Below are 57,671 nucleotides of genomic sequence, written 5' to 3'. Positions count from 1 at the left end.
ACAGTCGATATATCTAACCCTCCACGGCCAACGAAACAGGACACGTAATATGTCTAAAATTTTTGACTTCGTAAAACCGGGTGTCATCACGGGTGATGACGTTCAGAAAGTTTTCGCAGTAGCAAAAGAAAACAAATTTGCTCTACCAGCGGTTAACTGTGTTGGTACTGACTCGGTTAATGCTGTGCTGGAAGCCGCCGCTAAAGTGCGCTCGCCAGTAATCGTTCAGTTTTCTAATGGCGGAGCGGCATTTATTGCTGGCAAAGGCCTGAAAGCTGAAGGTCAACAAGCGGCGATTTTGGGCGCGATTTCTGGTGCGCATCATGTTCATCAGATGGCTGAGCACTATGGTGTTCCGGTTATCCTGCACACTGACCACTGTGCCAAGAAATTGCTACCGTGGCTGGACGGACTGCTGGATGCAGGCGAGAAATACTTCGCTGCTACTGGTAAGCCGCTGTTCTCTTCCCATATGATCGACTTGTCTGAAGAGTCCCTGGAAGAAAATATCGAGATTTGCAGCAAATACCTGACTCGTATGGCGAAGATGGACATGACGCTGGAGATCGAACTGGGTTGCACTGGCGGTGAAGAAGATGGTGTAGATAACAGCCATCTGGATAATTCTGCGCTGTACACCCAGCCGGAAGACGTGGCATATGCGTATGAAAAATTAAATGCAATTAGCCCACGGATTACCATCGCGGCCTCTTTTGGTAACGTACACGGTGTTTACAAACCGGGTAATGTACAGTTGACGCCGAAAATCCTGCGCAATTCTCAGGATTATGTGTCCAAGAAATTCAATTTGCCACACAACAGCCTGGACTTTGTATTCCACGGTGGTTCTGGTTCTACTGCCGAAGAGATCAAAGAAGCGGTTAGCTACGGTGTGATTAAAATGAACATCGATACAGATACCCAATGGGCAACCTGGGAAGGTATTCTGGGCTATTACAAGAAGAATGAAGGCTATCTGCAAAGTCAGTTGGGTAACCCGGAAGGGGCTGACAAGCCAAACAAGAAACACTATGACCCGCGTGCCTGGCTACGTGCGGCTCAGGTCACAATGGTAACTCGTCTGGAAAAAGCGTTTAAAGAGCTGAATGCAATCGACGTATTGTAATTTAGTTTTCGTTTATTCACGTTACTATTAATATTAAGGCTCCTGCGGGAGCCTTAATTATGTTGATCATTTGCCGAAGTGGGTTGTGGTATCAGTCAACGGCAGTGTTCGGAATAAGTGAAATGGGAGTGAGCGATGGAAAATCTTGATGTCTCTGGCACTATGGATCACTTGGAGTCCTGGTTGGTGAATAATCAGCATATTTTACTGGAATATGCGGTAAATATTGCGGCAGCGTTGATCATATTATTTGCCGGACTGCTCATCGCTCGTTTGGTATCAAAAGCCTTAAACCGACTGATGATCATCCGCATGGTTGACACTACAGTTGCTGACTTCCTATCAGCATTAGTGCGCTATGGTATTATTGCGTTTACGTTGACTGCGGCACTGAGTCGGATTGGCGTACAAACCGCCTCCATTATCGCTGTGATGGGTGCCGCTGGTTTGGCCGTCGGTTTGGCATTACAGGGTTCGCTATCAAACCTTGCCGCCGGTGTTCTGCTGGTGATGTTTCGTCCCTTTCGTAGTGGCGAGTGGGTTGACCTGGGGGGAGTCGCTGGGACGGTGGTACAGGTACAGATATTCTCCACGACACTGCGTACTGCGGATGGCAAAATTATCGTCATACCTAACGGTAAAATCATTTCGGGAAACATTATCAATAGTACCCGTGAACCCAACCGTCGCACCGAGATTATTGTGGGTGTGGCGTATGACGCCGATATTGATGTGGTCAAGAATTTACTGGGGGAGATTGTCAGTGCAGATGCCCGTATTCAGCATGGTAGCGGTGTTACTATCCGCCTGAATGAAATGGGTGCATCATCACTGAATTTTGTGGTTCGGGTATGGACCAGTAACGGCGATGCTTTCGAAGTTTACTGGGATTTACTGGAAAACTTTAAGCGCGCACTGGATAAACATCAGATTGGCATACCGTATCCACAGATGGATGTTCATCTGTATCAGCAAACGCCTGGGTCGTCGCCTGGCTCAAAGGGTATTCCGACCATTTGATGGCTTACCCCCCGTTATTCCTGTCTCTTGATCAGATCTCCTGATCAAGAGACTTTGCCAGTCTGTAGCCTTCAACCATATCCTGAAGTTTGAACCAGCCATCCCATATGACTATCCAGCCCGGTTTTCCCGTTCGCTTACTGTCATACCATCGCCCCAGTTTTGCCAGTGACAGGCAGGCCCATTTCACTGTCGGGGGACTTTCCGGTAACGTTTTTCCTTCCTGCTTCACCCACAGCAACTTCCACTCCACCTCACTTAGCACCGATTCGCAACTTTCGTTCTGTGTTTCTTCACTCACGCCTCCCTCCCGTAACGCCAGCACCCTCACTGCCACGAACGCCAGGATTGTCACCATTCGCTCCAGATTGTCCCGCGTCTGCATCCGCAACTCTTCCACCCGTGCGCCGCCGCTTTTCCATGCCTTGTGGTATTCCTCTATCAGCCACCGCCGTTCGTAATAACCCACTATGGCCCTTGCCTGTTCCGTGTTTTCCACCTTCTCTGAGGTTAGTAGATGCCAGCAGGCCCCTTCCGGAGCCGCTTCCCGGCAGCAGATATACGTTAATGACAGCGATGCCTCTCCGGTTGCTTTTTTCAACTGCACGACGCTGTAGCTGATAAACATTTGCGTCTGACGGGCTGCCCGCCCACCTTTCTGTACCACATTCAGCGTATGACTGCCTGCCTCTGTCAGATGCGCCGGCAGGCTGAACAGTTTACCGGGAGCCTCCGCCAGCAGGCGGTTCTGTGCCGCCCGGACCACGAACCGCTGTCCCTGGCTGAGTTTATAGTCAAGGTAATGCCAGATATCTGCCTCCCTGTCGCTGACAGAGATAACCCGTGACTGGATTTCACCCAGCCGTTGTGCCATATGCTCAGAAGCTTTCTGCCATTTGTAACTCTCTTTCTCTTCATAAGGGCGTTGTTTACGCTGGTGTTTTTTACCGTAACTGTCTGATTCACGGCTCCAGCGCTGTTGTTCAATAAGACCGACCATATGAGCACAACCTGGCGCATAAAGCAGGACGGAGTGTACCTGAAGCCCACGGGCACGCTGGCTGTTGGTGATGTTACCCAGTTCTTCCCGAACGGTACTGTGGCTGAAATTCAGTGAGGTGCTATCTTCCAGAGCAAGCAGGAGCGGGTGTTCAGCAGCGACTCTGGTCGTCGCAGCAAAACCGGCGTCAGCAATGGCGTCAGGCAAAACGGCAGGGTTGCGCATCAGGCGATAGGCACCTTCAACTTCAGCAGAAGAATGGGAGGATTTCACGATAGACAGTCCAGTGTATTGAGCCAGTGAGGAAGCCAGGGTGACAAGCCGCCGGGTACGGCGTAAATCCCCTAATTCAGCGGATCCAAAAATGTCGTCAGCCCATGAATAACAATCAGAAAACACCATAACAGCACACCAGAAACAGGGGGGAGTATCAGATAGAGATCAACAAACGGAGAAAAGATTCAAAAAAATCCCCCGACAATTTTGCCGGAGGATTTGTGTATAAGAGACAGCGTTATTCAGGGGGATAAGTCTGGTGCACTACGATAGACGGTAACGGTAGAGGGACGTGGTGGCGGTAATGTACAATTCATTGCCGTCCACTCCACCTATCATACAATTTGAAACCAACTCCGGGACTGGAATTTTTCCCACGGTTTCACCTTGTGGTGAAAACACCAGCACACCATCTTTACAACTACAGAAAATAGCCCCTTCGGCGTTGACACAGAAGCCATCCGGGAAGCCGGGAGTAACGTCCGTTAATCGCTGTCCACCTAGTAGCTCCTTGCCTGAGACTTGGTAAACACGTAATTGATGTCGCCCCTGTACCGGAAAGTCGACGATGGACATATCGGCTACATACATCAGACTTTCATCTGGGGAAAACGCCAGTCCATTTGGCCGTTGTAAGTCACTGCTGGCGAGTGCCACAGAACCATCTTCAGGGTCAAAACAGTAGACATAGCAGCCAACAATCTGACTTTCTGACTTATAGCCTTCGTTATCGTTGATGATGCCGTATGGCGGATCGGTAAACCAGATAGTACCATCCGAGCGGATAGCCAGATCATTGGGAGAGTTAAACCGTTTCCCCTCAAACTTATCTACCAGCAGTGTAACTTCACCATTGTGTTCAGTACGACTGATACCACGTCTGCCATGCTCACAGCTGACGATGCGTCCTTGTTTATCCAGCGCGTTACCGTTGGCATAGTTTGAACTGTGGCGAAACAGACTAACGCCATCCTGTTCCGACCAGCGGAACAGGCGATTTCCTTTCACATCGCTGAAGACCACTGCATTCTGTTCTGGTAGCCACACTGGTCCTTCGGCCCAGACCGCCGGTGAGCATAATCGTTCTAGCGTGCCGTTCCATAGTGATGAATCTAGAACGGACGTGTTATTAACGGAGAACATAGAACTCATCATGACAGGGCCCCTCTTATTTTACGCCCCACAGGGTCTTATAATGTTGCTGATAACCGTTTTGTGGATCGAACTGGTTCTCTGGCCCGCCATCATGATCGATGTTGTTTTTGGTCACCAGATGCACCGGTGTGACGTAGCCTGATGGTGGTTGTTTGGCGAAGGCGCGATTAAATTCATCCACCAGTTGCCAACCATGCAGTTTCAACGGCTCAGGTACTGTCGCGTCCTGACTGTTACCGGTGCGGATACGTTGATAGGCAGAAATAGATCCATCGCCAGCGGAGATGTTATGAGGGGGGTTGTTTCCACCTTTACCGGCGGTTTTCAGTGCTGGGGCCATAAAGTCGAAATAGAGATCGTTAATTGCCAGCGCATACTGGAATTTGTCACCATATTTTTGTAGCAGACTGAACGTCATTGGCGGCATGCGACTGGATGTATCAGACAATGGGGTATCAATCATCTCCAGTACCTGGCAACCGCTGCATTTTTCTATGGTTTTTTTGATCACATTGGCTTTATCCAGCGCGATCTGATACAGCGAATCGGTAAAAATCACTACCTTTGCCGTACCTTCTGATTTTGCCACCGCATACAGCGCAGCTACGCGTGCCACTTCATTGGAATCTGAGGTGATATTGTCATAGATGTTGTATTTTGGAACCGGACCCGGTTCTGGCACAGCATGCCAGCCCATCAGTACAATGCCTTGCTTAACGGCTTTTTTCAGCGGGATACGAGCCACGTTTGGATTCCAGCCGCCGATCACAATCCCATCCGGTTTTTGGGCGATAGCCTGGTTCAGTGCGGATAGCTGATCTTTTACCGAACCCGCGCCGTCCAGTGTCTCCAGTTTCCAGCCAACGGTTTTGGTCGCTTCAACCATACCTTGCTGTACCCCTTGAACGCCACCGTTCTTCATGTCAGAAGCGATAAAAATGATGTGCTTATTAGTCTGTAGTTTGGGCCCGCTGGTAGGGCCGTCCCATTTGGTGACCGGTGCTGTGGCCTTGGCAATGACTGCCTTGGCCTGATCCAGATAGCTGTCAGCCTGTGCAGATAAGGTAAAAAGTAGGGTACTGCTTAGCATCAGGCTTGGTAACAATGAATACTTTTTCATCGTGTTCTCCTTGGTGTGATTAAGGGTTAACAGCCTTTTTTTCTTTGTCTGGGGTGGATTGATGGCGTTGAACCGCTTTTTGATTCAATAGCCGGCGGCGTTGTGCGTAGCCCGCCAGCGTAATGGATAGTAATAAGGTGGCACCGTTAAACAGGGGTTCTACCCAGAATGCGCCACCAAATTGCTGGATCCCGGCGATACCGATTGCCAGGATAGAGATACCGACCACGGTTCCCCATACGTTGACTCGTCCAGGGCGGATGGTGGTACTGCCAAGAAAAGCGCCCACCAGTGCCGGCAGCAGGTAATCCATGCCGACGCTGGCTTGACCTACGCCTTGGTCGGCGGCAATGAGTATCCCAGTAAAGCCGGTCAGTACACTGGACGTGATAAAAGCGCCGATGGTAAATCGGGTTACCGAGATACCGTTTAGTTTGGCAGCGGCAGGGTTGCCGCCGACAGCGTACATGCAACGGCCCAATGGAGTATGTTCAGTAATGAGCCATAAAATCACGGCGATGATCAATACGTAAAAAGCCGCAATCGGAATGCCCATGATCTCTGTGTGGTACAGCGCGATAAAGCTATCTGGTAGATCGCCAACGATCTGTCGGCCACCAGAATGCCAGAGTGCGATGGCATACAGCACCGTCCCTGATCCGAGCGTAGCAACGAAGCTGTCAATATCGGCTAGCGCGACCAGAATGCCATTCAGTAATCCGTATATTGCTGAGATAATCAGTACGATGAACACGGCAGCTTGCCACGAAAAGCCGTATCGCACCTGTAGCGTAATGGCCAGGATATGCCATAGCACGATACCAAAACCAACATTCAGGTCGATTTTCCCGACAATCATTGGAATGGTGGCCGCCAGGGCCAGTAGAGCGATTTTGGATTTACTGGAAAGAATTGCCTGTAGTGTCAGCAATGAAGCAAAAGAAGGGGTGATGGCAGAAAATATCAATACCAGCGCGATACAGAGCAGTAGCAAACCATAGCGGGTAAAAACCTGCATCGACCAGGCTCCCATACCGTGCTGTTTCAGGCTAATACGTTGTTCTAGAGCTGTCGATTTGACCGGTGTTTTAGACATAGCATTCTCCGGATACGAGAAAGACAGAAACTGTCCGCTGTTGGCATTAAACCGCGTAATTGTTATCAGGCACGTAAAGGTGTGTGCCGGGGTTTTTCATGATCGGTACTTTGATTTTCACTACCTGATGCCAATGCCAACAGATTGGCAAATGTCACCTGCTGGTCACGAAGCTCTCCCACCATCTGTCCGCGATTAAATACCAATGCCCGGTTGCAGATATGCGCGATCTCCTCGAAATCGGCGGAGATCACCAAGATTGCTGCGCCTTCACTTAGTGATTTATTTAATAAATGATAAATTTCGGCCCTGGCTCCCACATCCACGCCAGCCGTGGGATCTTCCAGAATCAGCAAGGGTGTATTCAAATGCATCCAGCGCGCCATCACTACTTTTTGCTGATTGCCGCCGGACAAGGCGCTGATGTCGATGTTGACGTCTTTCGGACGGATATCGAATAGTTGGACTTTCCACCAACTGTTGCCGATTTCTTCGCGTGTGGAGTACCGGGAAAACAATTTGTGACCACTGGCGCAAGGATTGATGAACAGGTTTTCACGCACCGACATCGACATCACAAGACTTTCCCCGGTACGGTCACCGGTGACCAGCGATACACCAGCGTGCATAGCCTGTTGCGGGGTGGTTGCGTGCCAGAGTCGATTGCAAAGCGTGATGGTGCCCTTATCACATTGACGCAGACCGAACAGCAGACGACTGATTTCTTCCTGACCTGCACCACGCAGGCCGGCCAGTGCCATCATTTCTCCCGGTTGTAGCGTGAAAGAAACCGGTCCGGTATCGCCGACCACGACGTTGTCGAGTGTCAGTATGGGAGGCTGGTTTTGGGGTAATGGCATACGCTGATGCTCTTTTACCACTTCACCAACAATCATCTGTACCAGATCTCGTACCGAATAGCCTTCGGTAGCGCCGCCAGCGACATAGCGGCCATCGCGCATGACACAGATGCGGTCGGCGATTTCTATCACTTCATCCAACCGGTGGGTGACGTAAATCATGCCGACTTTTTTGCTACGCAGATGATTCAATACCGTGAACAGATGGCGGACATCGCTGGCAGGTAGCGACGCTGTCGGTTCGTCCAGCACCAACACTTCCGCATTAACAGCGACAGCTCTGGCTATCGCCAGCAGGGATTTTTCGGTGCGGGACAAATCAAATACGCGGGTTTGCGGATCGAGATCGATACCCACATTCTGCAATGCCTGGCGGGCGCGGGTATACATAGCCGTCCAGTTGATCATGCCCCACCGCCGAGGGAATCCCATAACCAACGCCATATTTTCCGCAACGGTCATCCATTCGATCAACCCCAGATCCTGATGGATAAAAGCGATGGGTTGGCGGATGTCGCTACGTAGCTCAGACGCTGATCGAATACTGTTACCGTGAAAAAGGATGTCACCGCCATCACGGTCATACACGCCAGCCAGGATTTTTATCAGAGTCGATTTTCCAGCGCCGTTTTCTCCCAGCAAAGCCAGAATCTCTCCCGGCATAACATCAAGACTGACCTTATTTACCGCAATATTACCGCCAAATTTTTTGACGATATGTTGCATGGATAAGAGTGGCTGACTATGTTGATTTCTGTCCATCACTGTTTGCCTTTTCAGTGGAGGTCTGGGAGAGACGCAACTCGTGACGTCTTTCTTGCTATTATCTGTTTATTAATTAATCCATACATTCCGTAATGCGAAATTGAATTTCAAAAATAATAAGCTGAACCCAATGGTAAAGCAAAGAAAGTGTGCTTTTAAATTTATATATTAATCAATTAATTAATAATGATTTGCTGAAATTGTGACTCGCCACGCACTTCTGGTAGGACGTCACAGCGTGGTGTGTTAATACATTGGATAGAGTGAAACATCGTTCCATGACTTCACGCCTGGGTTGTGCTTGCAGTACCATCTGGATGTAGCAATAGGGAGAATGGGGTTTATGCGCGAAAAAGCCATTGATGAAGATGATAAAACAGAAAAACCGTTGGGTAGCCAGAGTTTATTCAGAGGATTGCAGTTGATTGAAATCTTAAGCGACTACCCGAATGGCTGTCCGCTGGCGCAGATTGCGGCGCAATCGGGCATGAATAAAAGCACCGTGCATCGTTTGTTACAGGGTTTGGCTGGCTGTGGTTATGTGGTGCCGGCACGGTTGCCAGGCTGCTATCGTTTAACGACCAAGTTTATTTCTATCGGGCAGAAAGCATTGTCATCATTGAATGTTCTGCACATCGCGGCTCCGCATCTGGAGAAACTGAATCTGGATGTGGGAGAAACCATCAACTTTTCAAGCCGCGAAGATGATCATGTCATCCTGATTTATAAACTGGAACCTACCACCGGAATGATGCGTACCCGGGCCTATATTGGTCAGCACATGCCGTTGTATTGTTCGGCCATGGGAAAGGTTTTTATGGCCTATGGTCGGACGGACTATCCGGTGGAATATTGGCGCAGCCATAAGAATGAGATACGGCAGTTGACGCCGAATACCATCACTAGTCTGACGCAGATGCGAAAAGAACTGACAGATATTCGTCAGCAAGGGTTGGCTATGGATCGGGAAGAGAATGAGCTGGGCGTTTCCTGTATTTCCGCACCGGTTTTTGATATTCATCGCCGGGTACCCTATGCCGTGTCTATTTCGTTATCAACGGCCAGGTTACAACAAATGGGCATTGCCGCGCTGGCCAAACCGATACTGTATACCGCCCAGTGCATTTCACAGGAGTTGGGTTATTTGTCACCAGACGCCTGATGCTTTATGTCATTAGTTATATTAATGATGGATTAGAATTTTCCATTTCAATTAATGATGGTGACTTCTTACACTGCCAGGCATAGCGATAGACCAAATATTGAGGACGTTATGCTGGCTATTTATTTTCAAGGTTTTTTGCTGGGTGCCGCTATGATTTTGCCGCTAGGGCCCCAGAATGCATTTGTCATGAATCAAGGTGTACATCGTCAATATCACCTGATGATTGCGTCGCTGTGTTCATTGAGTGACATGGTATTGATTTGTGCTGGTGTTTTCGGTGGCAGTGCCTTCTTAAGCCAGTCATCATGGTTGATGGAACTGGTGACCTGGGGCGGAGTCGCATTCTTGCTGTGGTATGGTTGGGGGGCATTTAAAACGGCACTTAGCCAGGATATTGTTATTACGCAGGCGGATGCGATGAAACAAAGTCGCTGGCGTATTATGGCAACCTTGCTGGCAGTAACCTGGCTGAATCCGCATGTGTATCTTGACACCTTCGTGGTTCTGGGGAGTCTCGGTGGGCAATTTGCGGTTAATGAACGTGGCTGGTTCGCCTTTGGTTCGATTACGGCTTCTTTTTTGTGGTTCTTTTCGCTGGCACTCCTGGCAGCCTGGTTGTCACCATGGCTGAGTAGCACCCGGAGTCAGCGCATCATTAACCTGTTAGTCGGTGGTGTCATGTGGATGATTGCTCTGCAATTGGCGAATCATGGTTGGCAGTTGCTGTAAAAAACGGGCATGACAGCCTGCAATATTCAGAGATTCCCTTATATTGGATTAAGGTCACTTCGCGTTATGGTGTACAGGTCATCATTACAATGAAAGAACCTGTACGTAAATAGCATGGATGAAAAAGAGAAGGGGATGTCGTGAAACAGACTATATGGCTACTTGCTGCTGTGCTTGGTTTTGGGAGTGTCGCCGTTAGCGTACCCGCCGCTGAATTACCGAGTGGACCTCATCTTGTAACGTCTGGCAGCGCTACTGTAGATGCAACACCGGACCTTGCCCGGTTATCGATTGAGGTGAGTGTTTCATCGAAAGACGCAGCCAGTGCGAAAAAACAGGTTGATCGCCGTGTGGCACAGTATTTCGATTTTCTGGCTAAAAATGGCATTGAAAAGAAAGATATCAACGCCGCCAATCTGCGTACTCAGCCTGAGTATGACTATCTAAAAACAGGTGGCTCAGTGCTGAAGGGATATCGTGCAGTACGGCAGGTTGACGTGACGTTGCGCCAACTGGGGAAGTTGAATGAGTTGCTTGAAGGTGCATTGAAATCCGGGCTGAACGAGATTCAGACTGTCGAACTGGGCGTATCTAACCCAGACACCTACCGTAAACTGGCCCGCAAGAAAGCGATTGAACAAGCCATTAGCCAGGCACAATCGCTGGCCTCGGGTTTCAATACGACATTGGGGCCGGTTTACAGTATCCGCTATCATGTGGCGAATTATCAGCCAGTACCGATGACTCGCTTGTTTAAAACCGCTGATGTCGCGGTGCAATCGACAGCTTCTCAGACTTATGAGCAGCAGACCATCCACTTTGATGATCAAGTTGATGTGGTATTCGAACTGCAACGTAATCCCTAACACGTCACCACGGACGTCAGCATTGCCGCAGTACCTGCCGTCCGTGCTCTAACAGCGCATCGGTGACTTTTCTCATCATCCGGCTTTCCGGCGCAAACCGATGCCAGTAAAGCATCCGGCGTTGAAACAGGCCAGGCGTGAGGTCAAGCAGTTCTTCGTTGGCCAGTTCCCTTTCAATCTGCAAGTGTGGAATCATGCAGCAGGTTGTGCCCTGGCGAGCGAGCTGCACAAACGCTTCTGAGGAATTCACAATATGGCAGGGAACGCTGCCGGGTGATAAATCAAAATTCTGTTGCAGGAATGCCTGATGCATGTCGTCCAGATGATCGAATGCTACAGCGGGAGCGCGTAACAGGGCTGAACGAGTCACCCCGTTTGGAAAATAGCGCTCGGCAAAACCGGGAGAAGCAACAAACAGATAATCAAGCGCACCGAGTTGATCCACCAGACAACTGGGCAACGGTTGTGGCTGGATACTGACTGCCCCCACAACTTCTCCCCGCCGGAGTCTCTCCTGGGTGCGTGTTTCATCTTCGACCTGTAAATTGAGGCGTATCGGTGAGTCCGTCAGTACGGGTTTCAGCGCTGGCAGTAGCCAGGTTGCCAGACTATCGGCGTTTACCGCCAGCGATAATAATAGTGGTGTTTCGTTCGAATTTTCATCGCCCAGCCACTCTTCTTCGAGCAGTTCTACCTGATGCAGTAACGCCAGCAGTTTCTGCCCTTGTTCTGTGGGACGGGGAGGGATCGTTCTGACCAGCAACGGTTGACCAAACAGATTTTCCAATTGCTTGATGCGCTGCGAAACGGCCGATTGCGTGATGCAGAGTTTTTGCGCGGCGCGTTCAAAACCACGTTCACGGATCACGGCGTCCAGCGCCTGAAGGGTGCGATAGTCTGGGCGTTTCATGAAAGTGATAATTCCTCTGAATGGAAACAATTTCGGCACTATGCCACACTTTGTCGCGTTATCGCCCTCAAAATCTGCGATTTTCTGACACCAGGGGTTAAATCAGCCACAGCGTGAAATGACAAACCGTGTTGAATTACTCGAGTCCAGAGAGGCGACGACTCCGTGCCTATTGCGGGACATCGCCCGATGTCATGCTCTATAATGCATATTACGTTTCCGTAGTAACTAACAGGCATAAGCAGACCATGACACAGGATGAACTGAAAAAGGCCGTTGGCTGGGCCGCGCTTGATTATGTCCGCCCCGGCACCATCGTTGGTGTTGGAACGGGATCGACCGCCGCACACTTTATTGATGCGCTTGGCTCCATCAAAAATCAGATAGAAGGGGCGGTATCCAGTTCGGATGCTTCTACCGCCAAGTTGAAAAGTTTGGGAATTCAGGTCTTTGACTGTAATGATGTCGATTTGCTGGATGTTTACGTTGATGGCGCGGACGAAATCAACCCGTACATGCAGATGATCAAAGGCGGTGGAGCGGCGTTAACTCGCGAGAAAATCATTGCGGCTATTGCTCGTCAGTTTGTGTGTATTGTCGATGCCTCCAAACAGGTCGACATTCTAGGGAGGTTCCCTCTGCCGGTAGAAGTAATCCCGATGGCGCGTGCTTATGTGGCCCGTGAGTTGGCTAAGATGGGTGCGCAACCTGAGTATCGCCAGGGCATATTGACCGATAACGGCAATATCATTCTGGATGTGCATAATCTGGATATTTCCAACGCTATTGCGGTAGAAAATCACATTAATGGTATCGCTGGCGTAGTGACTGTTGGCCTGTTTGCTAACCGTTGTGCCGATGTGGCGTTGGTTGGTTCACCGGAAGGGGTTAAAACGGTCAAACTGAAATAGACTCGGTTTTTTGTAAAGCAGTCCGGACATGTGTCGCCATGCCCGGATTTTTTTATACAAAAAAAATCGCTTCGCGTTAAAGGCTCATTTTTGGTACTTAATATCATCTTTTCTTATTTTGTATCACCTCAATCTGGTTTGCTCTATATTTTGCAGCATTTTTTGCCACAAATTCATTGTCAAGCTGCTGGACGGGTAGGTGACTGGGCAATCGTTTGTATTGCCGCCTGCGTAATTTTTGTTATGTTTGCAGGAATGTTTGCGAAACGTCACATCTGAAGTCTGAAAATAAGGTCGGGAAATGGCAAAGGTATCACTGGAAAAAGACAAGATTAAATTTCTGTTAGTGGAAGGCGTACACCAGAGCGCCCTGGAAAACCTGCGTGCGGCTGGCTACACCAATATTGAATACCACAAAGGGGCGCTTGACCCTGACGCACTGAAGGAGTCTATCCGCGATGCGCATTTTGTGGGTATTCGTTCGCGCACCCATCTAACAGAAGAAATATTTGCCGCAGCGGAAAAGTTGGTGGCTGTGGGATGTTTCTGCATCGGTACCAACCAGGTTGAGTTACCGTCAGCGACCAAACGTGGTATTCCGGTATTCAACGCCCCTTTTTCCAACACCCGATCGGTCGCCGAAATGGTGATCGGTGAATTGCTGCTGTTAATGCGTAATATTCCATTTGCCAACGCGAAGGCTCATCGTGGTATATGGCATAAACAGGCTGTAGGGTCGTATGAGGCCCGAGGTAAGAAGATAGGTATCATTGGTTATGGTCATATCGGTATGCAGTTGGGTATCCTGGCGGAAAGTTTGGGGATGCATGTCTACTTCTATGATATCGAAAGTAAGCTGCCGTTGGGCAATGCGCAACAGGTACGTCATCTTTCTGAATTGCTGAATATGAGCGATGTGGTCAGCCTGCATGTCCCGGAAAACAATAGTACGCAAAATATGATCAGCGATAATGAGCTGGCGTTGATGAAACCCGGTTCAATCCTGATCAATGCTTCACGTGGTACAGTCGTAGATATTCCTGCGTTGTGTAATGCTTTGAGCAACAAGCACCTGTCTGGCGCCGCTATTGATGTATTCCCGAAAGAACCTGCAACCAACAGCGATCCTTTCCTGTCACCGTTGTGTGAATTTGATAACGTATTGCTGACACCACATATTGGTGGATCTACTCAGGAAGCACAGGAAAACATCGGCGATGAAGTCGCCGGGAAATTGGCGAAATACTCTGATAACGGTTCCACGTTGTCAGCGGTGAATTTTCCGGAAGTCTCTCTGCCGGTTCATGGTGAGCGTGCCAGCCGTCTACTGCATATCCATGAAAACCGTCCGGGCGTGTTGACTCAACTCAACCATATCTTCGCCGAACAGGGTATCAATATTGCTGCACAGTATCTGCAAACTACCGCTGAGATTGGTTATGTGGTTATTGATGTGGAAACCGACGGCGCTGATACGGCGTTGCAACTGATGAAGTCCATTCCTGGCACTATCCGCGCCAGACTGCTGTACTAATTACCCATACATCACCAGCCTCGCCCGGGGCTGGTGTTATTTTTGGGGTGTGTTGGTTGAGGCTACTCGAAGAACATTATGTTATTTAATGTTAAATCGGGAACCGAATTATTCCCCGTTACTACTTATCATTAGCGCGTAATGTAGGCATAATAAGTTTTTCTTGTTTTTAGAAACGTAGTATTGAATTAATTAAAATGTGATTTACATCACAAAAAAACAGTAAATGCTTTACTGTGATTGCCGATAAGTAATTTTGGTTTGTAGTAATTACTCTCGTAATAAAACCTTCTAATGGTCGTTGTACCATACGTGCTTCCTGTCTGCGCTACGCGCAAAGTGAAGTAGTCAGCAGATCTGTTGTGAAATTGAGAGCTCGGAATGTCAGAACAAAAAGGGAAACCTTCCTCTATCAGTAATATTCGCCTTGTTACTCTGTTTATTACGTTGCTTACTATTATTTTGATTCTGTTTGCACTTTCTATTGGTACTGCCAGTTATTTCTTGAAACAGAGCAATGATTCGCTAGCTACCGCTAACCGTATGTCTGATATTCGTGCAGGTATCAGTAGCAGTATGGATCAGCTTCGTGTTGCTCGTCAGTTGTTTGTACAGGCGGCAGCTGCGACTCGAATTGGTGATAAAGACACATATAATAAGACTTTTAGTGAAGGTAGTGCGCGAGTCAAAAGCTCTCAGAAACGTTTTGATGAGTATATGGCCCGCACAGATAAGTCCGAGCAGGAAAAAGCGCTGGATAAAACGCTTAAAGAAACCTATGCCGCGTACCGGGATAAAGGCGTATTACCGATACAAGAGGCTGCACGTAATGGGGAATTCGAAGGTTTGATCGAATTGGAAACGACCACAGTGCGCCAACTGGATGATAATTATACCGTGCCTGTGCGCAAGGAAATCAGTTATCTGACAAGTTATGTCGCGCAAATTAATGATATTGCTTCTAGAAACTCCCGACTGGGTTATATCTTTATGGCGTCTGCTTTTGCGGCGGCGATCTTGTTGGCAATCCTTATCTATTTTGTTATTCGCCGGGTTATTCTGGCACCGATCAATACGCTGGTCACCCGCATTCAGAAAATTGCAGAAGGTGATCTGACGCTACCACCAGTCACATTTGGTCGTAATGAGATCGGTACGTTGGGTGTGAGCTTACAAGATATGCAGAGCTCCTTGACCAATACTGTTACCGTGGTGCGTGAAGGTGCAGATTCAATTTATCAGGGTGCATCGGAAATCAGTGCCGGTAACGTTGATCTTTCTTCCCGTACTGAGCAGCAGGCCGCTGCGCTGGAAGAAACGGCCTCCAGTATGGAGCAGTTGACTGCCACGGTGAAACAGAACTCTGAAAATGCTAATCATGCCAGTCAATTGGCAAGAAACGCCTCCACCAAGGCAGAACAGGGGGGACATATCGTTCAGGATGTGGTTGATACCATGAATGAGATTTCCTCCAGTTCGAAGAAAATCTCTGAAATTACCACGGTGATTAACAGTATTGCTTTCCAGACTAATATTTTGGCGTTGAACGCTGCAGTGGAGGCGGCCAGAGCGGGTGAGCAAGGTCGGGGTTTCGCGGTGGTTGCTGGTGAAGTTCGCAATCTCGCACAACGTAGTGCGCAGGCGGCAAAAGAGATTGAATCGCTGATTGGAGAGTCAGGTCGATTGGTGGGCACTGGTTCAGAACTGGTTGCTAAAGCGGGTAATACCATGGATGAAATCGTGAAGGCTGTGACCAGTGTGACAGATATCATGGGCGAAATTGCTTCAGCATCTGATGAGCAAAGTCGCGGTATCGGGCAGGTGAATCAGGCAGTATCTGAAATGGAAGGCACCACTCAACAGAACGCCTCATTGGTACAAGAAGCTTCAGCAGCAGCCTCCTCGCTGGAGTCGCAGGCCGAGCGTTTGACGCAGGCAGTAGCGGTATTCAAGCTTAGCCATCATCTGACAGACAATACTCAGTCCCGGACGTCATTACCACCTCGCGTGGCACCATCGACGTCTGCCACAATAGCTATTGGTAACAGTAGAAAGAGTAGCAGCGAACAGAATTGGGAAACCTTTTAATTCCACTCCCATATAAATAAAAGCCCGCTTTTCAGCGGGCTTCGGTAAAATGGCGTAACGTTACGCCATTTTTTTATACTTGATGCGATGGGGTTCCAGGGCTTCTGCGCCTAGTGTACGCTTCTTGTATTCTTCGTATTCTGTGAAGTTACCTTCAAAGAAATCCACCTTACCTTCATCCTGGTAGTCGACGATATGGGTAGCAATACGATCCAGAAACCACCGGTCATGGGAGATCACCATGGCACAACCGGGGAACTCCAACAGCGCGTTCTCCAGTGCCCGCAAAGTTTCGATATCCAGGTCATTGGTCGGTTCGTCGAGTAGCAGCATATTGCCGCCAACCTGTAATAACTTCGCCAAATGCACGCGTCCGCGTTCTCCTCCAGAGAGTTCGCCGATACGCTTGCCTTGATCCACACCTTTGAAATTGAATCGACCAACATAGGCACGGCTTGGAATTTCAAAGTTTCCAATACGCATGATGTCCTGACCGCCAGAGACTTCTTCCCATACGGTTTTGCTATTATCCATACTGTCGCGGAACTGATCCACGGAAGCCAGTTGCACCGTATCACCCAGTGTAACGGTACCGGAATCTTGAGGCTCCTTGCCGGAGAGTATGCGGAACAGTGTGGATTTACCTGCACCGTTAGGACCAATGATCCCGACAATTGCCCCTTTCGGCAGAGAAAAAGAAAGGTTATCAATTAATACGCGGTCACCATAGGATTTAGTAAGGTTCTGTACTTCCAGTACTTTATCCCCCAGCCGAGGACCCGGTGGAATAAACAGTTCGCTGGTTTCGTTACGTTTCTGATATTCCGTATTATTGAGTTCTTCAAACCGGGCTAGACGAGCCTTGCCTTTAGCCTGACGGCCTTTCGGATTTTGTCGTACCCACTCTAGTTCTTTCTCAATAGATTTACGACGGGCAGCTTCAGATGAGGCTTCCTGTGCCAGCCGTTGATCTTTCTGCTCCAGCCAGGAGGAATAATTACCTTCCCACGGAATTCCCTCTCCACGGTCCAGCTCTAAAATCCAGCCGGCGACGTTATCCAGGAAGTAACGGTCGTGAGTGATGGCGACAACAGTACCTTCATAGTCGTGCAGGAAGCGTTCCAACCAGGCAACTGATTCTGCATCCAGGTGGTTGGTTGGTTCATCCAACAGCAGCATATCCGGTTTTTCCAGCAACAAACGGCAGATGGCAACCCGGCGGCGTTCCCCCCCGGAGAGCTGTTTGATTTGAGCATCCCATGGTGGCAGACGCAGCGCATCTGCCGCACGTTCTAGTTGGTTGTCCAGATGGTGCCCGTCATGCGCCTGAATAATGGCTTCCAGTTCGCCCTGTTCTTTGGCCAGCTTGTCAAAGTCGGCATCCGGGTCGGCATAAGCCGCATACACTTCATCCAGACGGGTCAGCGCATGTTTTACGTCACTGACGGCTCCCTCTATAACTTCACGCACGGTTTGTTCAGGATTGAGCTGCGGTTCCTGGGGAAGGTAGCCTATTTTGATTCCCTGCTGTGGATGAGCTTCGCCTTCGATATCTTTGTCTATTCCAGCCATGATACGCAGCAGGGTCGATTTACCCGCTCCGTTCAAACCCAGAACGCCAATCTTGGCACCTGGGAAAAAGCTGAGGGAGATGTTTTTCAGAATATGGCGTTTCGGCGGAACCACTTTGCCGACGCGGTGCATGGTGTAAACATATTGAGCCACGTTGCTCTGAGCCTCTCTCTGTCAGTTTTAGCGATGCGCTACGGGATTCGGAGCACATATTTGGTGGTAGCACTGGATGGGATGTACCACATCCGGCAAATGAGTCAGAACTTATCTCAATAAGCCTTTGGTCTGTTGACGGAGTTTAGCTGGTTTCATCGTTCGATCCCAGCTATCCGGCGATTTGCTGCTTCAGTATGCGATGCCTATTCCCACCATTTTATTCCGTACTTGTAAAGCGGGAGGGAAAGGTTTCCTCCAATTGGTTTGTTACAACATGTTGTAGAATTTCACACCGTTCTGATATCAGTATGACGTATCGTACTTGGATAGGATGTGCCACACTTAACCAACATAAATAGGGTGTTGTAGTTACGAGTGTGGATGTCGTGAGCGTTTATGCTGATGTTCAGCCGTTATATCGATTACGGAAGTGATAACGAATGAGGTCAAGGTAAGCATGTTTAATGCAGTTTTTTGGCGATATGCTCTGGCGGTATTGTGGTTGGCGGGTATTTCATATTATGTGCAGGCCGACACGCTTGATGCGCAGCGTCAGCGGTATCAACAGGTGAAGCTAGCATTGGATAATAACCAACTGGATACCGTGGCGCAATTAATGCCAACCCTGCAAACCTACCCACTTTATCCTTATCTGGAATACCGCTTGTTAACGCAGGATATGTCGCAACTGAGTGCAGACCAGGTCAGGCAGTTTATCGCCAAATATCCAACGTTACCTATGGTCCGTAATCTGAAAACCAGTTTTGTTAATGAGTTGGCGCGCCGCCAGGATTGGTCTGGGTTGCTGGCCTTCAGCCCAGAATCGCCAAAACCGGTTACTGCACGTTGCAATTACCTGTATGCACAGTGGATGACCGGTCAGGGAAAGACGGTATGGGAACAAACCCGGGATATCTGGCTGACAGGACATTCACTGCCATCCGCTTGTGACAAACTGTTTACTGCCTGGCAGCAATCCGGTGGTATGACGCCATTGACGATTCTGGAACGGATACGGCTGTCGATATCGACGGGCAACACTGGATTGGTGAGCCATCTATTGCAGCAACTCCCGGCAGATTATAAGACCATGAGTGATGCGTTGATGAAACTTCTGAACAATCCGACTACGGTTGAGCAGTTCGCTCGTTCGGTTGGGCCGACGGATTTTACCCGTAAAGTGACATTGTCAGCATTCCATCGTATGGCCCGACAAGACCCAGATAAGGCACGATCGGTGTTGTCGTCCATCGTTCGTCTGCAAAAGATGAGCGATGAAGAGCGGCAGGGAATGGAAGAGGATATTGCCTGGAACCTGATGGGCAGTGATGTGACGCCTGAACAGGCGCGTTGGCGTGATGCGGTGATTCAGCGCAGTACTTCCATTTCGTTATTGGAACGTCGGGTTCGTCTGGCGCTAGGGGCGGGAGACAGAAAAGGATTAGCGCTCTGGCTATCTTATTTGCCAAATTCGGTCCTGCAGAAAGATGAGTGGCGTTACTGGCAGGCAGTACTATTATTGGACCAGGGACACCGTTCGGAAGGTGAAGCACAACTACGCGAATTGATGAAAAAGCGTGGATTCTACCCTATGGTGGCCGCGCAGAAGCTGAATGTTAATTATCCTCTAACGGTTATGGTAGCGGCCAAACCTGACCCATCGATTAGCCAACAGCCTGAAATTGCCCGTATCCGCGAATTGATGTTTTGGCAGATGGATAATCTGGCCCGCGCTGAATGGACTTCGCTGGTTGCCAGTAGCGATCGTCTGCAGCAGGAAGAATTGGCTCGTTTTGCATTTGAACAGCACTGGCCTGATTTGAGCGTTCAGGCGACGATTGTTGCGAAGTTGTGGAATTATCTTGAAGAGCGTTTCCCGTTAGCCTGGAGTGATGAATTCCGTCAGGCCACACAAGGCAAAGGCATTACGCAGAGTTATGCGATGGCGATTGCCCGCCAGGAAAGTGCCTGGAATCCACAGGCTCGCTCCGCAGCCGGGGCCTCAGGTTTGATGCAACTGATGCCAGCGACTGCTCAACACACGGCTAAAATGTATAACATCATCAGCTACAACAATAGCAGTCAGTTATTGGATCCAAAAATCAATATTCTGTTAGGAACCAATTATCTGGAATATGTTTATCAATCCTTTGGTCAGAACCGCATCCTGGCATCGGCTGCTTATAATGCTGGTCCGTCACGGGTGAAAAGCTGGCTGAAAAATAGTGATGGTCGGATTGATGCGGTGGCGTTTGTCGAGAGTATTCCATTTTCAGAAACGCGTGGTTATGTGAAAAATGTGCTGGCTTATGATGCCTTCTACCGTAATTTCCTTCATCGCCCGACTCAGTTACTGGTAAACAGCGAGTGGCAGCGTCGTTACTAATCATGCTATCCATTAACAGAGAAAGCTGCCGTTAGTGCGGCTTTCTCTCCGGTGTTTTGCACTATATGGCCTTCTGTTGTTTTTTGATTAGTGTGGTATGCTGATGTACTAGTTAAATAGTATGGCAGGTTGTTATGACACCGTTATTTCCCAACGATCCTGCTCTTTCTGAGCAAGATAGCAAAAATTGGTTACGTTTCATTGCATTACTGCAACAGTCCGTGGCTGAAAATCTTGAACAGCCCTTGTTGCAGTTGCTTTTGACTCCGGATGAGCGGGCTGCTCTGGGGACACGAGTACGTATTGTACAGGAGCTGATGCACGGCAAAATGAGCCAACGGGAGTTGAAAAACGAGTTGGGGGCGGGCATCGCTACCATTACCCGTGGTTCAAACAGTCTGAAAGCGGCACCTCCAGAGTTGAAAAACTGGCTGGAAGTGCAGTTATTGTCTGAGGATGAAGCATAAAGACAAACGCCGTCAGATTGATGATGTCGCCGCGGGTTGTTGATAGAGTTCGTTATGGAAAGGTACCAGTGCCAGCAGCAGTGCCTGATGGTAAACACTGGCGCGAGACAGTTTCCCTGCGGTAAAAAAGCCAATGGCGCCGCCTTGATGTTTGATATCCTGTATGCCGGTCAGTCGTGCCATTTCATCACCCAGTTCACGGCCTTCCCGGATGCCTTGCAGAATACTTTCTGGTAATACCAGGCTGGCTGACCGAGATTCACCGCGAATATGAGCGTTTTCTATCACCATCCAGGCGAAGGTCATACTTTCTTCAATACCTGCTTCTACACCGATCCAAAAATCAGCTTCTGGGCGAACCTGGCGAGCCATCATTACCCGATTTCTGGCTCCAGTACGAGTTTCTACTGAGCCAAGTGGTTGATAGGGAACACCACTGTCGACATCAACACCTTCAATGCGGCAATTATCTGCGCCAAAAACATCAGCAAATGCTAAAGTTATGGCGTTGATTTTTGACGGATTAGTCGTAGCCGCTACAACGTAATACATAATGATTCTCTACACTTGTAGTTAATTTTATGCAGTATAACGGAAAACAATCATGTTACAGGTATATCTTGTTCGCCACGGGGAAACAGAATGGAACGTGGCACGACGTATTCAGGGGCAGTCTGACAGTATATTGACATCAGCAGGCGAGCATCAGGCCTGTCTGGTCGCGGGTCGTGTAAAAAGTTTGGGGATTACCCATATTTTTACCAGTGATTTGGGGCGCACTCGTCGCACTACTGACATTATCGCTCAAGCCTGTGGATGCAGTCAGATCTTGATGGAGCCGGGTTTACGTGAGTTGGACATGGGAATCCTGGAAGGGCGCTTGATCGACTCGCTTAGCAGTGAAGAAGAAGGTTGGCGTAAACAACTGGTGAATGGTACACTGGATGGCCGTATCCCACAGGGTGAGTCAATGGCTGAGCTGGCACTTCGTGTTCATCGGGTTCTGGATAAATGTCTGTCATTGCCGGATGGAAGCCGTCCATTATTTGTGAGTCACGGTATTGCGCTGGGATGCCTGATCAGTACCTTGCTGGGGCTTCCAGCTTGGGCAGAGCGCCGTCTGCGTCTGCGTAACTGTTCGTTGTCCCGTATTGACTACCAGCAGAGTTTGTGGCTGGCATCAGGTTGGGTTGTGGAAACAGCCGGAGACGTTTCTCATCTCGACGCCCCGGCTCTGGATGAATTGCAACGTTAACTCCGTATTGGAATTAAATATTCACAACGAATGGTTTTAGTGATTTCAGGTGAGTGTTCATCCTGATTTTCCTGAGGGTGGAATCGCTCAACGTCAAATCCCTGGCGACGTATCAGCTTATAGGTCGGCAAGCAGGTGTCGTACAGGGTAACAATAAAGTCCTGCAAATCGTCTTTCGGCCCTTCATAGACGAACAATGAATAGTCTCCGCCTGGCAGTAGAATTGGAGTTCCAGGATGAATCCCTTCAGGCACGTGCTGTGGCTCCAGTGCCGTAGTATAAAGCACTTCATGTTCATCATCTTTATCTTTACTTGGTTGAGAGTGATGTAATCCATACAGTATTGGTGGAATGGGTTTTATATCACCAAGATACTGACGCCAGAAATGAACGCGGGTTTCAGTACGGAAGTTACACATCTGTTCCAAACTACAGTTACAATTTTGCGTTACCCCTACCAAGTGGGTTTCAGGCATAGTGATAAACTGTGGCTGCGGCATGGTAAACGGACCTAACCGAAGCGGTGGGTGGATACCAAAAGTATCCCAGTCATCAGCGTGCCGATAAGATGCTGGCGTTTGTGCAAACTGTTTTTTGAAGGCTCGCGTAAAAGTCTGTTGCGAATCGAAACGATATTGCAGCGCGATATCCAAAATTGGGCGACTGGTCAGACACAGAGCAACCGCTGCTTTGGTGAGCCGACGAGCACGGATATATGAACCTATAGCATGGCCCGTTACATCCTTAAACATCCTCTGCAAATGCCATTTTGAGTAGCCTGCTTTTGCCGCTACATTATCCAGTGATAAAGGCTGGTCCAAATGACCTTCCAGCCAGTTAAGCAGGTCACGTATGATACTGGCTTGATCCATAGATCATCCTCATAGAACACTGAGTGCTAAACATATAAGACTTTGCATGATAGCAATTTTTTTCTTCAGGCACTGCCACAAGTTTTTTGTGGGTATCGAATAGATTATTTGACTAGCGTGCAATATTACAGAAATTTATCTAACAAGATGCTTTTTAACCAGTCAAGGCAAACAATTTTTTGTTACTAAATAGAGAAATAGGATGATGAATAAAAAACAGTTTTTTAGTCTTGGATTGCTGATGATAAGCGCTACATCAGTTTATGCTGAACAAATTGGTTCGGTAGATACGGCTTTTAAGCTGTTAGGCCCAGATCATAAGATAATCGTCGAGGCGTTTGATGATCCCGGCGTCGATAACGTAACCTGCTATCTCAGCCGAGCCAAAACCGGCGGTATTAAAGGCGGATTAGGGTTGGCAGAAGATACTTCTGACGCGGCCATTTCCTGCCAACAGGTGGGACCAATTACGTTGAGCGATAAGATTATTAACAGTAAAGGGAAAGGTAGTGTGGTATTTCAGCAACGTACTTCGCTAATTTTTAAAAAACTGCAAGTGGTACGGTTTTACGATCAGAAGCGTAACGCATTAGTCTATTTAACCTACTCTGATCGTCTGGTAGACGGTTCGCCGAAAAACGCGTTGAGTGCAGTGCCGATTGTGGCGTGGGGTAAAACACAATAGTGGGCAGCGTAAGATAATACGGGCCGGAGATAAGACTCCGGCCTATAGTATTAATCTTCCAGATCACCGCAGAAACGGTAACCCTCACCATGAATAGTCGCGATGATTTCTGGTGTATCGGCGGTAGATTCAAAGTGTTTGCGGATACGCCGAATGGTGACATCAACTGTACGGTCATGTGGTTTTAACTCACGTCCCGTCATCTTTTTCAACAGTTCGGCTCGAGACTGAATTTTGCCCGGATTTTCACAAAAGTGAAGCATGGCACGAAATTCACTGCGTGGCAGTTTGTACTGTTCACCCGCCGGGCTGACCAGAGAACGACTGTTGATATCCAGTTCCCAGCCATTGAAGCGGTAGCTTTCCACCAAATGACGTTCTTCTGCTCCGCCACCTAAATTCATGGTGCGAGATAACAAATTGCGTGCGCGGATAGTCAATTCACGTGGGTTGAATGGTTTGGTGATGTAATCGTCAGCGCCGATTTCCAAGCCCAGGATCTTGTCAACTTCATTGTCCCGGCCTGTGAGGAACATCAAGGCCACACTGGCCTGTTCACGCAATTCACGCGCCAGTAATAAGCCATTCTTACCCGGCAGATTGATATCCATGATCACCAGATTTATGTCGTTTTCAGACAGAATATGGTGCATTTCAGCGCCGTCAGTGGCTTCGTGAACAATGTATCCTTCGGCCTCAAAAATACTTTTGAGGGTATTACGAGTTACCAACTCGTCTTCGACAATAAGAATGTGCGGGGTCTGCATGTTTGCTACCTAAAATTGCCAACTAAATATAGAGATTCGGGAGTACAGAAGTCTTTGTTTTATCGAGTGATTCAGGAACAGTATTCACTGCATCACTTGGCATTTGACTCAAGTACGTAAATACGTTTCGATGTACTTTTTCATCTGCAAGGTTATCGGCATGACAGATGAAGATGAGACTGTGCAACAGAACCTAAGGCGGCGCTCAGTTTAACCTTATTAACAGCAACATAACAGTGAGCGCTTATTTCATCTGCTGGCAAATCTACGGTTCTGTTGACATATATCAAATTTGATTGTAGCACGTTAACTATTTTGTGAAAAATACTTACAAGATTGTCAGCCTAAGTCACAATTTAGCGTTTTTCTACACGATTCAGCATAGTAAATACTAATCGTAGTATTAGTGGTATGAAAAAATAACAGTTTGAGTTTACTGTTTTGATAAAAAAGGATTTATTCTTGTTTCTTGAAATATTTGCCTCCTTTGGCATTTTTACGATGAAAGTCAATTTCATTTTTTGTCCGTTGTTTTATTTGAACTTGTTGTTTCCTTGTTAATTATGACCCGGTTTATGCTTGCTGTTTTATCGAACAATCGGTATGACTGCGATCTTGGTATTGGAGAGGAGAGGTTGTGTGCGGTTTTATATCATTTTGGTAGCGCCAGCCCGGGCAGAAAACGTGGGAGCGGCTGCAAGAGCAATGAAAACAATGGGATTCAGTCGGTTGCGTATTGTCGATAGTACCGTTCATCTGAAACCTGCAGCCCGTTGGGTAGCTCATGGGTCAGGAGATATTCTTGATGGTGTCGAAACGTTTACTACATTGTCTGAGGCGTTGACCGATATTGATTTCAGCATAGCGACCACAGCCCGTAGCCGAGCGCGTTTCCATTATTACTGCACACCGACGGAATTGCTGGACATTATGGATGAAAAGCAGCACTGGGTTCATTCTGCCGCATTGGTTTTTGGACGTGAAGATTCGGGATTGACCAACGATGAACTGGCGTTGGTAGATCTATTAACTGGTGTACCTATGCAGGCGGATTACCCATCATTAAATCTTGGCCAGGCGGTCATGGTCTACTGTTATCAACTCGCTTCGTTGATGCAGGTTTGCTCTGAAAGCGTTGCTCCTGCTCAGCCAGGGCAATTACTGGCGTTGCGGCAACGTATTGACAGATTGCTGATGGTCGTTGACGCAGTGCAGGATGAGAAGCTGCGTGACTGGCTATATCAGCGTCTGGGGTTACTGGCGCAGCGTGACACAGCCATGCTCCATACCTTGTTGCATGATGTAGAAAAAGCATTATCAAAATAAGATAAAGTTAACTGAATATTTTATAAGTTAATATTCTTTTATGTTATGGTTTTAACAGTTTTAATTTTATTTTTTTTATTTTATTGGAGTATTATGCCGCTCGCATCTGCAAGGGTTTTGGATGGAATAGAAGAAATCCATTGACTTAGTAGTGTGATTGCCCTAACTAATAGGGCAGACAGAGTTTTTAACTGACGAGAAATTTACGCAATGCGTTATATCAGCCTGAGCACGATTATTATTACCACCACCGGTACGATTAGTAACGGTGCGGGCTGACGCGTAGAAAAGAATCAAAAAAAGCCCGCACCTTACAGTGCGGGCTTTTTTTTAGGCTGAAATTCAGGAGAACTGATAAAAATGCGAGTGTTGAAATTTGGCGGGACATCGGTGGCAAATGCAGAGCGTTTCATGCGTGTTGCCGACATTATTGAAAGCAATGCACGTCAAGGACAGGTTGCTACTGTACTGTCAGCACCGGCCAAAATAACCAATCATTTGGTTGCCATGATTGATAAAACCGTTGCCAGACAGGATATATTGCCGAATATCAGCGATGCAGAGTCTATTTTTTCCTCATTATTACAAGGGTTGTCCCAGGCTCAACCGGGATTTCCGCATGACCGCCTGAAAGCCGCGGTGAATCAGGAGTTTGCCCAGCTCAAACAGATATTGCACGGTATCTCATTGCTGGGGCAGTGTCCGGATAGCGTGAATGCCTCGATTATCTGCCGCGGCGAGAAATTGTCGATTGCTATCATGGAGGGGGTGTTTCAGGCGCGTGGGTACCAGGTGTCAGTGATTAATCCTGTTGAGCAACTGCTGGCGCAAGGACACTATCTGGAATCCACCGTAGATATTGTTGAGTCCACCCGTCGTATCCAGGAGCAGGCGATCCCCCAGGATCATATTATTCTGATGGCAGGCTTCACGGCCGGTAATGACAAAGGCGAGCTGGTGGTGCTGGGCCGAAATGGTTCTGACTATTCGGCTGCGGTGTTGGCGGCCTGTTTGCGTGCCGATTGCTGTGAGATCTGGACGGATGTGGACGGCGTATATACCTGTGACCCGCGTCAGGTGCCGGATGCGCGGTTGCTGAAGTCAATGTCCTACCAGGAAGCAATGGAGCTCTCCTATTTCGGTGCCAAAGTCCTTCATCCCCGAACTATCATTCCTATTGCCCAGTTCCAGATTCCCTGTCTTATTAAAAATACTGAGAATCCTCAGGCGCCAGGTACGTTGATTGGGATGGAAAGCACTGACACACAGTACCCAGTTAAAGGCATCACCAATCTGAATAATATGTCCATGATCAATGTGTCCGGCCCGGGTATGAAGGGAATGGTGGGAATGGCGGCCCGTGTTTTTGCTGCCATGTCTCGGGCGGGTATTTCCGTCGTGCTGATTACCCAGTCTTCGTCGGAATACAGTATCAGCTTCTGTGTTTCGCAAAACGAGCTATCGCGGGCGTGTAAAACGCTGGAAGATGAGTTCTATCTGGAATTAAAAGAGGGCGTGCTGGAGCCGTTAGGTGTGGTGCAGCAGCTGGCGATCATTTCTGTAGTGGGCGATGGTATGCGTACACTGCGGGGGTTGTCTGCCCGTCTGTTCACTGCATTGGCTAGTGCCAATATCAATATTATTGCTATCGCTCAGGGCTCTTCAGAACGGTCCATTTCTGTAGTGGTGAATAATGATGTCGCAACCACAGGTGTACGTGTGGCGCATCAGATGTTGTTCAATACCGATCAAATGATCGATGTATTTGTCATCGGGGTAGGCGGTGTAGGTGGCGCGCTGTTGGAGCAGATCCACCGCCAGCAGCTGTGGCTGAAGCAGAAACACATCGATCTGCGAGTCTGTGGTATTGCCAACTCCAAAGCGTTGCTAACTGATATCAATGGTATTTCCATGGACTCCTGGCGTGATGATTTGAGCAAAGCTCGTGAGCCTTTCAATCTGGGGACGTTGATTCGACTGGTAAAAGAGTACCATCTGTTGAATCCGGTCATTGTTGACTGCACATCCAGTCAGGCGGTAGCTGACCAGTATGCTGACTTCCTTGCCGATGGTTTTCACGTTGTGACGCCAAATAAGAAAGCCAATACCGGTTCTTTGCATTATTACCATCAACTACGTAGTGCTGCCGCCCAGTCTCGCCGTAAATTCCTTTATGATACTAATGTCGGTGCAGGTTTACCGGTGATTGAAAACCTGCAAAATCTGTTAAATGCGGGGGATGAACTGACCCGGTTTAACGGTATTCTTTCTGGATCCCTGTCCTTTATTTTCGGTAAGCTGGATGAAGGCATGTCATTATCTGCAGCAACACGGCAAGCGAAAGAGAAAGGGTATACCGAACCGGATCCTCGTGATGATCTCTCTGGTATGGATGTTGCTCGTAAACTGCTGATTCTGGCTCGTGAAGCTGGTTATGAACTGGAACTGAGCGATATTGAGGTTGAATCGGTGCTGCCTGACAGTTTTGACGCTTCAGGCGATGTGGCAAGTTTTCTGGCTCGTCTGCCTGAAGTGGATAGCGCGTTTGCCCACCGTGTTGAACAGGCTCGCGCAGAAGAAAAAGTGTTACGTTATGTCGGTATGATTGAAAACGGGAAATGTAAGGTAAAAATCAGTGCTGTTGGTGGCGATGATCCGTTGTTCAAGGTGAAAGACGGTGAGAATGCGCTGGCATTCTACAGTCGTTATTATCAGCCGCTGCCTTTGGTTTTGCGCGGATACGGAGCAGGAAATGATGTGACTGCGGCCGGGGTCTTTGCTGACCTGTTGCGCACGCTGTCATGGAAGGTGGGAGTTTAATTATGGTTAGGGTTTATGCCCCGGCATCCATTGGTAATGTGAGTGTTGGATTTGATGTGCTCGGTGCGGCGGTTTCTCCAGTTGATGGTGCGTTACTGGGTGATTGTGTATCGGTAAAGGCGGCTGACCAGTTCAGCCTGCAGAATGAGGGCCGATTTGTCAGTAAATTGCCTGACGACCCGAAACAGAACATTGTCTATCAGTGTTGGGAGCGTTTCTGCCAGGAGATTGGTGAGACGATCCCGGTAGCCATGCGGTTGGAGAAAAACATGCCGATTGGCTCCGGGCTTGGCTCCAGCGCTTGTTCCGTCGTGGCTGGTTTGGTGGCAATGAATGAATTCTGTGATAAGCCGTTGGATGATACCCGGTTGCTGACGTTGATGGGGGAGCTGGAAGGTCGTATTTCCGGTAGCGTCCATTATGACAATGTCGCTCCCTGTTTTTTAGGGGGCATTCAACTGATGATTGGAGAAAACGACATCATCAGCCAGTCGGTACCAGGATTTGACGATTGGTTATGGGTGATGGCCTATCCGGGGATTAAAGTTTCTACCGCAGAGGCGCGAGCCATTCTACCGGCACAATACCGTCGTCAGGACTGCATCAGCCATGGCCGTTATCTGGCAGGATTTATCCATGCCTGCCACACCGGTCAGGCTGCATTAGCGGCTAAACTGATGAAAGATGTCATTGCGGAACCTTATCGCACGCAGCTGTTGCCGGGTTTTGCCGAGGCTCGTCATGCCGCACAGGATATCGGTGCACTGGCTTGTGGTATTTCAGGTTCGGGGCCGACGCTGTTCTCGGTGTGCAATGATATGAGCGTGGCCCAGCGTCTGGCTGATTGGCTGCGGATTAATTATCTGCAAAATGAAGAAGGTTTTGTTCATATTTGCCGTCTGGATACGACAGGCGCGCGACAATTGGGATAACGCATGAAACTGTACAATCTGAAAGATCACAATGAACAGGTAGATTTTGCTCAGGCGATCAAGCAAGGGCTGGGTAGTCAGCAAGGGCTATTTTTTCCACTGGAACTACCGGAATTTAACCTGACAGAGATTGATAATCTGCTGTCTCAGGATTTTGTTACCCGCAGCAGTCGTATCCTGTCCGCTTTCATTGGCGATGAAATGCCTGATGAAACCATTTACCAACGGGTTAAAGCCGCATTCTGTTTTCCTGCGCCCGTGGTTTCGGTGAGTGAAGATATTGCGGCGCTGGAGCTGTTCCATGGTCCGACGTTGGCGTTTAAGGATTTTGGTGGTCGCTTTATGGCGCAAATGCTGACAGAAGTCGCAGGTGATCAGCAAATTACCATTCTGACAGCCACATCCGGCGATACCGGCGCGGCGGTAGCCCATGCGTTTTACGGACTGAAAAATGTGCGTGTGGTGATCCTCTATCCGCGCGGCAAAATCAGCCCGTTGCAGGAAAAACTATTCTGCACGTTAGGGGGAAACATTCACACCATCGCCATCGATAGTGATTTTGATGCCTGTCAGGCATTGGTGAAGCAAGCATTTGATGATGAAGAGCTGAAACAAACTGTCGGGCTGAATTCTGCAAATTCTATCAATATCAGTCGATTGTTAGCACAAATCTGTTACTACTTTGAAGCGGTGGCACAGCTGCCACAGGCATTACGTAATCAACTGGTTATCTCAGTCCCCAGTGGAAACTTTGGTGATTTGACGGCAGGATTGCTGGCGAAATCTCTTGGGTTACCAGTGAAGCGCTTTATTGCTGCTACCAATGTCAACGATACCGTGCCGCGTTTCCTGGAAAACGGCGCATGGCAACCGAATCCGACGGTAGCGACCTTATCCAATGCCATGGATGTCAGTCAGCCTAACAACTGGCCGCGTGTGGAAGAATTATTCCGCCGTAAAGCCTGGAAACTCAACGAACTGGGTTTCGGTGCCGTGAGTGACGAAACCACTAAAGCGACCATGCTTGAGCTGGAAGCATTGGGTTATACTTCTGAGCCACATGCGGCGATTGCTTACCGTTTGCTGCGTGATCAGCTTCAGCCGGGCGAGTTTGGTCTGTTCCTGGGAACGGCGCATCCGGCGAAATTCAAGGAAAGCGTAGAAGCGATTCTGGGGAAAACGCTAGAATTGCCGCAGGCACTGGCCGAAAGAGCCGAACTGCCGCTGCTCTCTCATCATTTTGCGCCTGAGTTTGCCACGTTGCGTAAATTCTTGATGGAACTGCCGCGTTAAGCAAAGGATGAGTCCAGAGGAAAGGGTGACGTCATGTCACCTTTTTTGTCCGGTGTTATTGGTTGTTATCTGTTGTCACTCAGTGTTCGTGCCGTTTAAAAACCAACTCATCGGCAGAGGATGCACTGGATTCAAAGTAATAACCCTCCAGGTTGAAATCTTTCAACTGTTCTGGTTGAGAAAGCTGATTCTGGATAATAAAACGGCTCATCAGGCCACGGGCTTTCTTGGCATAGAAACTGATGACTTTAAATTTGCCATTCTTTTCATCCAGAAAGACAGGTTTGATTAAGCGCGCGTTTAGTTTGTGCGGTTTTACCGACTTGAAATACTCATCAGAAGCCAGGTTGATCAGGATATTGTCTCCCTGTTCTCTCAGCGCCTGATTCAGCTTTTCGGTGATGATATCCCCCCAAAACTGATAGAGATTGTTTCCAGCGCGGTTAGCGAGTTTTATTCCCATCTCCAGCCGGTATGGCTGCATTAAATCCAGTGGGCGCAAGACACCATATAGCCCGGACAATATTCGTAAATGTTGTTGGGCAAAATCGAAATCCGTATCGCTAAAACTTTCCGCATTCATCCCGGTATATACATCACCTTTAAATGCCAACAGTGCCTGCCGGGCATTTTCCGGCGTAAAGTCTGGATGCCAGTAATTAAAGCGCCCGGCATTTAGTCCGGCCAGTTTATCGCTAATCCCCATCAAGGAAGCAATGTCCGCCGGGGTGAGCTGTCTGCAATATTCAATTAGTTGCCGCGAATAATCGAGCAATGCTGGCTGGGTATAACGCTCGGTTGGCAGAGGGCTGGTGTAGTCCAGTGTTTTTGCAGGGGAAATAGTAATTAGCATCGGCGTATCCCATTCAGTTCTGATGGGTCTACTGTAGCAAAAAACTGGAAAGAAAGGGGCAATGGTTCTGAGAGGGCAAGGTAATCAGCGATAACACTGCCGATATTCAGCGCACCAGTCCCTGTACAGCTTGACGTGATTATTGCAATATCTGTTATAGTGTAATTATCCTTATGATTTATAAGTATAAATAACCTGTTAAAATGCGGGTGTGATTTTAAAAGGGCAACTTGCACCGGTTTTCGCGCGTGTTATTATCAGGCTACTGGCAGTAGCACTTTGCCACCAGTTCATGCACTAACAATGAGAAAGGCCAACATGACGGATAAACTGACTTCCCTACGCCAACTAACAACAGTCGTGGCTGATACTGGCGATATCGCGGCAATGAAGCTGTACCAGCCGCAGGACGCCACTACCAACCCTTCCCTGATTCTGAATGCCGCACAAATCCCTGAATATCGCAAATTGATTGATAATGCTATTGACTGGGCGCGAGTACAAAGTAGCAAACGCGAGCAGCAACTTACTGATGCCACCGACAAACTGGCGGTTAATATCGGTCTGGAAATTTTGAAGCTGATTCCAGGACGAATTTCCACCGAGGTGGATGCTCGTCTGTCTTATGACACCGAAGCCAGCGTTGCCAAGGCGAAGCATCTGATCAAACTGTATAATGATGCAGGTATCAGCAATGATCGCATCCTGATCAAGCTGGCCGCTACCTGGCAGGGCATTCGTGCTGCCGAACAATTAGAGAAGGAAGGAATCAACTGTAACCTGACTCTACTGTTCTCTTTCGCTCAGGCACGTGCTTGTGCCGAAGCTGGCGTATTCCTGATTTCCCCGTTTGTTGGACGTATTCTGGATTGGTACAAGGCCAATGGTGATAAAAAAGAATTTGCGCCACATGAAGATCCCGGTGTGGTTTCCGTCAGCGAAATTTATCAGTATTACAAATCACATGGTTATGAGACCGTGGTGATGGGCGCTAGCTTCCGTAATATTGGTGAAATTACCGAGCTGGCTGGTTGTGATCGTCTGACCATCGCGCCTGCGTTATTGAAGGAACTGGCGGAAAGCCAGGGTGAAGTTGCTCGTAAACTATCCTATACAGGGGAAGTGAAAGCCCGTCCCGCCAGAATGAGCGAGTCTGCGTTTTACTGGCAGCATAATCAGGATCCTATGGCCGTTGACAAATTGGCCGAAGGTATCCGCAAATTTGCGATAGACCAGGAAAAACTGGAAAAAATGATCACAGATCTATTGTAAAAATAGTCGTGTCAACAAACAGCCGGCCCGGCCTGGGTCGGTTGTACTTTCAATATCATTCTGCATCATCAAGTATCTTAATAACCTTTCCAACAACAGTTCGACTTAACTGATATCTGCCGTTATGACAATTGATGACCAGCCTTTCCGTCCTGAAAGTGGTTATTTCTTGCAGTTAACGCATAATCCTGCTGATAAAATGAGTTTTTTGCTCAAGAGGAGATGTTTATGGATATGCTGCGTGTTGGTTTGGTGTCGGTTTCTGACAGAGCATCCACTGGTGTCTATCAAGATAAAGGGATACCTGCTTTACAGGAATGGCTGACGGACGCCCTGACAACCGCGTTTGAAGTGGAAACCCGTTTGGTTCCGGATGAGCAATCGCTGATTGAACAAGTCTTATGTGAATTGGTGGATGAGTGTGGGTGCCATCTGGTGCTGACCACCGGAGGAACCGGGCCTGCTCGACGTGATGTGACTCCCGATGCCACATTGGCTGTTGCCGATCGTGAAATGCCTGGGTTTGGTGAGCAAATGCGTCAAATAAGCTTGCGGTTTGTACCGACTGCCATCTTGTCCCGTCAGGTGGGGGTAATCCGTAAACAGGCATTAATACTGAATTTGCCGGGACAGCCGAAATCGATTCGTGAAACCCTGACTGGCCTGAAAGATGAAACCGGTCATGTGGTTATCGCCGGAATTTTTGCCAGTATTCCCTACTGCATACAATTATTGGAAGGTCCATATATCGACACTGATCCCAATGTCGTAGCAGCTTTCCGTCCTAAAAATGCTATTCGTGAAATAAAAAACTGAAGTTAGAGAATTTCAAACATAAGATTCAGCTTTGCTGGTGTATCAAATTTTTGCCGGTATAGTAATTTCTTGTTTACACTCATGTCTGTTTTTTATCCCTGACTCTCTGGTATCGCGCGGTAATTTATGCATTACGAACAACATCGTCGGTTAAACCGGCAGGACTACAAAACCCTCTCTCTGGCTGCGCTAGGCGGGGCCCTGGAGTTTTATGATTTCATCATTTTCGTCTTTTTTGCTGCAGTGATTGGTGACCTCTTTTTCCCGGCAGATATACCTGACTGGCTGCGTCAGGTTCAAACCTTTGGTATTTTTGCAGCAGGTTATCTGGCCAGGCCGCTGGGTGGGATCATCATGGCGCACTTTGGCGATTTGGTCGGTCGTAAGAAGATGTTCAGTCTAAGTATCCTCCTGATGGCTCTACCAACTCTGGGTATGGGGATGTTGCCGACTTATGTGTCAGCGGGGATTGCCGCGCCGTTGCTACTGCTGCTAATGCGAGTATTGCAAGGGGCGGCGGTTGGCGGCGAAGTGCCAGGGGCATGGGTATTTGTTTCCGAGCATGTCCCCCGTTCGCGCATAGGTATTGCCTGCGGCATACTGACAGCGGGACTGACGCTTGGTATCTTGCTGGGGTCGTTGATTGCGACAGCACTGAACTCCGTGATGTCACAGGCACAAATCATCATGGGTGGTTGGCGCATTCCTTTCTTTATTGGTGGGATTTTCGGTCTGCTGGCGATGTATTTACGCCGTTGGCTACAGGAAACACCTATTTTCATGGAAATGCAGGCACACAAAAAGCTGGCTGACGAATTGCCGTTAAAATCCGTGGTGGTCAATCATAGGAAGGCAGTCGTAGTCTCCATGCTGTTAACCTGGATGCTATCTGCGGGAATTGTCGTGGTGATTCTGATGTCCCCGACCTATCTGCAGAAATTGCATGGTATAGCTCCAGCGCTGGCGTTGCAGGCAAATAGCCTGGCGACCATTGCTCTGGCATTAGGGTGTGTTACGGCCGGATTGACTATCGATCGTCTCGGTGCCAGTAGGACATTTATTATCGGTAGCCTGTTACTAGCGGTCTGTAGCTGGTTTTTTTACACGAGCGCGGCTAAAGATCACACCTTGTTATTTGTCAGTTATGCGCTGGCTGGATTCAGCGTTGGTATTGTCGGTGCGGTTCCTTATGTGATGGTCAAAGCATTTCCGGCAGAGGTGCGTTTCTCCGGGATTTCGTTCTCCTATAATGTGGCTTACGCTATTTTTGGTGGATTAACCCCTATTTTCGTAACCTTGATTATGAAATTGACGCCGCTGGCTCCTGCATTCTATGTACTGGCATTGTCGGGCGTAGGAGTATTGCTGGGCATTTATTTGCGACATGATATCCGCAGTGAGGATGAGAGTATTGTCGAGGGCCTGGATAACATAAGTTCGCCTGCCAGTATTTGACCTGTATATGTAAAAAAACAGGCCCGGTAACCGGGCCTGTTTTTTTCTTTGTCAGAATATCTGTCAGTGTGTACTGGAAGCGGGGGCACCAATAGGCAGAATAGTCCGTCCCATTTGTTCGTTCACCACTTCAGCCATTGCGAGATAAATTGCACTGGCACCACAGATAATCCCTTCATAACCAGCAAAAATTATCAATCCATGGTTACCAGTAAAATTACCGATAGCCAACAGTGCGAATAGTAATGTCAGGCTGGCAAATACAAATTGTAATGCGCGATTGGCGCACAGCGTGCCAAAAAACATAAACAGTGTGAAAACACCCCATAGACCAAGGAATACACCCAGGAATTTGGCATCACTGGCTTCTGCCAGACCCATTTTTGGCAGCATGATGATGGCAACCAGTGTTAGCCAAAATGCACCATAAGAAGTAAATGCAGTTACACCGAAAGTATTGCCTTTTTTATACTCCAACATACCAGCCAGGATCTGGGCGATACCGCCATAGAAGATTCCTGTGCTTAAAATAATGGCAGATAGTGAGAAAAAGCCTGCGTTATGCAGGTTTAATAAAACCGTGGTCATCCCAAAACCCATCAGTCCTAACGGACCAGGATTTGCCAGTGTATTTGTATGCATAAATCCTCTTCAATAACAGATTGTCAAAGGTATTTTAACAGATTGTTAAAGGTGTTTTCTGAGGCGCTACTTTTTATTAACATATCTGGTTTGTTCTCTTTTTTTTGTGAGCGCGGCGTCATAACGGGAGGGGTGAAGTCGTACAACATCACGAATTGAGAATAATTTGATCGAAAGAAGGAAAAGACCACTTTTTTTTCATCGTTGACCCTTGATGCGTGATTTGTTGTCCCCATCTTAACTTCATCCAAAACGGTTTGACCGATTAAGAAGACTATACCGGGTGGTTGAAAAACAGAATTTCGCCCGCATAGTTAGGTTGAACTACCACACCGAATATGACTTTTTAGTGGAGATGTTTAGATGGGTAAGATAATTGGTATCGACTTGGGTACAACCAACTCTTGTGTAGCGATTATGGATGGTACGCAGGTTAAGGTACTGGAAAACAGCGAAGGTGATCGTACTACCCCTTCAATCATTGCTTATACGCAAGACGGTGAAACTCTGGTTGGCCAACCGGCTAAACGTCAGGCGGTGACTAACCCGAAAAATACGCTGTTTGCGATTAAGCGTCTGATTGGTCGTCGTTTTAAAGATGAAGAAGTTCAGCGTGACACCAATATCATGCCGTACAAAATTATTGCGTCAGATAACGGTGACGCCTGGCTGGAAGTAAAAGACCAGAAAATGGCTCCGCCGCAGATTTCAGCTGAAGTGCTGAAGAAAATGAAAAAAACGGCAGAAGACTACCTGGGGGAAGCCGTCACCGAAGCGGTAATTACCGTTCCGGCTTACTTTAACGATGCTCAGCGTCAGGCAACCAAAGATGCTGGTCGTATCGCTGGTCTGGAAGTAAAACGTATCATCAATGAACCAACAGCGGCAGCACTGGCTTATGGCCTGGATAAAGAGGTTGGTAACCGTACTATCGCGGTTTACGATCTAGGCGGTGGTACCTTCGATATTTCCATCATTGAAATCGATGATGTCGATGGCGAAAAAACGTTTGAAGTGTTGGCGACCAATGGTGATACCCATCTGGGTGGTGAAGACTTCGATAGCCTTATGATTAATTATCTGGTCGATGAGTTCAAAAAAGATCAGGGCTTTGACCTGCGTAATGATCCACTGGCCATGCAGCGTCTGAAAGAAGCAGCAGAAAAAGCAAAAATTGAGCTGTCTTCTGCTCAGCAGACCGATGTCAACCTGCCGTACATTACGGCGGATGCCTCTGGTCCTAAACATCTGAATATTAAAGTAACCCGCGCCAAGTTGGAATCACTGGTCGAGAATTTGGTTACCCGAACCCTGGAACCATTGAAAGTGGCATTGCAGGATGCTGGATTGTCAGTTTCTGACATTCAGGATGTGATTCTGGTTGGTGGTCAAACCCGTATGCCGATGGTTCAGAAGAAAGTGGCCGATTTCTTCGGTAAAGAACCGCGCAAAGATGTTAACCCTGACGAAGCGGTAGCGATTGGTGCTGCGGTTCAGGGCGGCGTTCTGGCTGGTGATGTGAAAGACGTGTTGCTGCTGGATGTTTCGCCATTGTCTCTGGGGATAGAAACAATGGGTGGTGTGATGACGGCGCTGATTGCGAAGAACACGACTATCCCGACCAAACACAGCCAGGTGTTCTCAACGGCAGAAGACAATCAGTCCGCAGTGACTATCCATGTGCTGCAAGGGGAACGTAAGCGCGCTCACGATAACAAGTCGCTGGGCCAATTTAATCTGGATGGTATTCAGCCATCTCCGCGTGGTATACCGCAGATTGAAGTCACTTTTGATATTGATGCTGATGGTATCCTGCACGTTTCGGCAAAAGACAAGAACAGCGGTCGTGAGCAGAAGATCACTATTAAAGCCTCTTCCGGCTTGAACGAAGAAGAGATCCAGAGCATGGTACGTGATGCAGAAGCCAATGCTGAATCAGATCGCAAGTTCGAAGAACTGGTACAGGCGCGCAATCAGGGTGACCATCTGTTGCACAGTACCCGTAAACAGCTGGAAGAGTCTGGTGATAAACTGGCTGATAGTGATAAGACGGCGATTGATGACGCTCTGAAAGCATTGGAAGGTGCGTTGAAATCTGAAGACAAAGCTGATATTGAAGCGAAGATTCAATCACTGGCTGAAGCGTCCACCAAACTGTTGGAAGCGTCGCAGCAACAGCAGGCACAAGCTGGTGCTGACGCAAGTGCAAGTGCTGGTGACAATGCGGCTCATCAGGATGACGATGTTGTCGACGCTGAATTCGAAGAAGTAAAAGACAAGAAATAATCGCCCTTAAGCGGGCACGGTAGCGGTAACTCATACTGTTGCTGGCAACCAAGCACGGGCGTCGGGGAAACTCTACGCCCGTGCACGCATGTTGAGGGCAGGGCAAAAGAATGGCGAAGCAAGATTACTACGAGACGTTAGGTGTTTCCAGCAGTGCCGATGAGCGTGAAATCAAGAAGGCTTATAAGCGTTTAGCGATGAAATATCATCCGGATCGCAATCCTGATGATAAAAGCTCTGAAGCCAAGTTTAAAGAAGTCAAAGAAGCTTATGAAATTTTAACCGATGCGCAGAAACGCGCAGCTTATGACCAGTATGGCCATGCCGCATTTGAGCAAGGTGGTATGGGTGGTGGCGGTTTCGGTGGTGGTAATGGTGCCGATTTCGGTGATATTTTTGGCGACGTTTTTGGCGATATCTTTGGTGGCAATCGCCGTCAGCGTGCAAGTCGTGGTGCCGATTTACGTTATAACATGGAATTGACGCTAGAAGAGGCTGTTCGTGGCGTCACCAAAGAAATCCGTATCCCCGCGTTGGAAGAGTGTGATGTTTGCCATGGCAGCGGCGCCAAACCCGGCAGTTCACCGGTAACTTGTCCTACTTGTCATGGCAATGGTCAGGTTCAGATGCGTCAGGGCTTTTTCACGGTTCAGCAGACTTGTCCGCATTGCCATGGTCGTGGAAAAATCATTAAAGATCCCTGCGTGAAATGTCATGGTCACGGGCGTGTAGAGAAAAGCAAAACACTATCGGTTAAAATTCCGGCTGGGGTTGATACCGGTGACCGGATCCGGCTTTCTGGTGAGGGTGAAGCAGGGGAGTTTGGCGCTCCAGCCGGAGATTTGTATGTTCAGGTACAGGTCCGGCAACACCCCATCTTCCAGCGTGAAGATAATAACCTATACTGTGAAGTGCCAATAAATTTTGCCATGGCAGCGTTGGGGGGAGAGATTGAAGTCCCTACACTGGATGGGCGTGTAAAACTAAAAGTGCCAGAAGAAACACAGACTGGCAAACTGTTCAGAATGCGTGGTAAAGGCGTTAAATCAGTACGTGGCGGAGCTCAGGGTGATTTATTGTGCCGTGTTGTGGTAGAAACCCCGGTTAAGCTGAATGAGCGTCAGAGACAACTGTTACAGGAATTGGACGAAAGTTTTGGTGGTCCATCCGGTGAACGGAACAGTCCGCGCTCCAAAAACTTTTTTGAGGGTGTGAAAAAGTTCTTTGATGATTTGACCCGTTAAATCGGTGTTGAATGAAACATAAAACCGGTTGGTGTAAGCCAGCCGGTTTTTTTTATCTTTCCGCAAACGTTTTCCGTCATTCTAATTTCTGGAAAGAAACATCGGTTTTTCCGAGTAATGATTCAATTTAAAACTGCTTTTATCGATAGATGAAGTTACGTAACCTTGTATCTCCACACCAGACGCGATTATCCCTGTTTCTGCCGACCAAGAGAGAAGAATGACATGATCAATATACTTCGGCGTTTTACCAGCCTGGATGCCGCAGCAGGAGTGACTTTAATTGCGGCGACTTTACTGGCGTTGGTAATGGCCAATACGCCTTTCACTGTCTCCGCGTATCAATATTTCCTTGAACTGCCGGTGGTTTTCAAACTGGGGGCGCTGGAGATTAATAAGTCACTATTGCTGTGGATCAATGATGGTCTGATGGCCATCTTTTTTCTGATGATAGGGCTTGAGGTAAAGCGTGAGTTGATCAGTGGGACACTGGCAAGTCGTAGTCAGGCGTTATTACCTGTAGCAGCGGCTATCGGTGGTATGGTGTTCCCTGCATTGATATTTCTACTGTTTAACGTCTATGACGATCAGACTCGCGCCGGATGGGCAATCCCAGCCGCGACAGACATTGCGTTTGCCGTGGGTATTCTGGTGCTATTGGGAAAGCGCGTACCACCTGGTTTAAAGGTATTTTTGCTGGCGCTGGCGATTATTGATGATCTGGGGGCAATCATCGTTATTGCTATTTTCTATACTCACCAGATCTATTGGCCCGCATTGGCGGGGGCGTTGCTAGCCGTGTTGGCATTGGCATATATGAACCAGCAGAACGTACTGAAGACCTCGGCTTATCTGTTGGTCGGTATTGTACTTTGGGTCTGTATTCTGAAATCTGGCATACATGCTACGTTGGCTGGCGTTATTGTAGGTTTCTTCATTCCATTACAGGCGTCTGATGGTAAACCATCACCAGCGACCTCCCTGGAGCATGGATTGGAGATTTGGGTCTCTTTTCTGATTATTCCGCTATTTGCTTTTGCCAATGCTGGTATCGGGCTGAAGGGTATTGAGCTGGGGAATCTTTTTTCGCCACTGGTTGTAGGTATCTGTGCGGGATTATTACTTGGGAAACCGATTGGCATTTCCCTATGTAGCTGGCTGGTGATAAAGCGAGGATTCGCAAAGTTGCCCGTAGGCGTCAATTTCCGCCAGGTCATGGCCGTTTCCATACTGTGTGGTATCGGATTCACAATGTCGATTTTCATTACGTTGTTGGCATTTAGTGGCGGTTACTCAGCATTTATTCTGTACGCTAAGCTAGGTATTTTGCTGGCTTCATTAGTGGCCGCTGTACTAGGGTACATGACCTTAAGAAGTGCATTGCCGTTAGTTGATGATTGCAAAACAGAAGAAGAGTGATTGTTAGCATGACTCATATCAATTTTAACCATCTCTATTATTTTTGGCATGTTTGTAAAGCGGGCTCGGTGGCCGGTGCGGCCGGGGCACTGTTTTTAACACCGCAGACTATTACCGGACAGATTAAAACATTGGAGGCGCGTTTACAGGGCCGGTTGTTCAAGCGTAAAGGGCGCGGTCTTGAGCCTACCGAACTAGGACAACTGGTGTTCCGCTATGCCGACAAGATGTTTGCGCTGAGCCAGGAAATGTTGGATATCGTTAACTATCGCAAGGAATCAAATCTGCTGTTTGATGTCGGCGTCGCTGACGCATTATCGAAACGACTGGTCAGTCAGGTGTTGGAAACGGTGGTGACTGAACAGGATCATATTCATCTGCGTTGTTTTGAATCCACCCATGAAATGTTACTGGAACAATTGAGTCAGCATAAACTGGACATGATTCTGTCGGATTGTCCCATTGATTCCAGTCAGCAGGAAGGGTTGTTTTCCCTCAAACTGGGGGAGTGTGGTGTCAGCTTTTATTGCCGTCAGCCAAAACCAGGTCTGCCATTTCCGGCCTGTCTGGAACAACGTCGGTTGTTGATCCCAGGACGCCGAACTATGCTGGGTCGTAAGTTATTGAATTGGTTTAATGAAAATAATATTCGAACGGAAATCCTGGGGGAATTTGATGATGCGGCACTGATGACCGCATTTGGCGTACATCATGACGCTATTTTTGTTGCGCCTTCCCTGTATGCCCATGAGATTTATTTGCAGGCAGATATCGTTGAAATAGGCCGTATGGATAATGTGCAGGATGAATACTATGTCATTTTTGCGGAGCGTATGATCCAGCATCCCGCAGTGCAGCGTGTCTGTAACAAAGATTTTTCCGCATTATTTCAGGGGTGAACTTATACCGACCAAAAATGTGCTCACAAAAAAACCGGCCTGAGCCGGTTTTCTTAGCAAGAATCACGAAAATGTAATTATTGCATCGCGCCGATTTGAGCGGCCAGATTAGATTTATGACGTGCGGCTTTATTTTTGTGAATCAGTCCTTTGCTTGCCTGACGATCCACAATCGGTTGCATATCATTAAACGCTTTCTGTGCTGCTTCTTTATCGCCAGTAGCGATCGCCGCATATACTTTCTTGATGAAAGTACGCATCATGGAGCGACGGCTTGCGTTATGCTTGCGGCGCTTTTCAGACTGTACGGCGCGTTTCTTAGCTGATTTGATATTAGCCAAGGTCCAACTCCCAAATATATTCTATCGAGGACAATTCAAAGGCCGGGGAATATGCCCTTTTAGCCTTCTTTTGTCAATGGATTTGTGCAAATAAGCGCCGTTTGTACGTCAGCGCTTGTTACGTTGTGATGGCGCAGGATTTTAACAGCTTCACGGCAGGGAATACAGTCTTTCACATGATAAATTCGCTATGACAGATGGAATTCACGTTAACACGCTGATCTTTACTAAAAGCCTTTATTACCGATGGTGTATTTCAGGTGTCATTGTAGCCCAATGTGGAACATGCTCAGGTTATCATCACGTGAAATAAAGTGCGCAGATAACAAAAGGCGTGAATCGCGGGTTAACCTTACTCTCTGTACAAGGTATAATCCGCCGATTTCCACATTTTTGAGCCAGTTATGCAGCTAATCCGCGGTATACACAATCTTCAGGCACGCCATTATGGCTGTGTGCTTACTATTGGCAATTTTGATGGTGTCCACCGCGGGCACCAGATCCTGCTCGAACACCTTAAACAGGAAGGACGGGCCCGTGGTTTACCGGTGATGGTGATGATCTTTGAACCTCAACCGCTGGAGCTATTTGCGGGAGAAAAAGCCCCGGCTCGTCTAACACGCCTGCGGGACAAGGTCAATTATCTGGCTCAGGCCGGCATTGATTATCTGTTATGTGTGAAATTTGATGCCCATTTCGCCGCCAATCATGCCCAAACTTTCATCTCCCGCCTGTTGGTTGAAAAGCTGGGTGTGAAATTTCTGGTCGTAGGGGATGACTTCCGGTTCGGGGCTGGTCGCGAAGGCGATTTCCTGTTATTACAGAAAGCTGGCCTTGAACTGGGTTTTGACGTTATCAGCACCGCCACTTTTTGTCAGGGTGGCAGAAGAGTCAGTAGTACTGCCGTGCGTGAAGCACTTAGCCAGGATGATCTGGCCCTGGCAGAAGATCTACTGGGGCATCCTTACCGTATTTCAGGGCGCGTAGTACATGGCAACGAGCTGGGAAGAACTATTGGTTTTCCTACCGCTAATTTACCGTTAAAACGACAGGTATCACCAATAAGTGGTGTCTATGCGGTGAGCGTTTATGGTCTGGGAGAAACGCCGCTACCCGGGGTTGCCAATATTGGCACGCGTCCTACGGTAACGGGAGACAAGCATCAGCAGTTGGAGGTACATCTGCTGGATGTTACGCTGGATCTGTATGGTCGACATATCGATGTAGTAATGCGTAAAAAATTGCGCAATGAACAGCGTTTTGCTTCGATTGATATTCTTAAGCAGCAAATCGCTAATGACGTGGTGGCGGCCCGTGAATTCTTCGGGCTAAAGACACCGGTTTAATTTTTCTAGCCGAAAACGAAATCGAGAATCTAATGAGTGACTATAAGACTACCCTGAATTTGCCGGAAACAGGGTTCCCGATGCGTGGCGATCTGGCCAAGCGCGAACCTGACATGCTGAAACGTTGGTATGAACAGGATTTGTACGGGATTATTCGCAGCGCCAAAAAGGGTAAGAAAACCTTTATTCTTCACGACGGCCCTCCGTATGCGAATGGCAATATTCATATTGGTCACTCAGTTAACAAGATTCTGAAAGACATTATTGTTAAGTCCAAAGGACTCTCCGGTTATGACTCTCCTTATGTTCCGGGCTGGGACTGCCATGGATTGCCGATTGAGCTGAAAGTTGAACAGCTGGTGGGTAAACCGGGAGAAAAAGTCAGTGCGGCGCAGTTCCGTCAGGAATGCCGGAAATATGCCGCAGAACAAGTCGCTGGGCAGAAGAAGGATTTTATCCGTCTTGGGGTTCTGGGTGACTGGGATCATCCGTACCTGACCATGGATTTTAAAACTGAAGCCAATATTATCCGTGCACTCGGCAAAATCATTGATAACGGTCATTTGCATAAAGGCGCGAAACCGGTGCACTGGTGTGCCGATTGTGGTTCTGCACTGGCTGAAGCGGAAGTGGAATATTACGACAAAACGTCACCTTCTATTGATGTGGCTTTCCAGGCTATTGATGCAGCGGCCGTGGCGGCAAAATTTGGTGTTAGTCAGGTAGATGGTCCGCTGTCATTGGTGATCTGGACGACAACGCCCTGGACGCTGCCCGCTAACCGTGCGATTGCGCTGAATGCGGAGTTCAGTTACCAACTGGTCCAGGTTGAAGGCAAGGCATTAATTCTGGCGGCTGATCTGGTTGAGAGTGTGATGGCCCGTGTGGGTATTACTCACTGGGTCGTTCTGGGGGATTGTACTGGTAGCGATCTAGAACTGTTACGCTTCCAGCATCCATTCATGGGTTTTGATGTCCCGGTTATTCTTGGTGACCATGTGACGCTGGAGGCGGGTACTGGTGCAGTACACACTGCGGGTGGCCACGGTCCGGACGACTATGTGATCAGCCAGAAATACAATCTGGAAATCGCCAACCCGGTTGGGCCGAACGGCTGTTACCTGAGTGGAACTTACCCCGAACTGGATGGCAAGTTTGTCTTTAAAGCGAACGATCTGATTGTTGAGATCCTGCGTGATAAAGGCGCATTGCTGCATGTAGAAAAACTGCTACACAGCTATCCATGCTGCTGGCGTCATAAAACCCCTATCATTTTCCGCGCCACGCCGCAGTGGTTTGTCAGCATGGATCAGAAAGGGCTGCGTCAACAATCTTTGGCTGAAATCAAAGGGGTACAATGGATACCGGATTGGGGGCAGGCGCGGATTGAAGCGATGGTCGCCAACCGTCCTGACTGGTGTATTTCCCGCCAGCGTACCTGGGGCGTACCAATGTCACTGTTTGTCCACAAGGACACAGAAGTATTGCATCCGCGTACCAGCGAGCTGATTGAGGAAGTTGCCAAGCGTGTTGAGCAAGATGGTATTCAAGCCTGGTGGGATCTCGATGCGGCTGAGCTGCTGGGCTCTGAAGCCGCTGATTATGTGAAAGTCCCTGACACGCTTGATGTGTGGTTTGACTCCGGTTCCACACATGCTTCGGTAGTGGATGTGCGCCCTGAGTTTGCCGGTCACGCTGCCGATATGTATCTGGAAGGTTCTGACCAGCACCGCGGCTGGTTTATGTCTTCACTGATGATTTCCACGGCGATTAAAGGCAAAGCGCCTTATCGGCAGGTATTGACTCATGGTTTCACCGTGGATGGTCAGGGACGCAAGATGTCGAAATCCATCGGCAATACGGTGAGCCCACAGGCGGTGATGGACAAACTGGGTGCGGATATTCTTCGACTGTGGATCGGGTCTACTGATTACTCGGGTGAGATCGCCGTTTCTGATGAAATTCTGAAACGTTCAGCTGATGCCTATCGCCGTATCCGCAACACGGCCCGCTTCCTGCTGGCCAACCTAAATGGTTTCGACCCCGTACAGCACATGGTGCAGCCGCAGGATATGGTGGTTCTGGACCGTTGGGCCGTGGGATGCGCGCAAGCTGCACAACAGGAAATTGTCGAAGCGTATGAAAGTTACGATTTCCATCGGGTAGTACAACGTCTGATGCAGTTCTGCTCGATTGAGATGGGTTCTTTCTATCTTGATATCATCAAGGATCGTCAATACACCGCGCAAAGTGACAGTGTGGCACGCCGCAGTTGTCAGACTGCGCTGTATCATATTGCTGAAGCGTTGGTACGTTGGATGGCTCCGATCATGTCCTTTACGGCTGATGAAATCTGGGGTTATCTGCCAGGCAAACGTGCGCAGTATGTCTTTACCGAAGAGTGGTATGACGGCCTGTTTGGATTGGACAGTGCCGAAACCATGAATGACGCTTTCTGGGATGAAATATTGAAAGTGCGTTCGGAAGTGAACAAAGTGATTGAGCAAGCGCGTAACGATAAACGTATTGGTGGTTCGCTGGAAGCGTCTGTCACGTTGTATGCCGATGCTGAATTAGCTGACAAACTGAACCGTTTGCAGCGAGAACTGCATTTTGCCCTGCTGACATCCAAAGCGGTGGTGGCACTTTACGAAGATGCACCTGCACAGGCACAACAGAGTGAATTATCGGGCCTGAAAATTGTCCTCAGTAAAGCTGAAGGGGATAAGTGTCCGCGTTGTTGGCATTATGAGTTGGATATCGGTACCCATGCCGAATATCCTGAAATTTGTGGTCGCTGCGCGACCAATATTGGCGGCAATGGCGAAGAGCGTAAATTTGTCTGATGAGTAAATCAATTGGAGCAAGTGGCCTGCGTTGGCTATGGCTGACGCTGGTGGTTCTTGTGGTCGATCTCGGCAGCAAGCAGTGGGTAATGACCCATTTCCAACTGGGTGAGTCGTTCTCACTGGTGCCGTTTTTCAACCTGACTTATGCCCATAATCTGGGGGCAGCTTTCAGCTTTCTGGCCGATAAAGGTGGCTGGCAGCGTTGGCTTTTTGCCGTAATCGCATTGGCAATTACGGTAACGTTGCTGGTCTTTATGTACCGTTCAGACGGGCGTCATAAGCTGAATAATATTGCCTATGCACTGATCATCGGCGGTGCAATCGGCAATCTCTCTGATCGTCTGGTGCACGGTTATGTTATCGATTTTATTGATTTTCATGTTAATAATTGGCATTACCCGATCTTCAATCTGGCAGATACGTCTATTTGTATCGGTGCTCTGCTGATTGTGCTGGAAGGCTTTTTTATTTCGCCAGAGAAGAAGGGTGTAAAGGATAAATAGCGCATGGTACAACGAGTGCAAGCTAACAGTGCAGTGCTGGTCCATTTCACTCTGACGCTGGAAGAGGGGTCAGTGGCTGAGGATACCCGTGAAAGCGGTAAACCGGCGCTGTTCCGGCTGGGAGACGACAGTCTGTCGGCTGAATTGGAGCAGCAACTGCTGGGTCTACAGGCAGGAGATACGCGTCAGTTCAGCTTGTCACCGGAGTCTGCTTTCGGCCCTTCGAATCCTGATTTGGTTCAGTTCTTCCTACGTCGTGATTTTGCGCAGACCGGTGTACCTGAAGTCGGTACGATCATGTTGTTCAGCGGCGTAGGTGGCGATGATATGCCGGGTATTATCCGTGAGGTGGCAGAGGAATCCATTACTGTGGATTTCAACCACCCGCTGGCCGGACATACTGTTACTTTTGATGTGGAAGTTCTGGCTGTTGATCCGCCCGCACAGCAGGAGGTGGGTCATGAAAATATTGTTAGCTAACCCGCGCGGTTTCTGTGCGGGCGTCGATCGTGCTATCAGCATTGTTGAGCGGGCACTGGAAGTGTATGGCGCACCGATTTATGTTCGTCATGAAGTTGTGCATAACCGCTATGTGGTGGATGGATTGCGGGAACGTGGTGCAGTTTTTATTGAGCAGATTGAGGACGTGCCTGATGGGGCGATTTTGATCTTTTCTGCACATGGCGTTTCTCAATCAGTACGCACCGAAGCGAAAAACCGTGACCTCACCGTTTTTGATGCCACCTGTCCACTGGTGACCAAAGTGCATATGGAGGTGGCTCGTTCCAGTCGGAAAGGGACGGAAGCCATTCTGATCGGTCACGCAGGTCATCCTGAAGTGGAAGGCACCATGGGGCAATATAATAACCCTGATGGTGGAATGTATCTGGTTGAAGGGCCGGAAGATGTCTGGAAATTGCAGGTGAAGGATGAAGCCAACCTGTGCTTTATGACGCAAACCACGTTATCGGTAGATGATACGTCTGCGGTGATTGATGCATTGCGTGAACGTTTCCCGTTGATTATTGGCCCACGTAAAGATGACATATGCTATGCGACGACCAATCGCCAGGAAGCGGCCAGAAGTCTGGCTACGCAAGCTGATGTGGTGCTGGTGGTGGGGTCGAAAAACTCGTCCAATTCCAATCGTCTGGCGGAGTTGGCGCAGCGAGTGGGTAAACCTTCTTACCTGATTGATTTTGCTGAGGATATCAAGGAAGAATGGTTCAAGGGTGTGGTTTGTGTCGGGGTGACTGCGGGCGCTTCGGCACCGGATATTCTGGTTCAGCAGGTTGTGAAACGCTTACAATCTCTGGGTGGGCAGGTTGCGGTTGAAATGCAAGGCTGTGAAGAAAACATTGTTTTTGAAGTGCCTAAAGAACTGCGTATATCGGTGAAGCGAGTCGACTGATTACAAGAGCAGGCAGCGTCTGTCTGCTCTTGGTGGTTTATTTATATGTGTCGCGTTGTCCGGTATATACGCTCTGGCCGTTCTACTCTAGCGTATATGATTTCCGCTTCCAGTAAGTTTTCTTTGGCACCATATTCCAGATAACGTCGTGCCGTTGTCCGGCTACTTCCCAAAATTTTTGCCAGCGTCTCGGTCGTGTGTTCCTGATCGTACCTTTCAGATAATTCCCGTACTTTCTGCAATGTGCCTATATCTAATTCATTAGGAAGCTGTCGTCATCTTGGCCCCGGCAGGAGTGCGGACTGCGACACTTTTTTATCGTAGTTTTCGTCGGGAAACCCATCAGCTGATGTTATCTGGAAAATGAATGATTATGCGTTATCGGATATAGGCTGGTGTTATTTTCATCAGGTTTGATAAAACCGGACTCTGGACTCGGCAGCTAAACCCTTTCTGTTCCCCTTATCGTTTTTTCTGATTCCTTTGCCTTTCTGACATAATTTCCTTATTGGTGATAAATCTGCTAGTGATAGTTTGTGGGGCTCGGTTACCCTGATGTTATGTCATGCTGAATTTTATTAAAGAGAGAGAAAATATGAAGGATGCATCAATTCGGATTGCGGTTGCTGGCGCTGGCGGCCGTATGGGCCGCCAACTGATTCAGGCTGTTGAGCAAATGACAGGTGCTGTGTTAGGTGCCGCATTGGAGCGCCCGGGATCGTCTCTGATTGGCGTGGATGCCGGAGAGCTGGCGGGCCTGGGAAAACTGAATGTTGCGGTTTCCGGCAGTCTTGATGCCATAAAGGATGATTTCGATGTTCTGATCGATTTTACTCGTCCTGAAGGCACGCTTACTCATTTGGCGTTTTGCCGCCAGCATGCCAAATCCATGATTATTGGTACTACGGGTTTTGATGAACAGGGCAAAGACGCTATCCGGCAAGCGGCAGCGGATATTGGTATCGTTTTTGCCGCTAATTTCAGTGTCGGCGTTAATGTCATGCTCAAGCTACTGGAGAAGACGGCGAAAGTGATGGGTGATTACACCGATATTGAAATCATCGAGGCGCATCACCGCCATAAAGTAGATGCTCCGTCTGGTACTGCACTGGCAATGGGTGAGGCAATCGCTGGTGCATTGGGGCGTTCTCTAAAGGATTGTGCGGTTTATACACGTGAAGGGTATACCGGTGAACGCGACCCAAAAAGCATTGGTTTCGCCACCGTGCGTGCCGGGGACATTGTGGGAGAACACACGGCAATGTTTGCTGATGTTGGTGAGCGTATAGAGATAACCCACAAGGCTTCCAGTCGCATGACATTCGCAAATGGTGCTGTTAGGGCAGCATTGTGGTTAAATGCTCATAATTATGGTCTTTTTGATATGAAAGATGTGCTTGGTTTGGATGATTTGTGATATTTATTATTCCACATTAACTTCTATAATTTTGATTTATATGACGAATATTTAATATTCGTCATATAATGTATATTTTTATTCATTTCTTTATAAATGAATTTAAATGATATTTTTTATTCGACTTTAGTGGGTTTTTGGGACGGTTTTTTTTCTTAATTCTCTCTTTCTGGTCGAGTGTGGTAGTTTATTATTCAGATTCTGACTTATCCTCTCTGGCAATCGTTTACTTATGTTACTTGATCTGTGTTTTTATCGATGTGAAAGCATATTCTTGACCGAAGCTGTAAAAATAATACAGAAAAAGTCGGTTTGAGTGGACAAGCTATCACACCATCATTAAAATGCGCCCAATTTGCCGAAAATTTGCCTTACAGGTGGTTTTTGCATTGATTTAGGTCGTTAAATCTGAATTAATATGCAAGTAACATGATTTTTTATTCCTTGGAGGGTGTTTTGATTAAGTCAGCGCTATTGGTTCTGGAAGACGGAACCCAATTCCACGGTCGGGCCATAGGGGCAGAAGGAACGGCAGTGGGGGAAGTGGTCTTCAATACGTCGATGACCGGTTATCAAGAAATCCTTACTGATCCCTCCTATTCCCGCCAGATTGTTACTCTCACTTATCCACATATTGGTAATGTTGGTACTAATGCCAGCGATGAAGAGTCTTCTTCTATTCATGCCCAGGGATTAGTGATTCGGGATTTACCGCTAATTGCCAGTAACTACCGCAGTGAAGAAAACCTTTCTGAGTATCTTAAACGTCATAACATTGTCGCTATTGCGGATATTGATACCCGTAAACTGACGAGATTGCTGCGTGAAAAAGGTGCTCAGAACGGTTGTATTATTGCGGGTGATGCGCCGGATGCGGCGCTGGCACTGGAAAAGGCCAAGGCGTTTCCTGGCCTGAAAGGGATGGATCTGGCAAAAGAAGTCACTACTCGGGAACATTATTCCTGGTCGCAGGGCAGTTGGACATTGGAAGGCGAATTGCCTGCGGCAAAAGACAATAGCGATCTACCCTATCACGTGGTGGCGTATGACTACGGTGTGAAGCGCAATATTCTGCGTATCCTGGTAGACCGTGGCTGCCGTCTGACCGTGGTTCCTGCACAAACCTCCGCTGAGGATGTGCTGAAACTGAATCCTGATGGGGTTTTCCTGTCTAACGGTCCTGGGGATCCGGAACCCTGTGACTATGCTATCAGGGCGATTAAAACCCTCCTGGAAACTGATATCCCGGTGTTTGGTATCTGCCTGGGCCATCAGTTGCTGGCACTGGCAAGTGGTGCCAAGACGATCAAGATGAAATTCGGGCACCACGGTGGCAACCATCCGGTGAAAGACCTTGATGCCGACCGTGTTATGATCACGGCACAAAACCACGGTTTTGCCGTTGATGAAACGTCTTTGCCCGCCACCTTGCGCACAACGCACAAATCCTTGTTCGATGGCTCTCTGCAAGGGATTCACCGTACCGATAAACCGGCGTTCAGTTTTCAGGGGCATCCGGAAGCCAGTCCCGGCCCGCATGATGCTGCGCCGTTGTTCGACCACTTTATCGAATTGATTCAGACTTACCGTTCTTCAGCTAAATAATCAGGAGCGAGAAAATGCCAAAACGTACAGATATTAAAAGCATCCTGATTCTTGGCGCCGGCCCGATTGTTATCGGTCAGGCGTGCGAATTTGACTACTCTGGCGCACAAGCGTGCAAGGCGCTGCGCGAAGAAGGGTATCGCGTTATTCTGGTCAACTCCAATCCCGCCACTATCATGACCGATCCGGAAATGGCTGATGCGACATACATTGAGCCGATTCACTGGGAAGTGGTGCGTAAAATCATTGAAAAAGAGCGCCCGGATGCCGTATTACCAACCATGGGGGGACAGACGGCACTGAACTGCGCGCTGGAACTAGAACGTCGTGGTGTGCTGGAAGAATTTAGTGTCACTATGATTGGTGCTACCGCCGATGCCATCGACAAGGCGGAAGATCGTCGCCGTTTCGATATCGCCATGAAATCGATTGGCCTGGAAACTGCCCGTTCCGGTATCGCTCACAATATGGATGAAGCATTGGTTGTGGCGGCAGATGTGGGTTTCCCCTGTATTATTCGCCCCTCTTTCACTATGGGGGGAAGTGGTGGCGGTATTGCCTACAACCGTGAAGAGTTTGAGGAAATCTGTACCCGTGGCCTGGATTTATCACCAACCAGTGAGTTGTTGATCGATGAATCTCTCATCGGTTGGAAAGAGTATGAAATGGAAGTGGTGCGGGATAAACACGACAACTGTATCATTGTCTGTTCGATTGAAAACCTGGATCCCATGGGTATTCATACCGGTGACTCCATCACGGTTGCACCCGCGCAAACGCTGACGGATAAAGAGTACCAGATCATGCGTAACGCCTCGATGGCGGTACTGCGTGAAATCGGCGTGGAAACCGGCGGTTCTAACGTGCAATTCGCGGTGAATCCCAAAACGGGTCGTCTGATCATCATCGAGATGAATCCACGCGTTTCCCGTTCTTCGGCGCTGGCGTCAAAAGCGACTGGCTTCCCGATTGCCAAAATCGCCGCCAAACTGGCGGTAGGTTACACGCTGGATGAATTGATGAATGACATTACCGGTGGTCGTACACCGGCGTCATTTGAACCCTCAATTGACTACGTGGTGACTAAAATCCCACGGTTTAATTTCGAAAAATTTGCTGGCGCTAATGACCGCCTCACCACACAGATGAAATCGGTCGGTGAAGTCATGGCGATTGGGCGTACGCAGCAGGAATCACTACAGAAAGCATTGCGTGGGCTGGAAGTCGGCGTATCGGGTTTTGACCCGAAAGTGGATCTGGACGATCCCGAAGCACTCACTAAAATCCGCCGTGAGCTGAAAGATGCCGGTGCGGAACGTATCTGGTATCTGGCGGATGCATTCCGCGCAGGGATGTCCGTGGATGGTGTCTTTAACCTGACCAATATTGACCGTTGGTTCCTGGTGCAGATTGAAGAACTGGTACGTCTGGAAGAACAGGTCGCGGAGCAGGGCGCTAATGGGCTGACGCCGGAGTTCCTGCGTCTGCTGAAACGCAAAGGCTTCGCCGACATACGTCTGGCCAAACTGGCGGGTGTGGCAGAGAGTGAAATTCGCAAGTTACGTAATAAGTACAATCTGCACCCGGTTTATAAACGAGTGGATACCTGTGCGGCCGAATTTGCGACCGACACGGCTTATCTGTACTCCACTTATGAGGATGAGTGTGAAGCCAATCCCAACCAGGACCGCGAGAAAATCATGGTGCTGGGTGGTGGCCCGAACCGTATCGGCCAGGGCATCGAATTTGACTACTGCTGCGTGCATGCTTCACTGGCACTGCGTGAAGATGGTTATGAAACTATCATGGTCAACTGTAACCCGGAAACGGTTTCTACTGACTATGACACCTCTGATCGTCTGTATTTTGAACCGGTAACGCTGGAAGATGTGCTGGAAATCGTGCGCATCGAGCAACCGAAAGGCGTTATTGTGCAGTACGGTGGGCAGACCCCGCTGAAGTTGGCGAGAGCGTTGGAAGCAGCAGGTGTACCGGTTATCGGTACCAGCCCGGACGCCATCGATCGTGCGGAAGACCGTGAGCGCTTCCAGCAGGCTGTGAACCGTCTTGGTCTGAAACAGCCGGCTAATGCCACGGTAGCAACCATTGAACAGGCGGTGGAAAAAGCGACCGGTATTGGTTATCCGTTGGTAGTTCGCCCTTCTTATGTGTTGGGTGGTCGTGCAATGGAAATTGTTTACGACGAAATCGACTTGCGTCGTTACTTCCAGAATGCAGTCAACGTATCCAATGATGCACCGGTACTGCTGGATCATTTCCTGGATGATGCGATAGAAGTGGATGTGGATGCTATCTGCGACGGTGAGCGTGTATTGATTGGTGGCATCATGGAGCACATTGAACAGGCTGGTGTGCATTCTGGTGACTCGGCATGTTCATTGCCTGCCTATACGCTAAGCAAGGAAATTCAGGATGTGATGCGTCAGCAGGTGGAAAAACTGGCGTTTGAACTGTCGGTGCATGGGCTGATGAATGCCCAGTTCGCCGTGAAGAACAACGAAGTTTATCTGATTGAAGTAAACCCGCGCGCCGCACGTACTGTCCCGTTTGTCTCGAAAGCGACTGGCGTTCCGCTGGCGAAAATCGCGGCCCGTGTGATGGTCGGCCAAACATTGGTGGATCAGGGAGTGACCAAAGAGGTGATTCCACCGTACTACTCAGTGAAAGAAGTGGTGCTGCCGTTCAATAAATTCCCAGGTGTTGACCCGATTCTGGGGCCGGAAATGCGCTCTACCGGTGAAGTGATGGGCGTCGGTCGTACTTTCGCCGAAGCCTTTGCCAAAGCTATGCTGGGCAGTAATTCACCGATGAAGAAAACCGGGCGGGCACTGTTATCCGTGCGCGAAGGTGATAAGGAGCGCGTGGTAGATTTGGCCGCCAAGCTACTCAAGAACGGTTTTGAGCTGGATGCGACTCACGGTACGGCGATTGTGCTGGGTGAAGCGGGTATCAATCCGCGTCTGGTAAACAAGGTACACGAAGGTCGTCCACATATTCAGGATCGCATCAAAAACGGTGAATATACTTATATTGTGAATACGACTGCTGGCCGGCAGGCTATCGAGGATTCGAAGCTGATTCGCCGTAGCGCTTTGCAATATAAAGTACACTACGATACGACCATGAACGGTGGCTTTGCTACAGCGATGTCACTTAATGCTGATCCGACGGAGCAGGTTATTTCCGTACAGGAAATGCATGCCAAGATTAAAGGTTAATATCAGTTCATTGCCTGTCGCCGATTTATCCCGGCATAAGCCGGGATTCAGCCGGATAATCAACGTGTTGAGTTAAGCAATGAGTTCCTGCTTTCTCAGCAATGCAGTGATTTGAGTAATGAAATCAGGTAGTTGACGACAAAGTAGTCATCCAAAAAAACCAGTCAAGGAAGCCTGACTGGTTTTTTCTGTTAGCTTAGAGCGACTTTGATACCCAAGGTAATCAGAATCCCTCCTAGCACTTTATCAACCAGTTTCTGTGTTTTAGCCAGTCCATAGCGAACTGGTTCACTCTGAATCAGGATGACCAGCAGAGGCCACCAGATAACCGCCAGTATCCAGATAATAGCGGCATACCACAGTTTTTCACCCATGCTAGAGTTTAGGCTGAGTACTTGGGTAAAGACAGAAAGAAAAAACAGAGTGGCTTTCGGATTCAACAGGTTGCAGAGATATCCCTGCAAAAAGGCTTTTTTCAGGCTGACGCGTTGTGGTGTTAACTGGGTGAGATCCATTTTGCTGCCACCATGGGAAATCAGCGCCTGAATGCCAATCCAAATCAGGTAAATGGCACCGGCGTATTTCAGCAAATCGAATAGCCAGGGTGTTGTGGTGATAACGACCGCCAGCCCGGCGACACAATAGGCCATGTGGGTCGCTACGCCGCAAATAACGCCGAGTGCGGTGACTATCGCTGCCAGTCGGGGATAACGTGCCGCATTTTTAATGACCAGAAAGAAATCCGGGCCGGGAGACAGCATTCCCAGTGTGGCAATGGTTGCAACAAATAACGACATTTCAAGCATGATGTATCCTGTAATGCGAGAGAAAGCGGGTAAATTGCAAGAATAATACCTCCGAGGGTATTTATTCGCATCATCATTATTGGCTATTTGCCCGCAATATGGTAACAAGAAGCCTTGTTTTATTTATGGTTATAACGTGGCTGTTTCAGTGAATCAGGGTCGGGAAAATGACATGGTAAGTGAAACCACACGACAGCGGGAAGTTACCCGGTTGTGTATTCAATGTGCACTGTTGTTGTTACAGCATGGTGCGGAAAGTATGCTCGTGGAGCAATTATCCTCACGGTTAGGCGTCGCGCTGGGTGTGGATAGTGTAGAAAGCTCGATCTCAGCGAATGCTATTGTGCTCACCACTATTATGGACGGACATTGTTTGACCTCCACACGTAAAAACGTGGATCGTGGTATCAATATGCATGTGGTTACCGAAGTTCAGCACGTGGTTATCATGGCGGAACATAGACTGCTGGATGTGGGGAGTGTGCATAAGCGTTTCAATAACATTAAACCGCTGCGTTACCCGCGTTGGCTGATGGTGACCATCGTGGGGCTCTCCTGTGGCTGTTTCAGTCGTTTAAATGGTGGTGGCTGGGATGCGGTTCTGGTGACCTTGATTGCCAGTGGTCTTGCTATGTATGTTCGCCAGATATTGACTAGCCGACATCTGAATCCGCTGATTAATTTCTGTGTTACCGCGTTTGTGGCAACGTCGGCCTCGGGGTTATTGATGCGGTTGCCTGGATTACAGCACTCATCAGCGGTGGCGATGGCTGCCAGCGTATTGTTGCTGGTTCCGGGTTTTCCGCTGATTAACGCCGTGGCGGATATGTTTAAAGGGCATATAAATACTGGTCTGGCACGCTGGGCGATGGCCAGTTTACTAACGCTGGCAACCTGTATTGGTGTGGTGATGGCAATGTCGGTGTGGGGGTTTCACGGATGGTCCTGAATCTGTTGTGGGCGTTATTGCAGGATATGATTCTGGCAGCGGTTCCGGCGCTGGGTTTTGCCATGGTATTTAATGTACCGATAAAAGCGTTGCGCTACTGTGCATTACTCGGAGCACTAGGACACGGCGCCCGTTTCCTGATGATCCATTTTGGGGCGCCGATTGAGTGGGCTTCGTTTTTGGCGTCAATCATGATCGGTATCATCGGGATTCGCTGGTCGCGCTGGTTACTGGCGCATCCAAAAGTGTTCACCGTCGCTGCGGTCATTCCCATGTTTCCGGGAATTCCGGCCTATACCGCGATGATTTCGGTAGTCGAACTGTCCCATCTGGGCTATAGCGAAGTGCTGATGCAAACACTGATGACCAATTTTCTGAAGGCCAGCTTTATTGTCGGTGCGCTGTCTATCGGGTTATCACTGCCGGGTCTCTGGCTGTATCGTAAGCGCCCAGGAGTGTGATTCGTTCAGAGCACTCTTATATTCTCTCTGGGTCCAGCAACCACCTCGACGCATGAACAGGCTTTCCGTATAGTGGCTTCAATTTTGTAGCCTATAGGGTTGGTTTTACCATGGTAATTAGTTTGATTGCCGCGTTGGCAGTGGACCGTGTTATCGGTATGGAAAACGCCATGCCGTGGCATCTACCTGCCGATCTGGCGTGGTTTAAGCGCAATACATTGAATAAGCCCATCATTATGGGGCGTAATACTTTCCGTTCTATTGGTCAGCCGCTACCAGGAAGATGCAATATCGTGGTCAGTAACCATCCGGGGGATGATGCCCGTGTGACTTGGGTGACATCCATTGATGCAGCGTTGGCTGCGGCAGGTAATGTAGACGAAGTGATGGTGATCGGCGGTGGCAATATTTATCGTCAGATGCTGCCTCAAGCGGATCGACTGTACCTGACGCATATCGATGCAGAGATGGAAGGAGACACTCATTTCCCTGATTATGAGCCTGATGAGTGGATCTCTACTTTCAGTGAATTCCATGATGCTGATGAGCATAATTCTCACAGTTACTGTTTTGAAATTCTCGAACGTCGCTAAGTATTGCAGACATTTTCTTGCTAAACCCACTGAAGTGGGTGAGTTTGATGGCAAAGTCTATATAGCGGCGATAATGAGAAGATCGTAAAGACGCTGCAAGTACCTCTCTGTAA

48 protein-coding genes, 1 pseudogene and 1 other annotated feature are annotated in these 57,671 nt (G+C 48.6%); of the genes and pseudogenes, 34 read left to right on the top strand and 15 right to left on the bottom strand.

What is annotated here, in order from left to right; all coding sequences use genetic code 11:
* Window positions 1–49: 49 nt before the first annotated feature.
* A complete protein-coding gene (fbaA, locus tag PCO85_19855) occupies window positions 50–1,126 on the top strand; it encodes a class II fructose-bisphosphate aldolase (GenBank protein ID WJV53387.1) in 1,077 nt (358 codons plus the stop codon).
* A gap of 135 nt (window positions 1,127–1,261) precedes the next feature.
* Window positions 1,262–2,146, top strand: coding sequence for a small-conductance mechanosensitive channel MscS (gene mscS / locus PCO85_19850; protein ID WJV53386.1), 885 nt, complete (start codon window positions 1,262–1,264; stop codon window positions 2,144–2,146).
* Window positions 2,147–2,177: 31 nt separating this feature from the next.
* Here the strand turns inward: mscS and PCO85_19845 are convergent, their stop codons facing one another.
* The 5 genes from PCO85_19845 to PCO85_19825 all read right to left on the bottom strand — a co-directional run bounded on the left by PCO85_19845 (window position 2,178) and on the right by PCO85_19825 (window position 8,415).
* On the bottom strand, window positions 2,178–3,548 hold the full coding sequence (locus PCO85_19845) for an IS4 family transposase (protein ID WJV53385.1): 1,371 nt from the start codon (window positions 3,546–3,548) through the stop codon (window positions 2,178–2,180).
* Between the two features lie 138 nt (window positions 3,549–3,686).
* Window positions 3,687–4,565 (bottom strand): SMP-30/gluconolactonase/LRE family protein, encoded by an 879-nt coding sequence (locus PCO85_19840; GenBank protein WJV56150.1) that lies wholly within the window; start codon window positions 4,563–4,565, stop codon window positions 3,687–3,689.
* Window positions 4,566–4,590: 25 nt separating this feature from the next.
* Complete coding sequence (locus tag PCO85_19835) at window positions 4,591–5,697, bottom strand: substrate-binding domain-containing protein (protein ID WJV53384.1); 1,107 nt, start codon at window positions 5,695–5,697, stop codon at window positions 4,591–4,593.
* Window positions 5,698–5,716: 19 nt separating this feature from the next.
* Window positions 5,717–6,793, bottom strand: coding sequence for an ABC transporter permease (locus tag PCO85_19830; GenBank protein WJV53383.1), 1,077 nt, complete (start codon window positions 6,791–6,793; stop codon window positions 5,717–5,719).
* A gap of 65 nt (window positions 6,794–6,858) precedes the next feature.
* Entirely contained in the window at window positions 6,859–8,415 is a 1,557-nt protein-coding gene (locus tag PCO85_19825) for a sugar ABC transporter ATP-binding protein (GenBank protein ID WJV53382.1), read from the bottom strand.
* 346 nt (window positions 8,416–8,761) lie between these two features.
* On the opposite strand from PCO85_19825, the gene PCO85_19820 reads away from it, so the two are divergent.
* The 3 genes from PCO85_19820 (at window position 8,762) to PCO85_19810 (ending at window position 11,178) form a co-directional block, all read left to right on the top strand.
* Window positions 8,762–9,580: an IclR family transcriptional regulator gene (locus PCO85_19820; GenBank protein WJV53381.1), complete on the top strand. Its 819-nt coding sequence runs from the start codon at window positions 8,762–8,764 to the stop codon at window positions 9,578–9,580.
* A 111-nt stretch (window positions 9,581–9,691) separates the two neighbouring features.
* Window positions 9,692–10,312: an arginine exporter ArgO gene (argO, locus tag PCO85_19815; GenBank protein WJV53380.1), complete on the top strand. Its 621-nt coding sequence runs from the start codon at window positions 9,692–9,694 to the stop codon at window positions 10,310–10,312.
* A gap of 152 nt (window positions 10,313–10,464) precedes the next feature.
* Window positions 10,465–11,178, top strand: a complete 714-nt coding sequence (locus PCO85_19810; protein WJV56149.1) for an oxidative stress defense protein — start codon at window positions 10,465–10,467, stop codon at window positions 11,176–11,178.
* A gap of 16 nt (window positions 11,179–11,194) precedes the next feature.
* Here the strand turns inward: PCO85_19810 and PCO85_19805 are convergent, their stop codons facing one another.
* Entirely contained in the window at window positions 11,195–12,088 is an 894-nt protein-coding gene (locus tag PCO85_19805; protein ID WJV53379.1) for a LysR family transcriptional regulator ArgP, read from the bottom strand.
* A gap of 248 nt (window positions 12,089–12,336) precedes the next feature.
* Between PCO85_19805 and rpiA the strand changes: the two genes are divergently transcribed.
* From rpiA to PCO85_19790, 3 genes are all read left to right on the top strand, one after another.
* Window positions 12,337–12,999, top strand: a complete 663-nt coding sequence (rpiA, locus tag PCO85_19800) for a ribose-5-phosphate isomerase RpiA (protein ID WJV53378.1) — start codon at window positions 12,337–12,339, stop codon at window positions 12,997–12,999.
* A gap of 301 nt (window positions 13,000–13,300) precedes the next feature.
* Entirely contained in the window at window positions 13,301–14,533 is a 1,233-nt protein-coding gene (gene serA / locus PCO85_19795) for a phosphoglycerate dehydrogenase (protein ID WJV53377.1), read from the top strand.
* Window positions 14,534–14,914: 381 nt separating this feature from the next.
* Window positions 14,915–16,621: a methyl-accepting chemotaxis protein gene (locus PCO85_19790; protein ID WJV53376.1), complete on the top strand. Its 1,707-nt coding sequence runs from the start codon at window positions 14,915–14,917 to the stop codon at window positions 16,619–16,621.
* A gap of 60 nt (window positions 16,622–16,681) precedes the next feature.
* Here the strand turns inward: PCO85_19790 and ettA are convergent, their stop codons facing one another.
* The gene (gene ettA / locus PCO85_19785) at window positions 16,682–18,346 is read right to left on the bottom strand and encodes an energy-dependent translational throttle protein EttA (GenBank protein WJV53375.1); all 1,665 of its coding nucleotides are present in this window, start codon (window positions 18,344–18,346) and stop codon (window positions 16,682–16,684) included.
* 460 nt (window positions 18,347–18,806) lie between these two features.
* On the opposite strand from ettA, the gene sltY reads away from it, so the two are divergent.
* Both sltY and trpR read left to right on the top strand, forming a co-directional pair.
* Window positions 18,807–20,735, top strand: a complete 1,929-nt coding sequence (gene sltY, locus PCO85_19780) for a murein transglycosylase (protein ID WJV53374.1) — start codon at window positions 18,807–18,809, stop codon at window positions 20,733–20,735.
* A 134-nt stretch (window positions 20,736–20,869) separates the two neighbouring features.
* On the top strand, window positions 20,870–21,202 hold the full coding sequence (gene trpR / locus PCO85_19775; GenBank protein WJV53373.1) for a trp operon repressor: 333 nt from the start codon (window positions 20,870–20,872) through the stop codon (window positions 21,200–21,202).
* Window positions 21,203–21,214: 12 nt separating this feature from the next.
* Here the strand turns inward: trpR and yjjX are convergent, their stop codons facing one another.
* Entirely contained in the window at window positions 21,215–21,754 is a 540-nt protein-coding gene (yjjX, locus tag PCO85_19770) for an inosine/xanthosine triphosphatase (GenBank protein WJV53372.1), read from the bottom strand.
* Between the two features lie 52 nt (window positions 21,755–21,806).
* Between yjjX and gpmB the strand changes: the two genes are divergently transcribed.
* A complete protein-coding gene (gpmB, locus tag PCO85_19765) occupies window positions 21,807–22,457 on the top strand; it encodes a 2,3-diphosphoglycerate-dependent phosphoglycerate mutase GpmB (protein ID WJV53371.1) in 651 nt (216 codons plus the stop codon).
* On the opposite strand, the gene robA is transcribed toward gpmB, so the two are convergent.
* The gene (robA, locus tag PCO85_19760; protein ID WJV53370.1) at window positions 22,454–23,329 is read right to left on the bottom strand and encodes an MDR efflux pump AcrAB transcriptional activator RobA; all 876 of its coding nucleotides are present in this window, start codon (window positions 23,327–23,329) and stop codon (window positions 22,454–22,456) included. The genes gpmB and robA overlap by 4 nt on opposite strands.
* Before the next feature lie 205 nt (window positions 23,330–23,534).
* On the opposite strand from robA, the gene creA reads away from it, so the two are divergent.
* Complete coding sequence (creA, locus tag PCO85_19755) at window positions 23,535–24,014, top strand: protein CreA (GenBank protein ID WJV56148.1); 480 nt, start codon at window positions 23,535–23,537, stop codon at window positions 24,012–24,014.
* 50 nt (window positions 24,015–24,064) lie between these two features.
* Here creA and arcA read toward each other — a convergent pair whose 3' ends face one another.
* Complete coding sequence (gene arcA / locus PCO85_19750) at window positions 24,065–24,781, bottom strand: two-component system response regulator ArcA (GenBank protein WJV53369.1); 717 nt, start codon at window positions 24,779–24,781, stop codon at window positions 24,065–24,067.
* Window positions 24,782–25,420: 639 nt separating this feature from the next.
* Here arcA and PCO85_19745 point away from each other — a divergent pair.
* The 4 genes from PCO85_19745 to thrC all read left to right on the top strand — a co-directional run bounded on the left by PCO85_19745 (window position 25,421) and on the right by thrC (window position 31,152).
* Entirely contained in the window at window positions 25,421–26,107 is a 687-nt protein-coding gene (locus PCO85_19745) for a tRNA/rRNA methyltransferase (protein ID WJV53368.1), read from the top strand.
* Between the two features lie 217 nt (window positions 26,108–26,324).
* Window positions 26,325–26,440, top strand: a sequence feature (Thr leader region).
* Window positions 26,441–26,467: 27 nt separating this feature from the next.
* Window positions 26,468–28,927 carry a bifunctional aspartate kinase/homoserine dehydrogenase I gene (thrA, locus tag PCO85_19740; GenBank protein WJV53367.1) on the top strand — a complete coding sequence of 820 codons (2,460 nt, stop codon included), beginning with the start codon at window positions 26,468–26,470 and terminating at the stop codon, window positions 28,925–28,927.
* Window positions 28,928–28,929: 2 nt separating this feature from the next.
* Window positions 28,930–29,859 carry a homoserine kinase gene (gene thrB / locus PCO85_19735; protein WJV53366.1) on the top strand — a complete coding sequence of 310 codons (930 nt, stop codon included), beginning with the start codon at window positions 28,930–28,932 and terminating at the stop codon, window positions 29,857–29,859.
* 3 nt (window positions 29,860–29,862) lie between these two features.
* Complete coding sequence (thrC, locus tag PCO85_19730) at window positions 29,863–31,152, top strand: threonine synthase (GenBank protein WJV53365.1); 1,290 nt, start codon at window positions 29,863–29,865, stop codon at window positions 31,150–31,152.
* A 79-nt stretch (window positions 31,153–31,231) separates the two neighbouring features.
* Here the strand turns inward: thrC and yaaA are convergent, their stop codons facing one another.
* On the bottom strand, window positions 31,232–32,005 hold the full coding sequence (gene yaaA / locus PCO85_19725) for a peroxide stress protein YaaA (protein WJV53364.1): 774 nt from the start codon (window positions 32,003–32,005) through the stop codon (window positions 31,232–31,234).
* Window positions 32,006–32,323: 318 nt separating this feature from the next.
* Here yaaA and tal point away from each other — a divergent pair, with 318 nt between their 5' ends.
* From tal to PCO85_19710, 3 genes are all read left to right on the top strand, one after another.
* Window positions 32,324–33,277: a transaldolase gene (tal, locus tag PCO85_19720; protein WJV53363.1), complete on the top strand. Its 954-nt coding sequence runs from the start codon at window positions 32,324–32,326 to the stop codon at window positions 33,275–33,277.
* Window positions 33,278–33,505: 228 nt separating this feature from the next.
* Window positions 33,506–34,093: a molybdopterin adenylyltransferase gene (mog, locus tag PCO85_19715; GenBank protein ID WJV53362.1), complete on the top strand. Its 588-nt coding sequence runs from the start codon at window positions 33,506–33,508 to the stop codon at window positions 34,091–34,093.
* Between the two features lie 126 nt (window positions 34,094–34,219).
* A complete protein-coding gene (locus PCO85_19710) occupies window positions 34,220–35,548 on the top strand; it encodes an MFS transporter (protein WJV53361.1) in 1,329 nt (442 codons plus the stop codon).
* A 63-nt stretch (window positions 35,549–35,611) separates the two neighbouring features.
* Here the strand turns inward: PCO85_19710 and satP are convergent, their stop codons facing one another.
* Entirely contained in the window at window positions 35,612–36,190 is a 579-nt protein-coding gene (gene satP, locus PCO85_19705; GenBank protein ID WJV53360.1) for an acetate uptake transporter, read from the bottom strand.
* Between the two features lie 363 nt (window positions 36,191–36,553).
* Here satP and dnaK point away from each other — a divergent pair, with 363 nt between their 5' ends.
* The 4 genes from dnaK to nhaR all read left to right on the top strand — a co-directional run bounded on the left by dnaK (window position 36,554) and on the right by nhaR (window position 42,038).
* Window positions 36,554–38,476 (top strand): molecular chaperone DnaK, encoded by a 1,923-nt coding sequence (dnaK, locus tag PCO85_19700; GenBank protein WJV53359.1) that lies wholly within the window; start codon window positions 36,554–36,556, stop codon window positions 38,474–38,476.
* Between the two features lie 110 nt (window positions 38,477–38,586).
* Window positions 38,587–39,720 (top strand): molecular chaperone DnaJ, encoded by a 1,134-nt coding sequence (gene dnaJ / locus PCO85_19695; protein WJV53358.1) that lies wholly within the window; start codon window positions 38,587–38,589, stop codon window positions 39,718–39,720.
* A gap of 225 nt (window positions 39,721–39,945) precedes the next feature.
* Window positions 39,946–41,139, top strand: a complete 1,194-nt coding sequence (gene nhaA, locus PCO85_19690; GenBank protein WJV53357.1) for a Na+/H+ antiporter NhaA — start codon at window positions 39,946–39,948, stop codon at window positions 41,137–41,139.
* A gap of 8 nt (window positions 41,140–41,147) precedes the next feature.
* Window positions 41,148–42,038, top strand: coding sequence for a transcriptional activator NhaR (gene nhaR / locus PCO85_19685; GenBank protein WJV53356.1), 891 nt, complete (start codon window positions 41,148–41,150; stop codon window positions 42,036–42,038).
* A 77-nt stretch (window positions 42,039–42,115) separates the two neighbouring features.
* Here the strand turns inward: nhaR and rpsT are convergent, their stop codons facing one another.
* Window positions 42,116–42,379 carry a 30S ribosomal protein S20 gene (rpsT, locus tag PCO85_19680; protein ID WJV53355.1) on the bottom strand — a complete coding sequence of 88 codons (264 nt, stop codon included), beginning with the start codon at window positions 42,377–42,379 and terminating at the stop codon, window positions 42,116–42,118.
* Window positions 42,380–42,783: 404 nt separating this feature from the next.
* Between rpsT and ribF the strand changes: the two genes are divergently transcribed.
* Genes ribF through ispH form a run of 5 tightly spaced genes read left to right on the top strand, consistent with a single transcriptional unit; the run spans window position 42,784 to window position 48,488 of the window.
* The gene (gene ribF, locus PCO85_19675; GenBank protein WJV53354.1) at window positions 42,784–43,725 is read left to right on the top strand and encodes a bifunctional riboflavin kinase/FAD synthetase; all 942 of its coding nucleotides are present in this window, start codon (window positions 42,784–42,786) and stop codon (window positions 43,723–43,725) included.
* 32 nt (window positions 43,726–43,757) lie between these two features.
* Window positions 43,758–46,571 (top strand): isoleucine--tRNA ligase, encoded by a 2,814-nt coding sequence (ileS, locus tag PCO85_19670; GenBank protein WJV53353.1) that lies wholly within the window; start codon window positions 43,758–43,760, stop codon window positions 46,569–46,571.
* Window positions 46,571–47,077 (top strand): signal peptidase II, encoded by a 507-nt coding sequence (lspA, locus tag PCO85_19665; protein WJV53352.1) that lies wholly within the window; start codon window positions 46,571–46,573, stop codon window positions 47,075–47,077. Before ileS ends, lspA begins: the two co-directional genes overlap by 1 nt.
* 3 nt (window positions 47,078–47,080) lie before the next feature.
* A complete protein-coding gene (gene fkpB / locus PCO85_19660) occupies window positions 47,081–47,557 on the top strand; it encodes an FKBP-type peptidyl-prolyl cis-trans isomerase (GenBank protein ID WJV53351.1) in 477 nt (158 codons plus the stop codon).
* Window positions 47,538–48,488: a 4-hydroxy-3-methylbut-2-enyl diphosphate reductase gene (ispH, locus tag PCO85_19655; GenBank protein ID WJV53350.1), complete on the top strand. Its 951-nt coding sequence runs from the start codon at window positions 47,538–47,540 to the stop codon at window positions 48,486–48,488. Before fkpB ends, ispH begins: the two co-directional genes overlap by 20 nt.
* Window positions 48,489–48,529: 41 nt before the next feature.
* On the opposite strand, the pseudogene PCO85_19650 reads toward ispH, so the two are convergent.
* A pseudogene (locus tag PCO85_19650) lies at window positions 48,530–48,688 on the bottom strand (response regulator).
* A 395-nt stretch (window positions 48,689–49,083) separates the two neighbouring features.
* On the opposite strand from PCO85_19650, the gene dapB reads away from it, so the two are divergent.
* From dapB to carB, 3 genes are all read left to right on the top strand, one after another.
* Window positions 49,084–49,905, top strand: a complete 822-nt coding sequence (gene dapB / locus PCO85_19645; GenBank protein WJV53349.1) for a 4-hydroxy-tetrahydrodipicolinate reductase — start codon at window positions 49,084–49,086, stop codon at window positions 49,903–49,905.
* A gap of 456 nt (window positions 49,906–50,361) precedes the next feature.
* Window positions 50,362–51,510, top strand: coding sequence for a glutamine-hydrolyzing carbamoyl-phosphate synthase small subunit (gene carA, locus PCO85_19640; protein ID WJV53348.1), 1,149 nt, complete (start codon window positions 50,362–50,364; stop codon window positions 51,508–51,510).
* Window positions 51,511–51,524: 14 nt separating this feature from the next.
* Window positions 51,525–54,749 carry a carbamoyl-phosphate synthase large subunit gene (gene carB / locus PCO85_19635; GenBank protein ID WJV53347.1) on the top strand — a complete coding sequence of 1,075 codons (3,225 nt, stop codon included), beginning with the start codon at window positions 51,525–51,527 and terminating at the stop codon, window positions 54,747–54,749.
* Window positions 54,750–54,940: 191 nt separating this feature from the next.
* Here the strand turns inward: carB and PCO85_19630 are convergent, their stop codons facing one another.
* Window positions 54,941–55,555 carry a LysE family transporter gene (locus PCO85_19630; GenBank protein ID WJV53346.1) on the bottom strand — a complete coding sequence of 205 codons (615 nt, stop codon included), beginning with the start codon at window positions 55,553–55,555 and terminating at the stop codon, window positions 54,941–54,943.
* Between the two features lie 172 nt (window positions 55,556–55,727).
* Here PCO85_19630 and PCO85_19625 point away from each other — a divergent pair, with 172 nt between their 5' ends.
* The 3 genes from PCO85_19625 (at window position 55,728) to folA (ending at window position 57,558) form a co-directional block, all read left to right on the top strand.
* Window positions 55,728–56,504 (top strand): threonine/serine exporter ThrE family protein, encoded by a 777-nt coding sequence (locus PCO85_19625; protein WJV53345.1) that lies wholly within the window; start codon window positions 55,728–55,730, stop codon window positions 56,502–56,504.
* On the top strand, window positions 56,495–56,965 hold the full coding sequence (locus PCO85_19620; GenBank protein WJV53344.1) for a threonine/serine exporter: 471 nt from the start codon (window positions 56,495–56,497) through the stop codon (window positions 56,963–56,965). Before PCO85_19625 ends, PCO85_19620 begins: the two co-directional genes overlap by 10 nt.
* A 110-nt stretch (window positions 56,966–57,075) precedes the next feature.
* Window positions 57,076–57,558 (top strand): type 3 dihydrofolate reductase, encoded by a 483-nt coding sequence (gene folA, locus PCO85_19615; protein WJV53343.1) that lies wholly within the window; start codon window positions 57,076–57,078, stop codon window positions 57,556–57,558.
* Window positions 57,559–57,671 lie beyond the last annotated feature (113 nt).

The sequence above is a fragment of the Prodigiosinella aquatilis genome (assembly GCA_030388725.1).
Lineage (GTDB): Bacteria > Pseudomonadota > Gammaproteobacteria > Enterobacterales > Enterobacteriaceae > Prodigiosinella > Prodigiosinella aquatilis.
Note: the sequence above shows the minus strand (reverse complement) of the source record. Positions and strands in the feature narration are given on the sequence as shown.

What these genes read in the sequence shown, in the direction of transcription:
- PCO85_19620 (WJV53344.1), top strand. Translation starts at nt 56,495, where the DNA reads ATGGTCCTGAATCTGTTGTGGGCGTTATTGCAGGATATGATTCTGGCA.
- PCO85_19790 (WJV53376.1), top strand. Translation starts at nt 14,915, where the DNA reads ATGTCAGAACAAAAAGGGAAACCTTCCTCTATCAGTAATATTCGCCTT.
- robA (WJV53370.1), bottom strand. Translation starts at nt 23,329, where the DNA reads ATGGATCAAGCCAGTATCATACGTGACCTGCTTAACTGGCTGGAAGGT.
- mog (WJV53362.1), top strand. Translation starts at nt 33,506, where the DNA reads ATGGATATGCTGCGTGTTGGTTTGGTGTCGGTTTCTGACAGAGCATCC.
- PCO85_19820 (WJV53381.1), top strand. Translation starts at nt 8,762, where the DNA reads ATGCGCGAAAAAGCCATTGATGAAGATGATAAAACAGAAAAACCGTTG.
- thrB (WJV53366.1), top strand. Translation starts at nt 28,930, where the DNA reads ATGGTTAGGGTTTATGCCCCGGCATCCATTGGTAATGTGAGTGTTGGA.
- PCO85_19845 (WJV53385.1), bottom strand. Translation starts at nt 3,548, where the DNA reads ATGGTGTTTTCTGATTGTTATTCATGGGCTGACGACATTTTTGGATCC.
- PCO85_19710 (WJV53361.1), top strand. Translation starts at nt 34,220, where the DNA reads ATGCATTACGAACAACATCGTCGGTTAAACCGGCAGGACTACAAAACC.
- nhaR (WJV53356.1), top strand. Translation starts at nt 41,148, where the DNA reads ATGACTCATATCAATTTTAACCATCTCTATTATTTTTGGCATGTTTGT.
- mscS (WJV53386.1), top strand. Translation starts at nt 1,262, where the DNA reads ATGGAAAATCTTGATGTCTCTGGCACTATGGATCACTTGGAGTCCTGG.
- dapB (WJV53349.1), top strand. Translation starts at nt 49,084, where the DNA reads ATGAAGGATGCATCAATTCGGATTGCGGTTGCTGGCGCTGGCGGCCGT.
- arcA (WJV53369.1), bottom strand. Translation starts at nt 24,781, where the DNA reads ATGCAGACCCCGCACATTCTTATTGTCGAAGACGAGTTGGTAACTCGT.
- lspA (WJV53352.1), top strand. Translation starts at nt 46,571, where the DNA reads ATGAGTAAATCAATTGGAGCAAGTGGCCTGCGTTGGCTATGGCTGACG.
- ileS (WJV53353.1), top strand. Translation starts at nt 43,758, where the DNA reads ATGAGTGACTATAAGACTACCCTGAATTTGCCGGAAACAGGGTTCCCG.
- thrA (WJV53367.1), top strand. Translation starts at nt 26,468, where the DNA reads ATGCGAGTGTTGAAATTTGGCGGGACATCGGTGGCAAATGCAGAGCGT.
- thrC (WJV53365.1), top strand. Translation starts at nt 29,863, where the DNA reads ATGAAACTGTACAATCTGAAAGATCACAATGAACAGGTAGATTTTGCT.
- PCO85_19630 (WJV53346.1), bottom strand. Translation starts at nt 55,555, where the DNA reads ATGCTTGAAATGTCGTTATTTGTTGCAACCATTGCCACACTGGGAATG.
- trpR (WJV53373.1), top strand. Translation starts at nt 20,870, where the DNA reads ATGACACCGTTATTTCCCAACGATCCTGCTCTTTCTGAGCAAGATAGC.
- ribF (WJV53354.1), top strand. Translation starts at nt 42,784, where the DNA reads ATGCAGCTAATCCGCGGTATACACAATCTTCAGGCACGCCATTATGGC.
- gpmB (WJV53371.1), top strand. Translation starts at nt 21,807, where the DNA reads ATGTTACAGGTATATCTTGTTCGCCACGGGGAAACAGAATGGAACGTG.
- yaaA (WJV53364.1), bottom strand. Translation starts at nt 32,005, where the DNA reads ATGCTAATTACTATTTCCCCTGCAAAAACACTGGACTACACCAGCCCT.
- tal (WJV53363.1), top strand. Translation starts at nt 32,324, where the DNA reads ATGACGGATAAACTGACTTCCCTACGCCAACTAACAACAGTCGTGGCT.
- fkpB (WJV53351.1), top strand. Translation starts at nt 47,081, where the DNA reads ATGGTACAACGAGTGCAAGCTAACAGTGCAGTGCTGGTCCATTTCACT.
- PCO85_19840 (WJV56150.1), bottom strand. Translation starts at nt 4,565, where the DNA reads ATGTTCTCCGTTAATAACACGTCCGTTCTAGATTCATCACTATGGAAC.
- rpiA (WJV53378.1), top strand. Translation starts at nt 12,337, where the DNA reads ATGACACAGGATGAACTGAAAAAGGCCGTTGGCTGGGCCGCGCTTGAT.
- carB (WJV53347.1), top strand. Translation starts at nt 51,525, where the DNA reads ATGCCAAAACGTACAGATATTAAAAGCATCCTGATTCTTGGCGCCGGC.
- PCO85_19835 (WJV53384.1), bottom strand. Translation starts at nt 5,697, where the DNA reads ATGAAAAAGTATTCATTGTTACCAAGCCTGATGCTAAGCAGTACCCTA.
- ispH (WJV53350.1), top strand. Translation starts at nt 47,538, where the DNA reads ATGAAAATATTGTTAGCTAACCCGCGCGGTTTCTGTGCGGGCGTCGAT.
- folA (WJV53343.1), top strand. Translation starts at nt 57,076, where the DNA reads ATGGTAATTAGTTTGATTGCCGCGTTGGCAGTGGACCGTGTTATCGGT.
- dnaJ (WJV53358.1), top strand. Translation starts at nt 38,587, where the DNA reads ATGGCGAAGCAAGATTACTACGAGACGTTAGGTGTTTCCAGCAGTGCC.
- PCO85_19805 (WJV53379.1), bottom strand. Translation starts at nt 12,088, where the DNA reads ATGAAACGCCCAGACTATCGCACCCTTCAGGCGCTGGACGCCGTGATC.
- dnaK (WJV53359.1), top strand. Translation starts at nt 36,554, where the DNA reads ATGGGTAAGATAATTGGTATCGACTTGGGTACAACCAACTCTTGTGTA.
- satP (WJV53360.1), bottom strand. Translation starts at nt 36,190, where the DNA reads ATGCATACAAATACACTGGCAAATCCTGGTCCGTTAGGACTGATGGGT.
- yjjX (WJV53372.1), bottom strand. Translation starts at nt 21,754, where the DNA reads ATGTATTACGTTGTAGCGGCTACGACTAATCCGTCAAAAATCAACGCC.
- fbaA (WJV53387.1), top strand. Translation starts at nt 50, where the DNA reads ATGTCTAAAATTTTTGACTTCGTAAAACCGGGTGTCATCACGGGTGAT.
- creA (WJV56148.1), top strand. Translation starts at nt 23,535, where the DNA reads ATGAATAAAAAACAGTTTTTTAGTCTTGGATTGCTGATGATAAGCGCT.
- PCO85_19825 (WJV53382.1), bottom strand. Translation starts at nt 8,415, where the DNA reads ATGGACAGAAATCAACATAGTCAGCCACTCTTATCCATGCAACATATC.
- serA (WJV53377.1), top strand. Translation starts at nt 13,301, where the DNA reads ATGGCAAAGGTATCACTGGAAAAAGACAAGATTAAATTTCTGTTAGTG.
- PCO85_19625 (WJV53345.1), top strand. Translation starts at nt 55,728, where the DNA reads ATGGTAAGTGAAACCACACGACAGCGGGAAGTTACCCGGTTGTGTATT.
- nhaA (WJV53357.1), top strand. Translation starts at nt 39,946, where the DNA reads ATGATCAATATACTTCGGCGTTTTACCAGCCTGGATGCCGCAGCAGGA.
- argO (WJV53380.1), top strand. Translation starts at nt 9,692, where the DNA reads ATGCTGGCTATTTATTTTCAAGGTTTTTTGCTGGGTGCCGCTATGATT.
- PCO85_19830 (WJV53383.1), bottom strand. Translation starts at nt 6,793, where the DNA reads ATGTCTAAAACACCGGTCAAATCGACAGCTCTAGAACAACGTATTAGC.
- sltY (WJV53374.1), top strand. Translation starts at nt 18,807, where the DNA reads ATGTTTAATGCAGTTTTTTGGCGATATGCTCTGGCGGTATTGTGGTTG.